The organism is Rhizobium sp. SRDI969 (genome assembly GCF_025152725.1).
Taxonomy (GTDB): Bacteria; Pseudomonadota; Alphaproteobacteria; order Rhizobiales; family Rhizobiaceae; genus Rhizobium; species Rhizobium leguminosarum_I.
Map to the genome: position 1 here is coordinate 1 of NZ_CP104039.1, position 56,555 is coordinate 56,555.

Annotated in this window: 56 protein-coding genes and 1 pseudogene (1 of these 57 running past the window's edge); 39 read left to right on the plus strand and 18 right to left on the minus strand. The window is 60.3% G+C overall.

Annotated elements, in window-relative coordinates:
- The 3 genes from repA to repC all read left to right on the plus strand — a co-directional run bounded on the left by repA (window position 1) and on the right by repC (window position 3,720).
- Window positions 1-1,218 carry a plasmid partitioning protein RepA gene (repA, locus tag N2A41_RS31680; protein ID WP_260112087.1) on the plus strand — a complete coding sequence of 406 codons (1,218 nt, stop codon included), beginning with the start codon at window positions 1-3 and terminating at the stop codon, window positions 1,216-1,218.
- Window positions 1,215-2,204 carry a plasmid partitioning protein RepB gene (gene repB / locus N2A41_RS31685; RefSeq protein ID WP_260112088.1) on the plus strand — a complete coding sequence of 330 codons (990 nt, stop codon included), beginning with the start codon at window positions 1,215-1,217 and terminating at the stop codon, window positions 2,202-2,204. Before repA ends, repB begins: the two co-directional genes overlap by 4 nt.
- Before the next feature lie 199 nt (window positions 2,205-2,403).
- Entirely contained in the window at window positions 2,404-3,720 is a 1,317-nt protein-coding gene (gene repC, locus N2A41_RS31690; RefSeq protein ID WP_260112089.1) for a plasmid replication protein RepC, read from the plus strand.
- A gap of 500 nt (window positions 3,721-4,220) precedes the next feature.
- On the opposite strand, the gene N2A41_RS31695 is transcribed toward repC, so the two are convergent.
- From N2A41_RS31695 to N2A41_RS31715, 5 genes are all read right to left on the minus strand, one after another.
- Window positions 4,221-4,559, minus strand: coding sequence for a DUF2147 domain-containing protein (locus N2A41_RS31695; protein ID WP_017968843.1), 339 nt, complete (start codon window positions 4,557-4,559; stop codon window positions 4,221-4,223).
- Window positions 4,560-4,889: 330 nt separating this feature from the next.
- The gene (locus N2A41_RS31700) at window positions 4,890-6,119 is read right to left on the minus strand and encodes an alpha/beta hydrolase (protein ID WP_170281418.1); all 1,230 of its coding nucleotides are present in this window, start codon (window positions 6,117-6,119) and stop codon (window positions 4,890-4,892) included.
- A gap of 130 nt (window positions 6,120-6,249) precedes the next feature.
- Window positions 6,250-6,462, minus strand: a complete 213-nt coding sequence (locus N2A41_RS31705) for a hypothetical protein (RefSeq protein ID WP_064245806.1) — start codon at window positions 6,460-6,462, stop codon at window positions 6,250-6,252.
- The gene (locus N2A41_RS31710) at window positions 6,459-7,262 is read right to left on the minus strand and encodes a DUF2092 domain-containing protein (protein WP_409995344.1); all 804 of its coding nucleotides are present in this window, start codon (window positions 7,260-7,262) and stop codon (window positions 6,459-6,461) included. Before N2A41_RS31710 ends, N2A41_RS31705 begins: the two co-directional genes overlap by 4 nt.
- A 125-nt stretch (window positions 7,263-7,387) precedes the next feature.
- Window positions 7,388-9,196 (minus strand): adenylate cyclase, encoded by a 1,809-nt coding sequence (locus N2A41_RS31715; protein WP_222384947.1) that lies wholly within the window; start codon window positions 9,194-9,196, stop codon window positions 7,388-7,390.
- A 342-nt stretch (window positions 9,197-9,538) separates the two neighbouring features.
- Here N2A41_RS31715 and N2A41_RS31720 point away from each other — a divergent pair, with 342 nt between their 5' ends.
- The 8 genes and pseudogenes from N2A41_RS31720 to N2A41_RS31755 all read left to right on the plus strand — a co-directional run bounded on the left by N2A41_RS31720 (window position 9,539) and on the right by N2A41_RS31755 (window position 15,774).
- On the plus strand, window positions 9,539-10,969 hold the full coding sequence (locus N2A41_RS31720) for a DUF1254 domain-containing protein (RefSeq protein WP_222385026.1): 1,431 nt from the start codon (window positions 9,539-9,541) through the stop codon (window positions 10,967-10,969).
- Window positions 10,970-11,031: 62 nt separating this feature from the next.
- On the plus strand, window positions 11,032-12,549 hold the full coding sequence (locus N2A41_RS31725; protein ID WP_260112090.1) for a DUF1254 domain-containing protein: 1,518 nt from the start codon (window positions 11,032-11,034) through the stop codon (window positions 12,547-12,549).
- A 67-nt stretch (window positions 12,550-12,616) separates the two neighbouring features.
- Window positions 12,617-12,948: pseudogene (locus N2A41_RS31730) on the plus strand (HupE/UreJ family protein); the annotation flags it as partial.
- A 120-nt stretch (window positions 12,949-13,068) separates the two neighbouring features.
- Window positions 13,069-13,338, plus strand: coding sequence for a hypothetical protein (locus N2A41_RS31735; protein WP_064245797.1), 270 nt, complete (start codon window positions 13,069-13,071; stop codon window positions 13,336-13,338).
- 50 nt (window positions 13,339-13,388) lie between these two features.
- Window positions 13,389-13,817, plus strand: coding sequence for a cysteine rich repeat-containing protein (locus N2A41_RS31740; RefSeq protein ID WP_260112091.1), 429 nt, complete (start codon window positions 13,389-13,391; stop codon window positions 13,815-13,817).
- 27 nt (window positions 13,818-13,844) lie between these two features.
- A complete protein-coding gene (locus N2A41_RS31745; protein ID WP_260112092.1) occupies window positions 13,845-14,414 on the plus strand; it encodes an OmpA family protein in 570 nt (189 codons plus the stop codon).
- Window positions 14,415-14,445: 31 nt separating this feature from the next.
- Window positions 14,446-15,138 carry a hypothetical protein gene (locus tag N2A41_RS31750; protein ID WP_072637588.1) on the plus strand — a complete coding sequence of 231 codons (693 nt, stop codon included), beginning with the start codon at window positions 14,446-14,448 and terminating at the stop codon, window positions 15,136-15,138.
- Between the two features lie 93 nt (window positions 15,139-15,231).
- Window positions 15,232-15,774, plus strand: a complete 543-nt coding sequence (locus N2A41_RS31755; protein WP_222384950.1) for a two pore domain potassium channel family protein — start codon at window positions 15,232-15,234, stop codon at window positions 15,772-15,774.
- Window positions 15,775-15,880: 106 nt separating this feature from the next.
- On the opposite strand, the gene N2A41_RS31760 is transcribed toward N2A41_RS31755, so the two are convergent.
- Both N2A41_RS31760 and N2A41_RS31765 read right to left on the minus strand, forming a co-directional pair.
- Entirely contained in the window at window positions 15,881-16,204 is a 324-nt protein-coding gene (locus N2A41_RS31760) for a type II toxin-antitoxin system RelE/ParE family toxin (RefSeq protein WP_222384951.1), read from the minus strand.
- Entirely contained in the window at window positions 16,204-16,485 is a 282-nt protein-coding gene (locus tag N2A41_RS31765) for a type II toxin-antitoxin system Phd/YefM family antitoxin (protein ID WP_222384952.1), read from the minus strand. The genes N2A41_RS31760 and N2A41_RS31765 overlap by 1 nt, the downstream gene beginning before the upstream one ends.
- A 220-nt stretch (window positions 16,486-16,705) precedes the next feature.
- On the opposite strand from N2A41_RS31765, the gene N2A41_RS31770 reads away from it, so the two are divergent.
- The 15 genes from N2A41_RS31770 to N2A41_RS31845 all read left to right on the plus strand — a co-directional run bounded on the left by N2A41_RS31770 (window position 16,706) and on the right by N2A41_RS31845 (window position 29,500).
- Complete coding sequence (locus N2A41_RS31770; protein ID WP_260112093.1) at window positions 16,706-17,698, plus strand: LLM class flavin-dependent oxidoreductase; 993 nt, start codon at window positions 16,706-16,708, stop codon at window positions 17,696-17,698.
- A 24-nt stretch (window positions 17,699-17,722) separates the two neighbouring features.
- Entirely contained in the window at window positions 17,723-19,072 is a 1,350-nt protein-coding gene (locus tag N2A41_RS31775; RefSeq protein ID WP_260112094.1) for an LLM class flavin-dependent oxidoreductase, read from the plus strand.
- Between the two features lie 17 nt (window positions 19,073-19,089).
- Window positions 19,090-20,289 carry a M20 aminoacylase family protein gene (locus tag N2A41_RS31780; protein WP_260112095.1) on the plus strand — a complete coding sequence of 400 codons (1,200 nt, stop codon included), beginning with the start codon at window positions 19,090-19,092 and terminating at the stop codon, window positions 20,287-20,289.
- The gene (locus tag N2A41_RS31785; RefSeq protein ID WP_260112096.1) at window positions 20,286-20,843 is read left to right on the plus strand and encodes a GNAT family N-acetyltransferase; all 558 of its coding nucleotides are present in this window, start codon (window positions 20,286-20,288) and stop codon (window positions 20,841-20,843) included. The genes N2A41_RS31780 and N2A41_RS31785 overlap by 4 nt, the downstream gene beginning before the upstream one ends.
- Before the next feature lie 37 nt (window positions 20,844-20,880).
- Window positions 20,881-22,656 (plus strand): amino acid ABC transporter permease/ATP-binding protein, encoded by a 1,776-nt coding sequence (locus N2A41_RS33385; protein ID WP_311202899.1) that lies wholly within the window; start codon window positions 20,881-20,883, stop codon window positions 22,654-22,656.
- A gap of 92 nt (window positions 22,657-22,748) precedes the next feature.
- Complete coding sequence (locus N2A41_RS31800; protein WP_170255395.1) at window positions 22,749-23,693, plus strand: ABC transporter substrate-binding protein; 945 nt, start codon at window positions 22,749-22,751, stop codon at window positions 23,691-23,693.
- A gap of 68 nt (window positions 23,694-23,761) precedes the next feature.
- Window positions 23,762-24,697: an ABC transporter substrate-binding protein gene (locus N2A41_RS31805; RefSeq protein ID WP_170255396.1), complete on the plus strand. Its 936-nt coding sequence runs from the start codon at window positions 23,762-23,764 to the stop codon at window positions 24,695-24,697.
- Between the two features lie 30 nt (window positions 24,698-24,727).
- Window positions 24,728-25,762, plus strand: coding sequence for an LLM class flavin-dependent oxidoreductase (locus tag N2A41_RS31810; protein ID WP_260112097.1), 1,035 nt, complete (start codon window positions 24,728-24,730; stop codon window positions 25,760-25,762).
- Window positions 25,763-25,818: 56 nt separating this feature from the next.
- A complete protein-coding gene (locus tag N2A41_RS31815; protein WP_003555680.1) occupies window positions 25,819-26,415 on the plus strand; it encodes a 2-hydroxychromene-2-carboxylate isomerase in 597 nt (198 codons plus the stop codon).
- Between the two features lie 199 nt (window positions 26,416-26,614).
- Complete coding sequence (gene msuE, locus N2A41_RS31820) at window positions 26,615-27,175, plus strand: FMN reductase (RefSeq protein WP_260112098.1); 561 nt, start codon at window positions 26,615-26,617, stop codon at window positions 27,173-27,175.
- A 242-nt stretch (window positions 27,176-27,417) separates the two neighbouring features.
- Window positions 27,418-27,594, plus strand: coding sequence for a hypothetical protein (locus N2A41_RS31825; RefSeq protein WP_020047759.1), 177 nt, complete (start codon window positions 27,418-27,420; stop codon window positions 27,592-27,594).
- A gap of 13 nt (window positions 27,595-27,607) precedes the next feature.
- Window positions 27,608-27,757: a hypothetical protein gene (locus N2A41_RS31830; RefSeq protein ID WP_003555674.1), complete on the plus strand. Its 150-nt coding sequence runs from the start codon at window positions 27,608-27,610 to the stop codon at window positions 27,755-27,757.
- 70 nt (window positions 27,758-27,827) lie between these two features.
- On the plus strand, window positions 27,828-28,409 hold the full coding sequence (locus tag N2A41_RS31835; protein ID WP_128460114.1) for an RBBP9/YdeN family alpha/beta hydrolase: 582 nt from the start codon (window positions 27,828-27,830) through the stop codon (window positions 28,407-28,409).
- A gap of 11 nt (window positions 28,410-28,420) precedes the next feature.
- Window positions 28,421-28,729, plus strand: a complete 309-nt coding sequence (locus N2A41_RS31840; RefSeq protein ID WP_029873502.1) for a hypothetical protein — start codon at window positions 28,421-28,423, stop codon at window positions 28,727-28,729.
- Window positions 28,730-28,732: 3 nt separating this feature from the next.
- Entirely contained in the window at window positions 28,733-29,500 is a 768-nt protein-coding gene (locus N2A41_RS31845) for a gamma-glutamylcyclotransferase (protein ID WP_260112099.1), read from the plus strand.
- A gap of 24 nt (window positions 29,501-29,524) precedes the next feature.
- On the opposite strand, the gene N2A41_RS31850 is transcribed toward N2A41_RS31845, so the two are convergent.
- Genes N2A41_RS31850 through tauA form a run of 3 tightly spaced genes read right to left on the minus strand, consistent with a single transcriptional unit; the run spans window position 29,525 to window position 32,234 of the window.
- Window positions 29,525-30,379, minus strand: coding sequence for an ABC transporter permease subunit (locus tag N2A41_RS31850; protein WP_029873500.1), 855 nt, complete (start codon window positions 30,377-30,379; stop codon window positions 29,525-29,527).
- A complete protein-coding gene (locus N2A41_RS31855; RefSeq protein ID WP_029873499.1) occupies window positions 30,376-31,164 on the minus strand; it encodes a taurine ABC transporter ATP-binding protein in 789 nt (262 codons plus the stop codon). Before N2A41_RS31855 ends, N2A41_RS31850 begins: the two co-directional genes overlap by 4 nt.
- A 56-nt stretch (window positions 31,165-31,220) precedes the next feature.
- Window positions 31,221-32,234: a taurine ABC transporter substrate-binding protein gene (tauA, locus tag N2A41_RS31860; protein ID WP_260112100.1), complete on the minus strand. Its 1,014-nt coding sequence runs from the start codon at window positions 32,232-32,234 to the stop codon at window positions 31,221-31,223.
- A 217-nt stretch (window positions 32,235-32,451) separates the two neighbouring features.
- Between tauA and N2A41_RS31865 the strand changes: the two genes are divergently transcribed.
- From N2A41_RS31865 to N2A41_RS31925, 13 genes are all read left to right on the plus strand, one after another.
- Complete coding sequence (locus tag N2A41_RS31865; RefSeq protein WP_260112101.1) at window positions 32,452-33,813, plus strand: FAD/NAD(P)-binding protein; 1,362 nt, start codon at window positions 32,452-32,454, stop codon at window positions 33,811-33,813.
- 174 nt (window positions 33,814-33,987) lie between these two features.
- The gene (locus tag N2A41_RS31870; RefSeq protein ID WP_260112102.1) at window positions 33,988-34,680 is read left to right on the plus strand and encodes a GntR family transcriptional regulator; all 693 of its coding nucleotides are present in this window, start codon (window positions 33,988-33,990) and stop codon (window positions 34,678-34,680) included.
- 396 nt (window positions 34,681-35,076) lie between these two features.
- Window positions 35,077-35,679, plus strand: coding sequence for an amino acid synthesis family protein (locus N2A41_RS31875; RefSeq protein ID WP_260112103.1), 603 nt, complete (start codon window positions 35,077-35,079; stop codon window positions 35,677-35,679).
- Window positions 35,680-35,693: 14 nt separating this feature from the next.
- A complete protein-coding gene (locus tag N2A41_RS31880; protein WP_260112104.1) occupies window positions 35,694-36,539 on the plus strand; it encodes an alpha/beta fold hydrolase in 846 nt (281 codons plus the stop codon).
- On the plus strand, window positions 36,536-37,471 hold the full coding sequence (locus tag N2A41_RS31885; protein WP_170255408.1) for a flavin reductase family protein: 936 nt from the start codon (window positions 36,536-36,538) through the stop codon (window positions 37,469-37,471). Before N2A41_RS31880 ends, N2A41_RS31885 begins: the two co-directional genes overlap by 4 nt.
- Window positions 37,468-38,508, plus strand: a complete 1,041-nt coding sequence (locus N2A41_RS31890; RefSeq protein ID WP_162117473.1) for an LLM class flavin-dependent oxidoreductase — start codon at window positions 37,468-37,470, stop codon at window positions 38,506-38,508. The genes N2A41_RS31885 and N2A41_RS31890 overlap by 4 nt, the downstream gene beginning before the upstream one ends.
- A gap of 4 nt (window positions 38,509-38,512) precedes the next feature.
- Complete coding sequence (locus N2A41_RS31895) at window positions 38,513-39,976, plus strand: aldehyde dehydrogenase (protein WP_260112105.1); 1,464 nt, start codon at window positions 38,513-38,515, stop codon at window positions 39,974-39,976.
- A gap of 5 nt (window positions 39,977-39,981) precedes the next feature.
- Window positions 39,982-40,305 carry an NIPSNAP family protein gene (locus tag N2A41_RS31900; RefSeq protein ID WP_131715455.1) on the plus strand — a complete coding sequence of 108 codons (324 nt, stop codon included), beginning with the start codon at window positions 39,982-39,984 and terminating at the stop codon, window positions 40,303-40,305.
- A gap of 48 nt (window positions 40,306-40,353) precedes the next feature.
- A complete protein-coding gene (locus tag N2A41_RS31905; RefSeq protein ID WP_260112106.1) occupies window positions 40,354-41,364 on the plus strand; it encodes a polyamine ABC transporter substrate-binding protein in 1,011 nt (336 codons plus the stop codon).
- A 113-nt stretch (window positions 41,365-41,477) separates the two neighbouring features.
- Window positions 41,478-42,350 carry an ABC transporter permease gene (locus N2A41_RS31910; RefSeq protein WP_162117476.1) on the plus strand — a complete coding sequence of 291 codons (873 nt, stop codon included), beginning with the start codon at window positions 41,478-41,480 and terminating at the stop codon, window positions 42,348-42,350.
- Between the two features lies 1 nt (window position 42,351).
- Window positions 42,352-43,152 carry an ABC transporter permease gene (locus N2A41_RS31915; RefSeq protein WP_260112107.1) on the plus strand — a complete coding sequence of 267 codons (801 nt, stop codon included), beginning with the start codon at window positions 42,352-42,354 and terminating at the stop codon, window positions 43,150-43,152.
- Entirely contained in the window at window positions 43,149-44,228 is a 1,080-nt protein-coding gene (locus tag N2A41_RS31920) for an ABC transporter ATP-binding protein (protein ID WP_260112108.1), read from the plus strand. The genes N2A41_RS31915 and N2A41_RS31920 overlap by 4 nt, the downstream gene beginning before the upstream one ends.
- Window positions 44,229-44,238: 10 nt before the next feature.
- On the plus strand, window positions 44,239-45,693 hold the full coding sequence (locus N2A41_RS31925) for an NAD-dependent succinate-semialdehyde dehydrogenase (RefSeq protein WP_260112109.1): 1,455 nt from the start codon (window positions 44,239-44,241) through the stop codon (window positions 45,691-45,693).
- Between the two features lie 107 nt (window positions 45,694-45,800).
- On the opposite strand, the gene N2A41_RS31930 is transcribed toward N2A41_RS31925, so the two are convergent.
- The 8 genes in view from N2A41_RS31930 to N2A41_RS31965 are tightly spaced (at most 32 nt apart) and all read right to left on the minus strand, a layout consistent with a single transcriptional unit that may run on beyond the window.
- Window positions 45,801-47,330, minus strand: a complete 1,530-nt coding sequence (locus tag N2A41_RS31930; RefSeq protein WP_260112110.1) for an FAD-dependent oxidoreductase — start codon at window positions 47,328-47,330, stop codon at window positions 45,801-45,803.
- Complete coding sequence (locus tag N2A41_RS31935; protein ID WP_260112111.1) at window positions 47,327-48,544, minus strand: NAD-dependent epimerase/dehydratase family protein; 1,218 nt, start codon at window positions 48,542-48,544, stop codon at window positions 47,327-47,329. Before N2A41_RS31935 ends, N2A41_RS31930 begins: the two co-directional genes overlap by 4 nt.
- Window positions 48,545-48,553: 9 nt before the next feature.
- Window positions 48,554-49,534 carry a GHMP family kinase ATP-binding protein gene (locus tag N2A41_RS31940; RefSeq protein WP_260112112.1) on the minus strand — a complete coding sequence of 327 codons (981 nt, stop codon included), beginning with the start codon at window positions 49,532-49,534 and terminating at the stop codon, window positions 48,554-48,556.
- Window positions 49,531-51,480: an HAD-IIIA family hydrolase gene (locus tag N2A41_RS31945; protein WP_260112113.1), complete on the minus strand. Its 1,950-nt coding sequence runs from the start codon at window positions 51,478-51,480 to the stop codon at window positions 49,531-49,533. Before N2A41_RS31945 ends, N2A41_RS31940 begins: the two co-directional genes overlap by 4 nt.
- Window positions 51,470-52,411 carry an SDR family NAD(P)-dependent oxidoreductase gene (locus tag N2A41_RS31950; protein ID WP_260112114.1) on the minus strand — a complete coding sequence of 314 codons (942 nt, stop codon included), beginning with the start codon at window positions 52,409-52,411 and terminating at the stop codon, window positions 51,470-51,472. Before N2A41_RS31950 ends, N2A41_RS31945 begins: the two co-directional genes overlap by 11 nt.
- Window positions 52,412-52,443: 32 nt before the next feature.
- Window positions 52,444-53,403, minus strand: coding sequence for a lysylphosphatidylglycerol synthase transmembrane domain-containing protein (locus tag N2A41_RS31955; RefSeq protein WP_260112115.1), 960 nt, complete (start codon window positions 53,401-53,403; stop codon window positions 52,444-52,446).
- Window positions 53,400-55,370 (minus strand): ArnT family glycosyltransferase, encoded by a 1,971-nt coding sequence (locus N2A41_RS31960; protein ID WP_260112116.1) that lies wholly within the window; start codon window positions 55,368-55,370, stop codon window positions 53,400-53,402. The genes N2A41_RS31955 and N2A41_RS31960 overlap by 4 nt, the downstream gene beginning before the upstream one ends.
- Window positions 55,371-55,387: 17 nt before the next feature.
- Window positions 55,388-56,555 carry the 3' portion of a glycosyltransferase family 2 protein gene (locus N2A41_RS31965; RefSeq protein WP_170260000.1) on the minus strand. It continues 71 nt past the right edge of the window, so only the last 1,168 of its 1,239 coding nucleotides appear in the window; the start codon falls outside the window, past its right edge; it ends in the stop codon at window positions 55,388-55,390.

Sequence of the window (56,555 nt, forward strand, 5' to 3'; positions counted from 1 at the left end):
ATGCCGACCAAGGCCGCGATTGTTGAGAAAGCCAAGAGAGCGAGTCGAGTTTCGATCGACGAGACGATCGCGCAGGACTCGACGATGCTCAGCAGTCAATTGCAGGTGTTGTTCGAGCGGTTGTTTTCGCCCGATGCCCGCAAATCGCTGCGGCGGTTCAGCAGCACAGAGACTGCCAAGCTGCTCGGCGTTACCGACAGCTATGTTCGCCACCTCGCCGCCCAAGTGGAAAACATCAATCCGGAAAAGACGGCGGCCGGTCGACGGGTGTTCTCGCTTGAGGAAATCCATGCAATGCGCCACCATCTCGGGCGCACCAAACCTTCCTATCTGCCCATGCGCAGGCCGGGGGACCATCTCCAGGTGATCGCCGTCACCAATTTCAAGGGCGGTTCCGGCAAGACGACGACATCAATTCACCTCGCGCAGTTCCTGGCTCTTCGCGGCTACCGCGTGCTCGCCGTCGACCTCGATCCGCAGGCGTCGATGTCGGCGATGCTCGGGTACCAGCCCGAATTCGATGTCGGCGAAAACGAGACGCTTTACGGTGCCATCAAATATGACGAAACGCGCCGCGACGTAGCCGACATCGTCCGCCAGACCTATTTTCCGGGGCTCGATCTCATCCCCGGCAATCTCGAACTGCACGAGTTCGAGCACGATACTCCAAAGGCGCTCGCCGACACCAATCGCGACGACAAGGACATGTTCTTCATGCGGGTCGGCAATGCGCTGCATTCGCTGGAGCAGAGCTATGACGTCGTCATCATCGATTGCCCGCCGACCCTCGGCTTCCTGACGCTGTCTGCTCTCTGCGCTGCCACCTCCGTCCTCATCACCGTCCATCCGCAGATGCTCGACGTCGCGTCGATGAACCAGTTCCTGACGATGACTTCCGACCTTCTGGCCGTGGTGAAGCAGGCAGGCGGCAATCTCGATTATGATTGGATGCGCTATCTGATCACCCGCTATGAGTCCAATGATGGACCGCAGGCGCAGATCGTCGCCTTCCTGCGCAGTCTGTTCGGCGAGCGCGTGCTGACCTCGATGATGGTCAAGTCCACAGCGGTCTCGGACGCGGGCCTGTCCAAGCAGACAATCTACGAGGCGGGACGCGAGACGATGCATCGCCAAACCTATGACCGCGGGGTGGAATCCGTCGACAGCGTCAATGCCGAGGTCGAGCAACTCATTCGCAGCGCATGGAGCAGGACATGAGCCCAAAAGGACGCGACATCCTGAAGAGCATGGTCGGTGCGGTCGAGCCGACACGGCCGGAGGTGCCGAGCGTTCAACAGCCGCATCGGCCATCGGGAGCAGTCAAGGCGATGAACCTGTCGCTCGGACGGCTGGGAGAGGAAGCAGCGGCCGCCAAGGCGCTGCGCGAATCGCTGGCCTCCGGCGACAAGGTGCTGGAGATCGATCCGGCTGCCGTCGAAATGTCCTTCATCCGCGACCGTATCCCGGTCGACAAGGATGCCGAGTTCGAGCGATTGAAGCAGTCCATCCAGGAAAGCGGACAGCAGGTTCCGATCCTGGTGCGGCCGGACCCGGGAAGGGCCGGGCGCTACCAGGCCGCCTATGGCCACAGGCGCCTGCGGGCCGCCGCAGAGATCGGGCTTCCTGTTAAGGCCGTCGTGCGAAAGCTCACAGATGAAGAGCTGATCCTTGCACAGGGTCAGGAAAATGGCCCCCGTGTCGACTTAAGTTTTATCGAACGGGCATTGTTTGCTCGTCGCATGGATGAACATGGCTTCAGCCGCGACATGATTGCCAAGGCGCTGGCGACGGACAAGCCGGAAACGTCAAGGCTCCTGCAGGTGGCACAGACGATCGACCCCGAGATCATTCTCGCCATCGGCCCGACCCCCAAGGTCGGTCGTCCACGCTGGTTGGCGTTTGCCGAGAAATTCAGAGAGACGGGCGGACAGAAGAAGGCGCGGGCTGCAATCAGTGCCGCCGGTTTTGACGCGTTGGAGACCAACAGCCGCTTCGATGTCATCTGGAAGGCACTGGAGGAGAAGAGCGCACCGCAGCGGGCCGAGCAGACGCTCCGGACCCAAGGCGGCGCGCCGCTTGCTTTGGTAGCCCGTTCCGGCAAAACCTTTCGCATCACCGCCAGATCGGCGGCGTTTTCGGAATTCCTGGCTCAGCGGTTGGTAGGCCTCGCCGCCGAGTTCGAAGAGGAAAATGAGGGAAAATGAGGCAGTTAGACCGGTTGTCAGCTGACAATCCGAATAGGAGATAACGCGCAAAAGAAAAAAGCCCCCGAACGTCACCGTCACGGAAGCTTTCCTCGTAGTCTTGAACACCTCCGAGAATCGCACTTCCGAGAATCGCTGTCAAGAGTATTTGGCGCCGTTTTGGTGAGTGGATTTCTTTTGCCTCGTTGAGGTGGAAGATATGGAAACCGGGAATGTGACGACGCCTTTCGGGCGGCGGTCGATGACGCTTGGCATGCTTGCAAATCAAGTCATGGCCGGGGAGATCAAGCCGGATCAGTCGGTCGATAAGTGGAAATTGTTTCGCGCGCTATGCGAAGCAAAGCCGCTGCTCGGCATCGGCGATCGAGCGCTTGCCGTGCTCAACGCTCTTTTGAGCTTTTATCCGAAGAATGAGCTGGCCCAGGGAAACGGTTTGATCGTCTTCCCGTCGAATATCCAGCTTTCGCTCAGAACGCATGGCATGGCCGAACAGACTGTGCGGCGTCATCTCGCCGCGCTCGTCGAGGCAGGTCTTCTGCTGCGCAAGGATAGTCCCAATGGCAAGCGTTATGTCCGCAGAGACAGGACAGGGGAGGTCAACGAGGCTTTCGGTTTCTCGCTTGCGCCGCTGCTTGCCCGTGCCGAGGAGATCGAACGGCTTGCGGCCGAGGTGATGGCTGAGCGGCTGCATGTCCAGCGTCTGCGTGAACGCATCACTCTTTGCCGCCGTGACATTGCAAAACTGATCGAAGCGGCAGTTGAAGAAGACATCCCTGGGGATTGGCAAAGCCTATACCGCGAATTCCGGGACCTGATCGAAGGCCTGCCGCGATCGCCGACAACAGCGCAGCTTGAACTGATGCTGGGTGAATTGACGGGCCTGCGCACAGACGTTCTTAACCAGCTGGAAATTCGAGTTAAATCAACAAAACAACGCGGCAATGCCGATTATATCGAGCGTCACATACAGAATTCAAATCCCGACTCCATCTCTGAACTTGAACCACGCTTCGAAACGAAGCAGGGCGCGACAGCTGAGCAAGACAACGACCGAGGGGCCGTGACGCCAAAGAAGGGTGGGGGTGGGGGTAAGACTGCCCATCCGCACGGTCAGAAGAAGGAGGAAGAGCAAAGTCGACGGGCGGGCGTCCGCAATGATGGTGGCGGACTGAAATCCTTCCCACTCGGCCTGGTTCTGCAGGCCTGCCCGGAAATCCTTACCTATGGGCCGGCTGGCGTAATCCGCAACTGGCGTGATCTGATGGCCGCGGCCGTCATCGTTCGATCGATGCTGGGCGTCAGTCCGTCGGCCTACGAAGAGGCGGCCAATGTGATGGGTCCGGAAAACGCCGCGACCGTGATGGCATGCATCCTGGAGCGCGGCGGCCACATCAATTCGGCCGGTGGCTATCTTCGTGGCCTGACGCGGCGAACCGAAAAGGGCGAATTCGCGATCGGGCCGATGCTGATGGCGCTTCTGCGGGCAAATGTGCCGGCCGGGCGGAAAGTTGGATAGGTCTTCGGCTCCGTGCGGCGGGCGCCCGTAGCTCGCGGCTTTGAGCGGCCGGGTAGCGATGTCGATCTTAATCTTAAAACGCCATCGGAATGGCAGGCGCTCGCAGGCGACCGGATGATCGGAGCGATCATGAAAGAGGAGAGGAGGGGCCTTGATCCTAAAACGCTACTCGTCTGACGTTTGAAGATACGGAATCCGCACCCCGCATCGATCGCCTACCGTACCATTCATGCGTTCGCACCCCATCGCTAAATGACGACTCGATCTTGCGAAGCTCGCTCCCGCTCATGGTAGCCGTCCAAGGGGCGGGCGTCTTCGTAGTGATCGGGTTAGGAGGCCTCCTGGAAATGTTGGCGGAACCGGGCCGACGTTGAGGTAAGTTGTGACGAGACGACGGAGAATCTCGCTCTACCGCGCCCGGCGAGAAACACGTGCCAAGCCGCGTCTTTGGCAACCTGACGTTGTGAAGGCGTGATCGATGCCATCCTTTTGTGCAGTCGTCAAAGACGGGGCCAGGTCTGCGACTCACAGACGACCTTAAGGACGCAGCCCTTCATCTTCAGCGCGTCGCCGGAGACCGTCAGGGAGCCGTCGTAAGTCTTTTTCGCATCTGGATCGGTGATCTTGCCCTCGTAGCTTCCGTCCTTGCCATTGAAGTTCCCGATCTGCTCGCCGGCATGCTTGCCGGATTTCAACGTGATGCAGTAGCCACTGCCACAGGGAGCGATCGCGGCGGTATCGCCAAGTTCGGTCTTCCAGTTCCCGACGATCGGGTCTTGTGCATAGGCGATGGCTGCGGAGGCTGCGAGTGCGGCGGCAGCGAAAATTATGCGGTTCATGATGTGCTCCTCGGTTGAATTGGCCCGGAGTCTACGGCTTTGCGCCATGCGAGGCTCGTAGCTTCTGGTATGCTCTGTCCGATTGGGACCTGCACTTTTGCGGAACTACTGATCGTAAGAAAAGAACGCCCAAAGCCAATCCGGAGAGGCATTGCCGGTTCGTCTCGAATACCACGACGTTCCTTTACGATGAGGGACGTTCACTTCGGGGAAGAGGAACGTCAGCGCCACGCGGCAGCCGAGCCCTTGAGGTCCGTCCGTTCACGGGGGCATCCGCCCGATACCGGATCCCGGCCACGCGGCTGATTGGCTGCTGCAGATTGAAAGTCATTATTGCCGTCCGCAGTTCGGCGTCGGTCGTCCTTCCTCGCAGTGTTTGACTGCTGGCTGCGCCCCATTCGTGCCCGCCAGGTTGTTGACGTGGCTCGCATAGTTGTCTCGCGTATCCTGATCGAGCGCGGCAACGGGCGCGGCTAGAACCAGACCAGCGACGTTGCCCGCGGCGGTCGCCGCTCCGGTGGTCGCAACCAAGATCTGATCGCCAAGTCCGACGTGACTGTCGGTCAGCGTCTGCCCCTCCGAAATGCGCTGGCCAATGAGCTGCACGATTTGTGGCGATTCCGCGAACTTGCCGTGGTTCATGCTGTCGCCCGATTTGATCTTGGTAAGGTCGATCACCATGATCTTATTGTCCTCGAGCTCCTTCTTATACGGGGCCTGCTCCGGGTCGATGGCGCCGAGCCGGGAGACGTCGCCCCAGACCCGGCGCGAAAACGCCAGCGCCTTGTCGTCACGGGAGACAAACAGCGTGAACTGTGGGTGCTGCTTTCCCATATCGGCAATCTGCTGCCGGAACACGTCCACGTCGACGTCGGGAGCCGCCAGCATGACGTTCTTGAATTTCTCCGGCAGCCGGCCGTTGCGGATAGCCATCTGGCGCAAGGATTCCAGAGCCAGCCAATTGCCCATCGAATGCGCGAGGATCGAGACTTCCTTCACCTCGGGATCCTTTGCCAGATACTGGAAAAGCGTCTCGAGGGCGTTGCGGGTGTAGTTGGTGCTTTCGCGGTCATAGCCGTAGGCGAGCAGGCTGCCGCGCGACGGCCATGTCACCAGGACGGGCGCGCTATGGACGCCGGAGTCGTGAACGATCTGTGCGAAGCGGTAGACCGCATCCTCGAACCGGTTGTTGAAACCGTGAATGAACACGAGAACGCTGCCGTCAGGAGTTTTCCTGACGGTCGCGCTCAGCCACTTCTTGGCTTCGTCGACGTTAAGATCGTCGGCCTTCACGGTGGCGAAGTCCGTCGCCGGATTGGACGGCAATCTCTTCGGCCAGGCGACCTGTCCTTCCTTGCGAACCTTGCTGGGCGGAATCGAGATCGTCATGTCGGCGAAGGCCGGGGCCAGCGCACGTTCTCCGTTGAACATCTCGCCCGGAACGGTCGACCGGGTGCGGGTCGTCGCGATCAGCATGTCGACCTTCGGCGACTGCGGTGACGTGTCGGCCACGGGTGTCAGCACGTCCTTTGGATGGCCGCCGCATCCGGGTAGTGCCATGATCATTGAACATACAAGAAACCAACGAAGCCAGCTCGTTTGAGCCGATACCGGCGCTACGCCACTTTGACTGCTCACAGATCACCCTCATCAAAAAAATGTCTACAGACAGCCCCTCGATCGCCTCGTCCTAACAGTAGTAGACGCCGACCGCGCAGCGCCTGACGGTGCGCCGTGCCACTCCGGCGACGCTGACCGGCGTCAGCGGTCGGCCGATCCGGGCTTCGGCCGGGGTTACGATGCCGTCTGGCACGGGAATTGAAAATTTCTCAGCGACCTCAAGCCCGGAAATGCCAACGACCGCGGCAATGAGGAGCACTCTCACGCGTCTGAACAGGGTCATTGCTTCGCTCCTTTTGCGAGGTGATCGGGAAGTTCGTCAGTGTCCTTGAGCTTCGACAGATCGATCTTCTTGGCGTCCGTCGTATTTTTGAACGTGTAGTCCGCTGCCAGGACGTCGGCGCCCGTCTTCCAGTCGCTGATCTGGATGCTGTACTGCGGCCCCTGGTCGACCTGGTTCGCGGTGATCACGTAGCGGCAGGGATAGGGATGGTCGCCCTGAGCGATCCAGATCTGCCAGTCCACCTCCTTGGTGCGAAAGGCCAGATGATCGCATTCGACGCCGCCGATGACCCCACTGCCGAGATCCTTCACGTCGGTCACGCCGTCCATCAACGTGCCGTAGACGTCGGGCATTAGGAGGTCTGCACCGGGAACGGGGCGATGCAGTTTGTCCCGCATTTCGTCCACGAGGTGATCGATCGTGCCGGGCACCTCGGCTTGCGCATAGAGATTGGCGTCCTTGCCGAACATGGTCGCCGTCTTGCCATCGAATGTCATCTCGACATTGGCAAACCCGCCATGCCGGGTGACGCGGAGCTTGTCGGGTCGGCCCATCTCCATCTTGCCGGAGCTTGCAAGCAGGATCTTCTGATGGTCGGCGGTTACGACCTCGAGATTGGTGTCGTAGTCGAATGAGATCGTCTTCTGGGAGGCGAGATAGTCCGACATCGCCTTCACCAGCTTCTTGGCATCGGTTTCATCGGCACGGGTTGCCGACAAGGATCCGGACACAAACATGGCGAGCGCCCCCGCCGCGAGTACGGTCGCGAACTGCTGAGATCTTCCTGATGGTCTGGTCATCGATGCATGCCCTCCCGAGCGGATCGTTGCAATCCGGCGAACTCTACAGTCGGGCGACGGCAAACGCCCGTAACATCTGGTAGCATCTGTGCCGAAACGGCTCGGTGCGCTGCCCTCCCGCGGCGCTATCGTGGGACTAGCACAGCCGATCCTTGAGGCCGCCACAGCATCGACGCCTCCACCTCGTCGGACGCGGGAAGGCCAGCCTTTCTTATATCCGCGATCAGTCTTGCCCTGTCAGCGGGTCGGAAGTTTCTTGCCTTGAGTTCGGCCACCACGTTGGGAATGAAATCCGGCCGCATCGCCTCGAAACTGGAAGCCTCGCGGCGCGCGTCGTCCATCATCCCCGCATTCACGTAAATGACCGCGGCGACGGCATGGAAGAGCGGAAACTTCTGCAGATTCGCCTGCTTGATCTCGATGACCGCAGTCTCGTCGTCATGCAGCATATAGGCGGCGAGTGCGCGGGTGCCATGGTAATAGCCGCCGCCGCCTGGGTTGAGGGCAAGAGCGCGGTCGAGCAGTTCGGCACCCCGTTGCCATTCCCCACTCATCGCGACACGCGTACCAAACTCTCCAAGCAGTTCGGTATCGTTTGGATTGGTTGCCAATGCCTGTTCGCCGACGTGGAGGGCTTCGGAAACCTCCTGATGGAAGAACAACGCCGTCATCAGCGCCTGATGGGCGCGCGTGTTGTCCGGATCCAGTTGCACGGCGCGACGAGCCGCCTGCAGGCTGCGATCAATCGGAGCCGACCCGTTGGTGCTCGGATTGAACCGGAACCGGTCCTCGTCGAGATAGATGATGGAAAGCATCGCCCATGCGGTGGCAAAGGATGGATAGCGGGCGACGGCTCTTTCGAGGCACTGCCGCACGTCCAAGTGCCGTGTGGCACTCAATTCCGCACGGTATCCATAGAAGCTCAGCGTGCAGGCGTAGGCGCCAAGATCGTCAGGGGGCGGATTGGAGACGTCAGCCTGAGCCATGATGCCGTAGGGCTGGGCCACTGCGCTCGCCACCTTGTTTGCGACATCAGACTGAATGCCGAACAGATCGCCACTCTTGATGTCGTCGTCGTAGGTCTGCGACCACAGGATTTCGTCATTTTCGGTATCAAGCAGGCGCGCCGTCACGCGAATGCGGTCACCCGAAACACGAACGCCGCCCGCAAGGAGGAAGCGAGCGCCCAGCTCGCCACGCACCTGGGACGCCTCGACGCCGGATGGCAAGGACTTCGATGTCTCACGACCAAAAACCCTGATCTCCTTGAAGCGAGGAAGGGCGGTCAGAAGCTCCTCGGTCAGCCCCGCCGTATAAAGGGCAGCCTGCGGCCCGTCTCCGAGATTGGCGAACGGGGCGACGACGAGCGTCGGGCCTTCCTCGATGGATCCCTGCGATGTAGAGTCCAACCTTATGGGTAGCAAGTAGGCAGAAACGGCCAGCGCCACCATGACTACGCCGAGCATGATGCCAGCTCCAAGACCGAATGGCATCAATTTCTGAAATCGTTGACGCAGTGTCGCAAGCCGGTCGTCAGAAGACGCCGGGACCTCTTCATTCCAGACGAAAGATGGCGCGTAACCGCCTTTGGGGATGTCGATCCTGATCGGATCATTTTGTCCGGCGACCAAATAGTAGCGCTCCAGCGTGCGACGCAGCCGACCAGCCTCTATACGGACTACGGGATCGTCCTGCTTGAACCCTTCGCGCCGCTTGAATACTTCGATGGCAATCGAGTAGCCCTTGATGCGCTCGGCGCGGCCCGCAAGCGCCTCTTCCGTGACATAGGTGAGGAAGGCGGCGCTTCGGCCCACCTTCGGAAACTCATGACTGCAAAGGATACGTTCGAGTTGCGCGCGAATCTCGTCCTGGTTCGGTGGAGCACGAGACAAACACGGCGCTGCATCGCGCGCCGGTGGCGATTGATTCTGCATGGCCTTCTCCTCACCCGCTCTTGAGGCCGCGTATGCACGAAGTGGCTTTATTTTCCCAACGGACTGTAACCTACACTAGAAATTGAATGGCGTCCACAGAGGTAAGACCGTTGGGTTGTAGTCACTCCACGTCGGAACCGAACTATCCAGATTGTGTAGTACTGCCCCGATCACCGCACCATGTGTCCGCGCCGCCCGGCGCCGTACTGGTATGTTACAGTTACATACTTGCGCTTTTACAGTGCCCGGCGACGATCGCGGCCGCAGGCAACTCTGGTTGGATGGGGCGGAAGTGCTGCCGAAGGGGATTCGACAACTCATCGAACAATAGGAGTACGACAAATGTTGACGAAGCGAGATCTACTTCGCTCCGCCGCGGCGATCGCCGCCGGCGCCGCGATTGCAAGGCCAAGCCGGCTGATGGCGCAAAGCTATCCCGGCATCATCGAGGCCAAGAACATCGCTGAGGAAGGCTTCATCTACGGTCTGCCGCTGGTGATGAATTATGCAGTCATGAACGAGTTCGCCGTCGATCCGAAGTCCAGCCAGTTCAAGGCGCCGTTCAATAAGATCGACAACCTCAACCACGTGGCAACCTACGAAGATACGGCGGTCATCACGCCGAACAGCGACACGCCGTACTCCATTCTGTGGCTGGATCTGCGCGCCGAGCCGATGGTGATCTCCGTGTCGGCGGTGGAGAAGGAGCGTTATTATTCGGTGCAGTTGATTGACGGCAACACCTATAACTTTGGCTATATCGGCAGCCGCGCCACGGGCAACGTTCCGGGTTCCTATCTGGTTGTCGGACCCGACTGGAAAGGCGAGAAACCGGCCGGCATCAGCCAAGTCTTTTCCTCGACCACCCCATTCGTGTTCGCCAATTTTCGGACTCAGCTTATCAACGTCGAAGATATGCCGAACGTGGAAAAGGTGCAGGCTGGCTACAAGGCGCAGCCGCTTTCCGCTTTCCTGAAGCAACCCGCCCCGGCGACCGCGCCGAAGATCGATTTCCTGCCGGCCACCACTGCCGGAATCAAGGACAACTTCTTCCAATATCTCGACGCGGCACTGCAATACGTCCCCGAGACGCCAAGGGATAAGGAAATCCGCGCGAAACTGGCGAAGATTGGCATCGGTCCAAGCAAGACCTTCGAGTTGAAGGATCTATCGCTCGAACATAAGGCCGAAATGCTGATAGGCATGAAGCAAGGCGACGATAAAATCAACAAATGGCTCGCCAGCGGAAACAAACCCATCAACGGCTGGAACGTCAGCTCGCTTCTTGGCGACGAAGCCTTCTACAACGGCGATTGGTTGCTGCGAGCCGGAGCTGCAAAGGCAGGCCTCTATGGCAACGATGCAGCAGAGGCCATGTATCCTTTCACCAGAACGGATGCGACCGGGGAGCCGCTCGACGGCAGCAAGCACAACTACACTCTCACCTTTCCGGCCGGGCAGCTCCCGCCGGTGAACTCCTTCTGGTCGGTGACGATGTATGACGGCAAAAGCCAGCTCCTGATCAAGAACCCGATCAATCGCTACCTCATCAACTCTCCGATGTTGCCGGGCATGAAGAAGAACGAGGACGGCTCGCTCACCCTCTATATCCAGAAAGACAGCCCCGGAGCGGACAAGGAAGCCAACTGGCTTCCGGCCCCGGACGGCACGATCTATCTGGTGATGCGCCTGTACTGGCCGAAGACCGAAGCGCCTTCGATACTGCCGGCCGGCGAAGGGACGTGGCAGCCGCCCGGTATCAATGTGGCGTAATATTAGTACAGACCATGAATTATCTCGACCGGCCTGGTGTCGGATGTCGATAGGGAAAAACAATGATACGCATGACGCGACTGATTTGCGCCACCGCCGCGATGGTGTTGATGGGCCTGGGCACCGCTTCCGCCGATACGGCCGCACGGTCCTACAAGATGACGACGCCTATCGCACCGGGCGTCGCCGTGCCGGACAAGATCGAGTCGTCGATCGGGACGCTGAAGCTCCATTACGGCTACCCATCGGAAGATACGGTCGACAAAATCTACGACAACCTGGACCGTTCGCGTGCGTTGCAGGCTTATCTGCTGGCAATCCCGATCGTCAATCAGGCCGGCATGCGCGACTCGCTGCGCAAGTTCGGACCAGACAACCAGACCAACGTGATCTGGGAAAGTCTGATGGATTCGAAGACCGTCGCGCTGACTGGCAACGACAACACGATCTACAACTTCATGTGGGTCGACACGAGCAAGGGACCGGTGGTGGCCGAGATTCCGCCCAAGGTACTCGGGACGGTCGACGACTTCTGGTACAAGTGGGTGGGCGACATCGGCATCACCGGGGCCGACAAGGGCGAGGGCGGCAAGTACCTCCTGTTGCCGCCTGGATTCAAGGGCGACATACCAGCCGGGTACCACGTTTTGCGGCCGAGCACCTTTGGCAGCTACTTCGTCTTTCGCGCTTTCCTTGTAGACGGCTCCACCCAACCCGCGGTCGATTCGGTCAAGAAGAACCTGCGGATCTATCCCCTGGCCGATGCCGCCAACCCGCCGCCGATGAAATTCGTCAATGCCTCTGGAATTCCTTCGAACTTTGTCTCACCGGGTGACTACTCGTTCTGGACCCTGTTGAACCAGGTCATCCAGGAAGAGCCGGCGGGCGGTTCCGATCCCACCACCTTGGGCCTGTTCGCCTCGATCGGCATCGAAAAGGGCAAACCCTTCTCACCCGACGAGCGGATGAAGAAGATCCTCGCCGACGCCGCCAACATCGGGGCCGTGACGGCACGGACGATCGCCTTCAAGATTCGCCCGAAGGATGCGTATTTTTATCCGGATAGTGCGTGGCGCCTGCCGTTTTTGGGCGGCTACAAGTTCGAGACAGCGCCCGGTGTCAGCAACTTGGACGATGCCGTCTTCTTTTACTACTTTGCCATTGCGGTGACTCCGGCGATGGAGGAAAAAATGGTGGGCCAGGGCTCGCAGTATCCCTGGTCGGTGCAGGATGCGAGGGGCAATCCCTTCGATGGCGGCAAGAACTATAAGCTACGCCTGCCTCCCAACATCCCGGTCAAGGATTTCTGGTCGGTCATCGTCTACGACAACCAGACCCGCTCGATGGTCCAAACCGACCAGCAAGCCCCGAGCGTCAGCAGCCAGAGCAAAGGCGTCAATGTCAATGCGGATGGCTCGACGGATGTCTACTTCGGACCCAAAGCGCCGGCGGGGATGGAGAACAACTGGGTGGAGACGATTCCGGGCAAGGGCTGGTTCATGCTCCTTCGCCTCTACGGGCCGTTGGAGCCGTGGTTCAACAAGACCTGGAAGCCGGGCGAGATCGAACTGGTGCAATAGGGGAAACAGTCGAATCGAGCGGATGGTTCTCCATCCGCTCGATCTTCAGAAAATAGGCATAATCCAGATTCGGATCCATAACGGTCAGTCGAGCATCACGGCCGACCCGGCCTTGAATGGTCGCCCTGCGCGTTTGGACTGCTGCATGGACTGGGCTTCGCGGGTGCGCTTTCGGCGCTGGCACTTCCGGCTGGAGACATTCCACTCGCCCTGCTGTTCTTCAATGTCGGCGTCGAGGTCGGCCAGTTGATGTTCATTACCGTGGCAATCGGCCTGATCGCAGTTGTGAGGTTGGCGAGATATCCGGCTTGGCTTGGTCGTCATGCCTTCACGACGGCGACCTACGCGATCGGAGCGGTGGCGGCCTTCTGGTTCGTGGAGCGCGCAGCGGCGTTCTAGCAGGTGTGTCGGCCGCGGGGCCGTTGGTTACGGTAACATACGCTCCGATACGAGAGATTTGTATCATCATGTCCTGAGATCGCCTGCAGTCAGACGATCCACGTGAATGGATGAAACCGGATGGCAAACGGTGTTGGTTTCGTAAAGAGCTGCTTCAAGGACCGCGCTGATGCGATCGAGGAGTTCGCTTTGCGCAGCGAGGGGTTTCGCGACCTTTGCGACGACTTCGAGATCGCGAACAACGAGGAGGTGAGATGGCAACAGTCAACCGCTCCAGAGCGCGACGAGCGCCTCGCCGAATATAGGGAGCTAATCGACAGCATGCGGACCGAGATCGAGCAGTCCCTCGATAGAGCCGCAGTCGTCCCATTCAAACCGCGACGACGATAACCGCCACCAAGCATTCGATGTACTTCAGATCAATCGCTTCAGGAGGAACAATGATGATGAACAGACTTGGTATCTTCGCAGGCGCGGCGCTCGCCGGCTTCCTCGCGCTCACCGCGGGCGGGCGCGCCGACACTATGAGTTACGCCGATGCGGTCACGACTCTTGCCAAGGAGTGTGGGCCGGACATCAAGAAGCTCTGCAACGGCGAGAACCTCGGGAACGGCCGCATACAGGCCTGCCTCGAGAAGAATTCGTCGAAGGTCTCCCCGACCTGCACGGCGACCCTTGGCAGCGTTATGTCGTCGATCGCCCAGCGCCAGGAGGCGCAGGCGTCGGCGTTCAAGGTCTGCCAGCATGACATCTCCCAATACTGCAACAGCGTGAAGGGCGACGGGAACATCCTCTCCTGCCTGGTCGAGACGAAGCGCGTGGACAACAAGGCTTGCAACCAGGCAATCACCGACGCTGGATGGCGGTGAACCATGACCGGAAAAAGGGAGAACAAGATGATGGTTCACGGCCATCGCATTTCGCTGGCACTCGGCCTGTTAATGGCTCCGTGCATCGCCTCGGCCCAGCAGATCGACAACACGCAGATCATGACCACTCTCGGACAGGTCAAGGCGGCGGCTCCCGCCGTCGACGTCGCTCTGCTTGTGGAGGAAGCCAGTGCCAATGTCGGGAAGGGCGTCGCCACCCTGCCCAACTGGAACAAGTTGTCACAGCTATCGCAGTTGATCGTCGAGATCGACTTCGAAAACAACTCGACTGCCATCGAGCCAAAATCCTACCGCACTGTTGGGCTCATCGCCGACGCCCTGCACCATCCGGACCTGTTCCGGTACAAGTTCCTGATCGTCGGACACTCGAGCGCGACGGGGACCGCCAAGCACAATCTCGAACTCAGTCAGAAACGCGCCGACGCGATCAACGAAGCGCTGTCGACCACCTTTGCGGTTTCGCCAGATCGCCTTTTTTCAGTCGGAGCCGGCGAGGAATGGCCGATCGATCCGGGTCACCCGGAGTCGGCAGACAATCGACGGGTTCAACTAATCAATCTGGGACTGTTGAAATAACGCCACTCAGTGGAAAAAAGGGAGGAAGCAGATGCTTAGAATCTCCGACATGTGCCTAATCGCAATCGCAGCAGGTCTTCTATCGTCAACGCCGGTTCTCGCGCAGGACGCCATCTCGGCGCCCGCTCAGAAGACCATCGGCGCGCCTAAGTCAAAAATGGTGCCGTCGCTCGCCGTCCTCAACTCCGGGGGGGCGAGGCTCGAGAACGGCAAACTGACGATGAGCGGCATCTCGGCCGTGTCTATCGTGTTTGCCGACCGCCCGGTGCGCTCTGCCGGTCATGTGCTGACCTCCGAGTTCATCAAGCAGTGGGGCGAGGGGGCAGATAGCTTCGCCAAGGATCCTCCGAACGCGACGATATCGGTCCTGAGCGGCAAGGGCGACACAGTCGCTGATGCGGTCGTCGTCTTGAAGACACCGAAGCTCGAGGGAACAAATCTCACCTTCGAGGTGGCTGTGCTCGAAGGTGATCTCGCCGGAGCCGACGGCCCCGCATCGCTGTTCATCGACTGGTTTGCGGCACGTGGTCCTTACGGAGGGGTCGCCGTCGGAGGCGCTGGTTTTCGCGCCCCCGTCTGGCGTGGCGGATGGTATGCCCATCCGGGCGCCTATTACGGAGCGGGCGTCGTTGCGGGGGCCGCAATCGGTGCCGCAGTCGCAGAGGATCGTCGCTATTATCCGCCTCCGGCTTGCGGATATTACCCGTATCCACCCTGCTACTAGCACCAGGGTATCGCAACATGGCAGTGCTGGTTTCGGCGCGTTGGAAGGCTGACGGTCCTTCCAGCGGGCGTTGCAAGACCGAGGACGTCGCAGTTGGACCATCTATCGAATCCTGATCCAGTTCTGGAAATACTCGTCGGCACTGTGTTTCTCGTTGCGGTCATCTTCGTGCACGGCGCTGGTATCCGGAGCATCAGCCTTCAATTCAGCAAGTCATGGGCAGGCGTCACGAGGGCCACGCCGCACTGGCGTCTGAACTTGATGCTGGCCGCGACGATCGCCGCGCTGGCGATTCTGCATTTCGCAGAAACGCTGATCTGGGCGATGCCTCTCTATGTCAGGGCCATCATCCCCTCGATGCGTGACAGCTACTACTACGTGCTTGAGAGCTATACGACGCTGGGCGAGGGAACCGTCACCCTCCCGGATCGCTGGCGTCTGCTCGGCCCGATCATTGGCATGTCGGGCCTCTTCACCTTCGGTTGGACGGGTAGCGTCCTGGTCAGCATCATGACCGACTTCGGCAAGTTCGACCGCCTGCGGGCGAGGCAGGAGCGTGTGATAGAGGCAAAAGCGGAGTATCAGGATGCTCGCCCACTCGCTCACGACGTCGCGAGATTTCCAGAAGGCGGGTAAATCTGCCGGGCCGCGTCTTCCCAGACCTGTATACGGGCAAGATTATGGCAGCGCTTGACCGGCACAAGCCGTAGATCCGAAGCGCTCAACAACGACATGCCGGACATCAGCGGATAAGCCTTCGCTCCAGAAAACTCTGCATGTCGCGCCGTCCGTCTACCACGCAGTAGACGACGACATCCGTGCCCAGGATGCGATAGATCATGCGCCACGGCTTATGGTGCAGTTCCCGATATTCGGAAATTCCGATACCGGCCAACTCCTTCGGAATATTTCCGCGGGCGGGGAATTCTTCAAGCTCGGCGCAGGCACTCTCGATTTCCGTCAGGATGCGCTCTGCCGTCTCAGAGCCGTCGCGGCTAGCGATGAAGCGATAGAGATCCTCGATGTCGCGTTCCGCGTCCTCAGCGAAAAGAACACGATATGGCATCAGGATCGGCTGTCCGCCAGACGTTGGCGGATGCGGGCGAAGGATTCCGCAGCGGGGCGCAGTTTGCCCTCCTCGACCTTCCGGTTGGTGAGCGCCAGCACCTTCAGGAGCGCCAGCGTCTCCTGTGTTTCTTCGTATTGGCCGACATCCTGAAGGATGGCTTTCGCCTCGCCGTGAAGCGTAATGACGACCGGCTGCGGGTTATCCTTCAGTGTCCGGATGATCTCGGGCGCATGCGCCTTGAGATAGCTGATCGGCTTGACCTGTTCTGACAGCTTCATGCAGTTACTCCCTATCGACCAGAATATAGACCATCAAGTGGTCGATTGAAAGAAGCCTTTCAATGCCGGCGGCACACATTCCCGGCATCCGATTTTCCATCTTCGGTGCGGCCGCTTTTTTTACTCAACGCGTTCGAAAGAGAATGCCATTTCTTATAACGAAGTGTGTCTACTGATTTTATAGACTAAGCTTTGCAACCAGGGATCGGATCGTGGTGCCATGACCTACCTCCTCAGTCTTCTCGACAAAAGCCCGATCGAACAGGGTCTAACGGCCGCAGATGCGCTGCGGGCGACGGTAAAGATTGCCGCCCGGGCCGAGGAACTCGGTTATCACCGTTTCTGGGTCGCCGAGCATCATGCCATGTCCAATCTGGCGAGCTCGGCGCCGGAAGCGCTGATCGCCTATCTCCTTGCCAGGACATCGAGGATCCGCATCGGCTCCGGCGGTGTCATGCTGCAGCACTACAGCGCCTATAAGGTTGCCGAGACCTTTAATCTTCTGGCATCGCTTGCGCCCGGCCGCGTCGATCTCGGTGTCGGCAAGGCGCCGGGCGGCTTTCCGCTCTCGACGCGCGCCCTGCAGCTTGGCGTCGATCCGGCTAGGAAGCCCGATTTCGCAAGCCAACTTTCCGATCTCAACACATATCTCGCTGCCGACCCGAATTACGAGGGGGCGCAGGCAACGCCTTTCCCGCCGGCTGCTCCCGAACGTTTCCTCCTCGGCGCCAGCGTCGAAAGCGCCGAGCTCGCTGCCGAGAAGGGTTGGGAACTCGTTTTCGCCGGTCACCTGAACGGCGATCCTGACAATTTGCGCAGAGCCTTCGAGGCGTATGAGCGGGCATCCGGCGGCAAGCGCCCGATCCTGGCGCTCGCAGCCTTCGCCGCCGAAAGCGAGGACTATGCCCGCGAGCGCGTCGGCAAGCTGCGCATCGTCAAGGTGTTCCTGCCGAACGGCCAGACCGTTAATGTCGGCAGCGAGGAGCAGGCGGCCGAATTTGCCCGCCAGGCCGGCGTCACCGATTACCGCATCGAGGAAAAGGTGCCGAGCGTGCTGCATGGCACGGCGGAGCAGATCCGCAAGAAGCTGGACGAACTTCACCGCCGCTACGGGGTCAAGGAGTTCGTGCTCGACACGCCGGCGCTTTCGGCCGCCGAGCGCCTGGCCTCCATCGAGCTGCTCGCCAAAGAGCGGCTTTCCCTCGTCGCCTGACCGTTTCCAAAAAGGATTGATCCCATGGCTCAAAGACACGTCACGTTCGGCATCATGCTGCAGGGTCCCGGCGGTCACATGAATGCCTGGAAGCATCCAAGCGGACCGGCCGATGCCAGCGTCAATTTCGAGTTCTTCGTCAAGACGGCGCGCAAGGCGGAGGCGGCCGGCATCGCTTTCGCCTTCGTTGCCGACGGGCTCTACATCAACGAACAGTCCATTCCGCATTTCCTCAACCGCTTCGAGCCCATCGCCATTCTCTCGGCGCTCGCCGCCTCGACCTCGAAAATCGGTCTCGTCGGCACGGTTTCGACCTCCTACAGCGATCCCTTCACCATCGCCCGCCAGTTCGCCTCGATCGATCTCATCAGCGGCGGCAGGGCAGGGTGGAACGCGGTGACCTCGCCGCTCGAGGGCTCGGGGCGCAATTACAGCCGCGAACATCCCGAGCACGAACTGCGCTACGAGATCGCCGAGGATTATATCGATGCGATCAAGGGCCTGTGGGATTCCTGGGACGACGACGCCTTCGTCCGCAACCGCGAGACCGGCGTCTTTGTCGACAAGACGAAGATGCATCGCCTCAACCACAAGGGCCGCTTCTTCCGCGTCGAGGGGCCGCTCAATATCGGCCGTTCCAGTCAGGGCCAGCCGGTCGTGTTCCAGGCTGGCGCCTCGGATTCCGGCATCCGGCTCGCCGGCAAACATGCCGATGCCGTCTTCACCAATGGCGGGCCGTTCGAGGAGGCGCAGGCCTTCTACCGCCAGCTCAAGGACAGCGTAATTGCCCATGGCCGCAGTGCCGCGGAAGTCGGTATCTATCCCGGTATCGGACCGATCGTCGGTGCGACGCAGGAAGAGGCGGAAGCCAAGTATCAGGCGATCCGCAACCTCGTCACGACAGAGGAGGCACTGCTCTATCTCGGCCGCTTCTTCGATCATCATGATTTCAGAGTCTATCCGCTCGACGAGCCATTCCCGGAACTCGGCGATATCGGCAGGAACAATTTCCGCGCCACCACCGACCGCATCAAGAAGACGGCGCGGGAGAAAGGCCTGACGCTCCGCCAGGTCGCGCTCGATTCAGCAACGCCGCGCACGGCATTCATCGGCACGGCCGAGCATATCGCCGACGAGATCATCCGCTGGGTGGACCATGGCGCCGCCGACGGCTTCATCCTCGGTTTCCCTGTCATCGCCGAGGGCTTCGACGACTTCTCCAGATACGTTCTGCCGATCCTCACGGAACGCGGCTATTTCGATCCGGTCCTGAAGGGCGAGACGCTGCGCGACCATCTCGGCCTGCCCTTCCGCGAAAGCCGCTATGCGGCGGGCGCGGACCAGGTCGAGCGCGGAAAGGCTGTCGGCGCTTGAGGCGCTGACGAACCGCAATGAACATCATCGCTCAGAACTCGCACAGCAACGATCCGGTCGAGAAAGGTATCGCCGCCTATCTCGACGAGATCATCGCGCTTCGCCACGACCTGCACCAATATCCGGAGCTCGCGTTTCAGGAGCTCAGAACCAGCAAGCTTGTGGCATCCCACCTTTCCTCCTGGGGCTATGAGGTGGCGACGGGCATTGCCGGAACCGGCATCGTCGCCACCCTCAAGCGCGGCGATGGTAAAAAGCGGATCGGCATCCGCGCCGACATTGACGCGCTGCCAATCGAGGAGGCGACCGGTCTGGCTTATACCAGCAGCAATCCTGGTGTCATGCATGCCTGCGGCCATGACGGGCATACGTCGATCCTGCTCGCCGCCGCCCGTTATCTCGCCGAAAGTGGCAATTTCAGCGGCACGCTGCGGCTGATCTTCCAGCCCGCCGAGGAAATCGGCGCCGGCGCCCGAAAGATGATCTCGGAGGGCCTGTTCGAACGTTTTCCTGTCAATGCGGTCTTCGGGCTGCACAATTGGCCGGGTGTGCCGACGGGCCAATTCGGCTTCGTCGCCGGCCCGGCCATGGCTTCGGTCGACAAGGCGATCATCAAGATCATCGGCAAGGGCGGCCATGGCGCTGAACCGCACCGGACAGTCGATCCGGTGCTCGCTTCGGCCTCCTTCATCACCGCGCTGCAGAGCGTCGTTTCGCGCAATGTCGATCCGCAGGAGATGGCGGTCGTCACCGTCGGCTCGATCCATGCCGGCTCCGCCTCGAACGTCATCCCGGAAAGCGTCGAGATGCAGCTGACCATGCGGGCCTATAACGAGACGGTCCGCCAGCTGTTGCGAGAGCGCATTCCGGCACTGGCCCGCGCCCAGGCCGAAAGCTTCGGCGCTGAGGCGGATGTGAATTACCGCCTCGGCTTTCCGGCGCTGATCAACCATGCGGCGGAGACGGCCTTTGCCCGCGACGTCGCCGACGACGCACTCGGCCCCGCGGCGATCGAGAAGGATTTCCGGCCGAGGACAGCGAGCGAGGATTTTGCCTTCATGCTGCAGGCAAATCCCGGCAGCTATCTCTTCGTCGGGAATGGCGACAGCGCTCCTCTCCACAGCGCCCACTATAATTTCAACGACGCGATCATCGCGCCCGCCGCCCGTTACTGGGTGCGGCTCGCCGAAACCTTCCTCACTGATGACAACGGGTGATGAACGATATGAGCGATACGGTTCTCTATACCAGCCCTCTCGACCCACGCGCCAAACCGCTGATCGATGAATTGATCCACGAATATGACAGCCGCTACGGCAACTATTTCAATGCCGAAGGGGCTGCGGCCGAGCTGAACCGCTATCCTCCCGAAGCTTTTGCGCCGCCTGACGGCAATTTTCTCCTGTTGATCCGTGATGGCGAAACCATCGGCGGCGGCGCCTTCAAGAATTATGACGAACGCACGGCGGAGTTCAAACGCATCTGGACGCGCTCCGATCTGCGCCGTCAGGGCCTTGCCCGCAAGGTGCTGGTGGAACTGGAGGCCCAGGCCGCCCGCCAAGGCTATTCCAGCATCTACCTGACGACCGGCTTTCGCCAGCCCGAAGCCGTCGGCCTCTATCTGAACTACGGCTACACCGCTCTCTTCGACACCTCCGCCGATCCCGAGATCTACAAGAGCCTGCCCTTCGAGAAGGACATCAGCCATCTCGCTGACCCTGCGCACGAAGATGCCGAACCGCGCCTGCGCGTGGCCGGTGAAAATTTCTGAAAATGGCAAAGACCGACAATCATAAAAGGGAAGCACAATGGCACTGACAACGGATTTCGTGGGCATCGACCCCGGCAGCAGGACGGCAGGATCGAAGGATTATTCCCGTTATCACATCGTGCCGGCGCGTCATCCGGGCCGCCTGGCAGGCACGATCTTTGCTGCCGTCGTCATCATCGCCGTGCTCTATTCCATCTTCACCAATCCGCGCTGGGGTTGGGGCGTCTTTGCTGAATGGTTCTTTGCCGAACCAGTGCTCGTCGGTCTCGGCAGGACGCTGCTTTTGACCGTGCTTGCTGCCATATCCGGCTCCATCCTCGGAACGGCTCTGGCGCTTGCCCGCGTTTCCAAGTCGCCGCTGCTCTCCGGTCTCTCCTGGGGCTATATCTGGCTGCTGCGCTCGATCCCGGTCATCGTGCTGCTGCTGATCCTGAACAATCTCGGCTACCTCTATGAGACGATCAAGATCGGCATTCCCTTCACCGATACCGTCTTCCTCGACTATCCGACAGTGCAGCTGCTGACTCCCTTTGCCGCCGCCTTCCTTGGCCTGACGCTCAACCAGTCGGCCTTCTTCGCCGAGATCGTGCGCGGCGGTATTCTCTCGGTGGATCACGGACAGCTGGAGGCCGCCGCCGCACTCGGTCTGCCGCGCCGCCGCCAGGCCTTCCGCATCGTGTTGCCGCAGGCCATGCGCTCGATCCTGCCGACCGGCTTCAACGAACTCATCGGTCTGGCGAAGAGCACCTCCATGGTCTACGTGCTGGCGTTGCCGGAACTCTTCTATACGGTTCAGGTGATCTACCGCCGCAATCTCGAAGTCATTCCGCTGCTGATGGTCGCGACCGTCTGGTACCTGATCATCATGACGGTGCTGTCGATCGCTCAGCGCTATATCGAACGCTATTTTTCCAAAGGCGCCGTGCGCAATCCGACGCCATTGCCATTCCAGGTATTTTTCGAGCGTTTCCGCCGGCCGCTGCCTGTCCTCGAGACGGCGACCGACACGGTGCGCAAGATCGGTTTCCAGGATGCGGCGACGCTGCGGGCCGCAGGCGGCGCGGTGCGCATCCACGGCATTTCCAAAAGCTTCGGCTCGCTGAAAGTGCTCGATGATGTCGAGCTCAGCCTTCCCGCCGGCAGTGTGACCGCCATCCTCGGTCCGTCCGGCTCGGGCAAGTCGACGCTTCTGCGCGCCATCAACCATCTGGAGCGTGTCGATGAAGGCTTTATTTCGGTCGACGGCGATTTCGTCGGTTACAGCAGGAAGGGCGACACGCTCTACGAGCTCAAGGAGAAGGATATCCTCAAACGCCGCGCCGATATCGGCATGGTCTTCCAGAGCTTCAATCTCTTCCCGCATCTGACCGTGCTCGAAAACCTCATCGAGGCACCGATCCAGGTTCGCGGCGCCGGCCGCGAGGACGCCGTGCAGCTGGCGCAGGAGCTGCTGGCACGCATCGGCCTCAGCGACAAGATCAACGCCTATCCGCGCCAGCTTTCCGGCGGCCAGCAGCAGCGTGTGGCGATCGCCCGCGCACTGGCGCTCCGCCCGAAGGTGCTGCTCTTCGACGAGCCGACATCGGCACTCGATCCGGAGCTCGTCGGCGAAGTGCTCGACGTCATCAAGGAACTTGCCCGCACCGGCACGACGCTCGTCATCGTCACCCATGAGGTCGGTTTTGCCCGCGAAGTCGCCGACAGCGTCGTCTTCATGGAGAGCGGCCGCATTCTGGAGGCTGGCCCGCCGGCCCACATCTTCACACAAGCGGAACATCCCCGCACGCGGGAATTCCTCGCCAAGGTTCTCTAGCGCCTGATAGCGCTGGCGAAATGCCGGGCCGCGACGGGCTGCTCCGGCCGAATAACAATAACCACAACCTAAAGATGAAATGGAGAAGGGGCATGACATTTACAGATAGGGCAAGGCTTCTGATAGCGGGAGCCGTCACCATGGCCGCGATCGGTTTCGGTTCAGCGCAGGCGCAGCAGAAGTTCGATCTCAGCCCCGAGCAGCCGAACCGGCTGCGGGTGGAAAAGAACGAAAAGCGCATTGCCGAAGTCAAGGACTTCAAGTTCGTCGAAAACGGTGTCTTCACTGTCGGCATCAGCTCGAGCGGCAATCTGCCGCTGCATGATTATGCCTCCGATTCCAAGACGGTTATCGGTTACGACGTCGATCTGGCGCAGGCCATTGCCGACAGCCTGGGCCTGAAGCTCGAATTGGTTTCTGTTGCCTGGGCCGATTGGCCGCTGGGGCTGACCTCCGGAAAGTTCGACGCGGTGATCTCCAACGTGACGGTCACGGAAGAGCGCAAGGAGAAATTCGATTTCTCGACCTACCGCAAGGACGAACTTGGCTTCTACGTCAAGGCCGACAGCTCGATCACCTCGATCAAGCAGCCGAAGGATATTGCCGGCCTGAAGGTCATCACCGATGCCGGCACCAACCAGGAGAAGATCCTGCTGGAATGGGATCGCGAGAACGTCGCCGCCGGCCTGAAGCCAATCGAGGTGCAATATTATGACGACGACGCGGTCAAGGATCTCGCCGTTCAGTCCGGCAGAGCAGACACCGTCTTCAGCGTGAACGCGACGCAAGCCTATTCGGCGGGGATCAACGGCAAGACCAAGCTCGTCGGCACCGTCAGCGGTGGTTGGCCGATCACGGCGGAAATTGCCGTCACCACACGCAAGGGCAGCGGCCTGGCAGCGCCCTTGACCGATGTCGTCAACGATCTGATCGCCAGCGGCGCCTACCGGAAGATCCTCGATACGTGGAACCTCGGTCCCGAAGCGATCGACAAAGCCCAGATCAACCCGCCCGGCCTGCCGAAGAGCGGCTCCTGATCGATCCCTATTGGGCCGGCGGCAATGCTGCCGGCCATTCCTCCCTGACAATTTGGAGATTGAAGACGATGATTGCCTTTCCGGCATTCCGGACCCTGCTGATCGCCGCCATAGCGTCAGCCCTTTCCTACGGCGCAGCTCATGCAGCCGAGGATTTCGACCTCAGCCCAGAGCAGCCGGGTCGGCTTCACGCCGCCAAGAACGATGCGGCGATTGCCGCAATCCCCAAGGATTTCAAGTTCGTCACACCAGGCAAGTTCACCATCGCCGTCAGTCCCGGCGGCCCGCCGCTTGCCACCTATGCCACCGACGCCAAGACCGTGGTCGGGGCAGATCCCGACTATGCCTATGCCATCGCCGACAGCCTCGGCCTGACGCTGGAGATCGTGCCGGTCGCCTGGATCGACTGGCCGCTCGGCCTCGCCTCGGGCAAGTATGATGCCGTCATCTCCAATGTCGGTGTCACCGAGCAGCGCAAGGAAAAATTCGATTTTTCCACCTACCGCCAGGGCCTGCATGGTTTCTTCGTGAAATCCGACAGCCCTGTGACCTCGATCAAGGAGCCCAAGGATGCGGCGGGCCTCAGGATCATTGTCGGGGCCGGCACCAACCAGGAGCGCATCCTGGTGAAGTGGAGCGAGGAAGATGTTGCCGCGGGCCTGAAACCGATCGAGCTGCAATATTACGACGACGAGGCGGCAAGCCTTCTCGCGCTGCGTTCCGACCGGGCCGATGTCATCGTCCAACCGCATGCACAGCTCGTCTTCATCGCCGCGCGCGACAAGAACATCAAGCGCGTCGGCACGCTGAGCGCCGGCTGGCCGGATCGCTCGGACGTCGCGATCACCACCCGCAAGGGAAGCGGGCTGGCCGATGCGCTGACTGTCGCCACCAACGGGCTGATCAAGGACGGCACCTACGCAAGAATCCTCGACCACTGGCATCTTGCCGAGGAAGCCTTGCCGGCATCGGAGACCAACCCGCCCGGCCTGCCGAAATACTGATCATCGGATGGCACGAGTGGAAGGGACGACATGAGCGGCCGCAACATATCCATCAGCCATATCGGCTTCCTCACCCCCGGCAACTATCCCGACGACAATCCGTTGTCAGGATTGGAGCAAACGCTTGAGCAACTGCAATATGGCGAAGATCTGGGCTTCGCCAGCGCCTGGGTCCGCCAGCGGCACCTGGAGCCCGGAATCTCTTCCGCGAGCGCCTTCCTGGCGGCGGCGACGCAGCGAACCAGCCGGATCGAGCTTGGAACCGCGGTCATCCCGATCGGTTACGAGAGCCCTTACCGGCTAGCCGAAGATCTCGCCACCGTCGATGTTCTGTCGCGCGGACGGCTGAATATCGGCGTCAGCGCCGGCCGGCCGCTGCACGCCGAGCTGATTGCCCCGCTCGTCTTCGACGGCGACTGGACGGGGTACGATTTTTCGCATGATCGTGTGTTGCGCTTTGCCAGCAATCTGCGTGGCACTTATCTTGGCGACGAGCAGACCTTGATCAAAACGCCCTTCGGCCCGCAGCGGCCGCGGCTGCAACCTTATGCGAAGGGCCTGATCGACCGGATCTGGTATGGCGGCGGGTCGCAGCGCTCGGCCGAATGGGCCGGCCGCAATGGCTTCAACCTGTTGACCGGCAATGTGATAACGGGTGAGGGGACCGATGATTTCTTCACCGCGCAATCGCAGCTGATCGAAACCTATCGCGCGGCGGGCACGCAGCGCCGGGTCGCGCTGGGCCGCGTCATCGTGCCTTTCGATAGCGCCGATGCGGCAACGCGGCGCCGGTATCGAGACTATGCCGATGGCCGTGAGGAGCGGACGCTTTCGCCGCAGGGCGAGCGGTGCGCGCTGTTCGCCCGTGATGTCGTCGGCACATCGGACGAGATATTGACGCAGCTGTTTGCCGATCCGATCCTGCCCGAGGTCAGCGAGTTGAGGCTGGAGCTCCCCTACGAATTCGAGCACGAGGAGTATCGACAGATTCTCCACGACTTCGTGACGCTGATCGCACCGGAGCTCGGATGGAAAGCGCCATCCGACATTCGGGCCGCTTCCTGAAAAATGCCGTCGCCCATTCGACGCCAGAACAATCACCTCACAGGGAACATTCATCAGTGACCAAATCGGTAGAATATTTCTTTTCGATCGGCTCGCCCTGGTCGTATATCGGCTTCGATGCCTTCGCCGAACTTGCGGCGAAGAACGACGTCGTCATCACGCCCTACCTGACGACGGTGGTCGAGGAAAATGGTGGTATCTTTTCGCGCAACCGCCCGGAGATCCGGCGCGCCTACTGGACGCGAGACCTCAAGCGCTGGGCGCGCTTGCGCGGCAAGGAACTGCGGCTCGAACATCGCCCGGATCTGAGCGATCCGACGCCGGCGTCCCTCTTCGTGATTGCGGCTTACCTCGACGGACAGGATTGGATCGGCGTTGCCCGCGCCCTGCAGCACGCCTTCTGGAGCGAGGCGAAGGATATCGGCAAGCCCGATGTGCGCGAAGCAATCGTGACATCAGCAGGTTTCGATGGCGCAGCACTCCTCAGACGACAAGCCGATGACGATGTCCAGAACAAATGGTCGGCGGACCGCGTGCATGCGCGCGACAGCGGCGTCTTCGGCTTTCCCACATATGTCTTTGACGGCGAGATCTATTGGGGGCAGGACAATTTGCCCTTCCTCGAACGTCATCTTCACGGCGACAAGCCTTAGGCTTGGATCAAGCAATGTGACCGCAATGAATTGCAGCGTCCCGAGGTCTGAGATGTCGATGGCGGTCAGCTTGCAGCTTATGCGTGCCGAAGCGGCGGCGAACATTTTTTTCAACCAGGCGAACAAGGAGAGATGCACGTTCCTTTAATCTATCAATTTTGTAGACAATAGTTGGGGCAACGCAAAGAGAGGAAAAACCATGTCAGGTTTCAAACTCGTCGGCATCGCTGGCAGCTTCAACCGTCCATCGAAGACATTGGCACTTGTGCGGCACGTCGCCGAACGTGCGAGCATTCGCTACGGATTTACCAGCAAGAGCTATGATCTCAATGATGTCGGTCCGTCGCTGGGCAGCGCTTTGTGGCGAAAGGATCTCGACGCGCAGGCCAGGCATGTCATCGACGAGATCGTGCAGGCCGATGCCCTGATCATCGGCTCGCCGACCTACAAAGGCTCTTATCCCGGCCATTTCAAGCACCTCATCGACCTGATCGACCCCCACGAACTTCGGGGCAAGCCGATCATCATCACGGCGACCGGCGGCGGTGACCGGCATGCGTTGATGGTCGAGCATCAGCTTCGGCCGCTGTTCGGTTTTTTCATGGCCCATACCTTACCGACCGCCGTTTATGCGTCCGATCGCGATTTCACAGACTATGCGGTCTCATCCGATCCGCTTTTGGCCCGCATCACCGACGTGATCGGCGAATTGGCGGCTTTCTTTCCGGGCGCAAATCCGGCTCTGGCGGCAGCCGAGTAGGGATCGTCGCGATGGCTTGATCTCAGGAAGCGACGATCACCGATGCGGAAAGGCCGGGGCCAAGCGATCAATTGTGGAGCGTCTTCGAATTCGCCCGACGATATCGTCTCGCCAAACGCGAAGAGAACCGCCTGCTGATGCTCTACGGACCGACGGCATCGCTTCACGTTCTACTCGCCAGTGCACAACGTCATTCGCTGATTTCCTAACCGAAGAATACCGGTTCCCGACAGGAGGTTCGCATGAAGCTTGATTTCCACTTCTGGCCAAAACTCACGATTGGCCGGCTGCTAGAGCCGAAGACGCCGGCTGCGCGCGAGCCTCTAAACGGATTGTTCGCGCGGGATGAAGAGCGCGACCGGTCCGCCCGCGAATACGAACTCCACTATTGGGGCGCGATGCCCGGCCTTTGGTATTGAGGAGAATTGTGTGATGGCGATTGTCGTTGAGACCGACCTGCGTCGGCACGGTGCGAGAAGAGCGGAAGGCAGCGTCATGCCGCATTTCAGGCATGCGGCCGGAATCTGCACGATCGTCAGCTCCTTTACATTCCTGTTCGCCCTGGTGATCGGGTGGATCTGATGAGTGATGTCCGATGTTTGCCCCGATCGGGAAAAAGACCGACGCGCAGCTTCAGAGAGGATGCCGTCAGATGATCGATGTACTTATTCTTCCCGGGCTTTTCGGCTCGGGAGAAGGGCATTGGCAACAGCACTGGCTGCAGGATCAGCCTGGCAGTCGTTGCGTCGCTCAGGACGACTGGGATCATCCGAACCTTGACAACTGGCTGCTGCGATTGGAAGGCGCGCTTGAAGAGGCCGGCGAGGCCTATCTGGTTGCCCATAGTCTCGGATGCCTGCTTGCCGCCCGCTTGGCCGGGCGAAGTGCAGCGCGGCGCGTCAAGGGAGCATTGCTCGTTGCTCCATGCGATCTGCCGGCCACGGAAAACCTGCATCCCGGGCATATCTCGTTTGGCGCCATGCCGACGGCGCCTTTGCCTTTTCCGAGCATCGTCGTCGGCAGCATGAACGATGCCTACATGACGGTCGATCGGCTGACCCTGTTCGGCCGCTTGTGGAACGCCGAGACCAGGAATATCGGCCTTGCCGGGCACATCAATGTCGCCAGCGGCTTTGGCCGCTGGCGCAACGGCTACCGATTGTTGGAGGGCTTGAAGACGCAAACGCGCGGTCGAAGGCATGTCGTTTCCATGCCGCCGGCTTTTGCTATGTGAGTGGAATCGCAATGTCCGACATTGTCGCCGACCTGCTGCGCCTTAGCGAAGATCCGAATGCCGACCCGAGGACCAGGCGCCGCCAAACCATGGAGCGGCTGGTGCAGACGCTGCTCGCCATGGCAGCTACCGAAATGGGATCGGAAGATCCGCAGCATCGCCATTCCATCATTCATTTGACGACGATCATCCGCGAGATGACGGGAAGGATCGCCGAGGCAGATGATGCGACGTTTTCGGCAATCGTCAGGGAGGCCGCGATGCTGATACGCAGCCTGCAGCGGCGCCAGGCCGATGCGGCCAGATTTACGGTGCACTGACGCATGGCGGAGATTCGGGAGCACAATCAGTCGGCGGTCCACGGAAGCAAACTTTTGATGACCGGATCAACAATGGCTCTGACGGACGAACTCGTATCGCTGAGCCTTCGCCCCGCGATCGATGTCGGCCCCGAGCCACATCGAAAACCGCTGACCGAAGCCGAGGTGGAGATGCTCGCCAACCGGCTTCTCCATGAGTCTACCGGCGCGCCGCTTTGGATCTTCGCCTATGGATCATTGATATGGAAGCCGGACTTCGACGCCGTCGAATCGCAGCATGGCGCAACAAGAGGCTGGCATCGCTCCTTCTGCCTGCAGATGACCCGCTGGCGGGGAACCCAGGCCCAGCCGGGTCTGATGATGGCACTTGACCGCGGTGGACGTTGCAACGGCATCGTCTTCAGGCTTGCCGATGATGATCGCCTTGGTCAGATTCGGCGGTTGATCCGCCGTGAAGTCGGCACGATCGAAGACGCTGCGACGGTTCGTTGGATCCCTGTCGCGACCGCACACGGGCTCGTGCGCGCGCTGGTCTTTTGGGCTGGCCCGAAGGGCGAGCGCGTTTCCCGAAAATTGCCGCTGGAGACGGTGGCGCAGGTGCTTGCGAGAGCCTGCGGCCACATGGGTTCCTGCGCCGAATATCTGTATCTGACGGTGAAACATCTGGAAGAACGTGGCATCCGGGACCGCAATTTATGGCGGCTTCAGAAGCTGGTCGCAGCCGAGCTCGTCGCCATACACGGGCTGAACGCGGCGGCGGGAAACCATTGAATATCGCTCCCTGCCGCCCTCCGGTCAGAGCTTGCCCTTCCAGGGCACGAGGTACGCCTCCAGAAACCGGATGGCGGCCGAGAAGGTGAACGCGCAGATCGCGATGATGCCGATACCGACGAAGACGACGTCGGTCGCCAGGAACTGTGAAGCCGACATGATCATGAAACCAATCCCGCGCGTGGAGGCGATCAATTCAGCCGCAACCAGCGTACCCCAGCCGACACCGAGCGCAATTCGAATGCCGGTGAGAATCTCGGGCAGGGCCGACGGGAGGACGATGTCCAGGAAGAGCTGCAGCCGGCTCGCGCCCAGCGAACGCGCGGCATTGACGCGCTCGATCGGCAGCGCACGGACGCCGGCCTGGGCCGAGAGGCAGATCGGTGCGAACATCGCAAGCACCAGCAGCGTGATCTTCGACGTCTCGCCGATGCCGAGCCAGATGATCATCAGCGGCAGGTAGGAGAGCGGCGGAAGCGGCCAGTAAAACTCGATCGGCGCATCGAGCACCCCTTTTGCCCAGCGATTCAGGCCCATGAGCAATCCGAGAGGGATGCCGGCGGAGACGGCGATGAGGGCGGCGACCACGATGCGGAACAGGCTTGCAAAAACATGCTCGGACAGCGACGCTCCTGCGTAACCGTCGCGATAGATGGCGCCGATCTGTGTCAGCACCTCGTCAGGACGCGGCAGAAACAGGTGTGGAACGACACCGAGCGCGGAGACGACCCACCACAGCAGCAGTATGGCCAGCGCTGTCGCAATGCTGATGGCCACCGTCGATTTCTCGCCGGCTCCAAAGCCCGCCATTTTCACCAGCTTGACCTGATGGTCCTCTCTATCCGCCGCAATCGGCGGGGCCTGCACTATATCGCTCATGCGGCGCTCCTGAGGTCTTCGGTGCTGTGGAGAATGGCGCGGATCTCCTCGCGCAGCTCGGCAAATTGCGGTGACGCCTTGATCGATCGGGCGTCGCCGGTTTCTGCGAAGCGGCGAACGAAATCCAGATCGAAGCGTGCAACGACGCGCCCCGGTCGAGGTGACATGACCAGGACCTGCGTGCCCAGGAACAAGGCCTCTTCAATAGAGTGCGTGATGAAGAAGACCTTCTTTGCCGTCTTATCCCAGATGGAAACCAGCAGTTCCTGCATCTGCTCGCGCGTCAAGCTGTCGAGCGCGCCGAACGGCTCGTCCATCAGCAGGATGTCGGGATTTGTCGCCAGAGCGCGTGCGATGCCGACACGCTGGCGCATGCCGCCCGACAGCTCGTAGGGAAAAGCGCCGGCGAATTCGTCGAGACCGACAAGCCGGAGCAGCTCCAGGGCGCGTGCTTCGCGCTCCTTGCGCTTGACCCCGGCGAATTTCAAACCGAGGGCGACATTGTCGACCACCGATTTCCAGGGTAGCAGCGAGTCTTTCTGAAAAACGACGCCGCGGTCCGCGCCGGGTTGTTCGACCGCGCGGCCATCGAGCGTGATCCGGCCGTCCGAAAGCGGAAGGAAACCGGCAATCGCGTTGAGGAGGGTTGATTTGCCGCATCCCGACGCGCCGAGCGCGACGACGAAGCTCCGTTCGGGAATATCGAAGGAAACGCGATCGAGCGCGTGAACGGTCCGCCCGTCGCGGGCTGCGAAGTAAACGCTGGCGTGATCGACTTTAAGCATATTGCCGCTCGCACGTTAGACACCGGCGCGGCAAGCCGCGCCGGTGTCGGGGAGGATCAGTTGCTGACGCCGGTGAGGGCATCTGCGGTGACGAAGGCGCCGTAATTCGCCAGCACGTCGGAAACCTTGCCCTGCTCCTTCAGAAACGATGCCGTGTCCTTGAGGATCTTGCCGGCACCCGCCTTTTCGCCGCCGCCGAGCCATGCATCCGATGCCTGGACCTCAGGTGTCAGAAGCGTGAGGTTCTCCAGGGCCGAGGCCTGCTGATCGGCCGTTCCGCCGAGAAGCTTGGCAAGCGACTTGGCGTTGTCGCTGTCGGGACCCCAGGCGGATTTGTCCGATGCGAAGGATGCGTAGTATTTGTTGATGACCGAAGCGAAACCCTTCAGAAAGTCCGGGTTGTCGGCGGCAAACGTCGAGGTCGCGACCCAGGCGGAGAATGTTGGCGCACCCTTGTCTGCCACCTCCTTGGAGGTCACCAGAACCTTTCCGTTCTTCTTCAGTTCGGTCAGCGCCGGATCCCAGACGAAGCCGCCGTCGATGTCGCCGCGATTATAGCTGGCGACAATCTCAGGCTGAGGGATTGCGAAGACCTGAACGTCTTTTTCGGTCAGGCCCAGCGATTTGATCAGCGCCAGGAGTTGATAGTGGTCCGTGGATACTGGCGCGGCCGCGAGCTTCTTGCCCTTCAGATCATTCAGGCTTTCGATGCCGGAACCGTTGCGGACGACGAGGGCCTCGTCGATGCCCGAGATCGAGGCGAGGTAAAAGGCCTTGACCTCGAGCCCGCGTGACACAGCAGCCGCAAACGGGCTGGAGCCGACATAGCCGACCTGGACGTCGCCGGATGCAATGGCCGCAAAGATTTCGGCGCCCGAATTGAACCTGCGGAAGTCGATCTTGTATCCCGTCTCCTTGGCGAATTCGCCATTGGCGATCGCTACGGAAGACGGCAAGGCGTCGGTTTGATAGGCGACAACGACCTTCTTGTCCGCCGCTTCGGCGACAACAGCCGTTGCAAGAGTGCCGACGCCGACGGCGATTGCTGCAACCAAATTCCTGAAATTCATCTTGAGCCCCTTTGTTCAGGGCCGCATGGCCCTTGATCTCACCCTCAAAAGCCTAATGGTTGGGGAGGGGCTAGCGGGAGAAATAACAAACTATATTTATAGACTATAAGGATAATTGTTTTCGTGATTCTGCCGCTCGTGCGATCAGCAGGGACCGGTGAGCGACACGGGGCTTGAATGACGAAATGTCTCGATGACGTTCTGAGCTTCAGGGAGAATGCATTTGACATATGATGTTATCGTGGTCGGATCCGGTTTCTCAGCGATAGCGGTTACCTGCAATCTCATCGAGCAGCTTCCCGTTTCGGCGACGGTCGCCGTCGTCGGCGACGATCCCGGCTTCGGCCGCGGGACGGCGTACCGGACGGAGCTCTATCTCCATCGCCTCAATGTTCCCGCCGGCCGCATGAGCCTCTTGCCGCATCAACCCGATGACTTTGTCGACTGGCTGAAAGGTCATGGACGCCAGCTGCAGGCCGGCGATTTTGCCTCGCGCAGCGATTACGGTCTTTATGTCCGCGATACGCTTGCGCGGCTGCTTCGAGAACGGAACGGCCGTTGCCGGGTCGATTTCATCAAGGCCAAGGCGGCGGGATGCGTGGAACGGTACAGCAGTACGCTGACCTTCCATCTCGGCAACGGCGACGAGATTGCCGGCAAGAACGTGGTGCTCTGCCTCGGCGTCGGGAACGCGACCCTTCCGGTCGCTCCGGATGGCGTCCCGGCATCGCTGCGATCGCGGATCATCGAGAACCCGTGGCGGCTTTCCTGGCTGAGGCGCGTCGCACCATCCGATGCGGTGTGTATCCTCGGATCCGGTCTGACGATGATCGATCAGGTCCTCGCGCTTCGCGCCCATGGCCACAGCGGCAAGATCGATGTGCTTTCGCGGCGCGGGCTTGCACCGCTCGGACACGCGCGGAAGCCGCCGGCGCCTCTGCCGATCGACGTTCACATGCTTCCGGACACGATCAGCGGCATATTGAAGACCCTGCGGGCAAAGAGCAGGACGGTTGCCGACTGGCGAGCCGTGATGGACGGTCTGAGGCCTGCAACGCAGGCTCTCTGGCAACGGCTTTCGAGCAGGGAGCGGGCACGCTTCCTCAGGCATGCGCTTCCCTGGTGGAATATTCATCGTCACCGGGTCGCGCCGGACGTATACGACAGGTTTGAGAAACTGGTCTTGGACGGAACCGTTCGTTTCCACGCGGGCTTCCTGAAATCGCTCGGGGCCGAGGAGGGCCTGCTCGTTGCCAGCTACAGGGTCAGGGCGGCGCGCGAGATCGCCGAGATCAGGGCGGACTGGCTCGTCAATTGCACCGGAATGGAGCGGGCCGGGATCAGTCATTCACCGCTTTTGAAGGAAATGAGCCGCTTTGAGTTGATCGTCCCCGATCCTCTTGGCCTCGGGATCCAGGTGGATGCCGCTTCCGAGGTCATAGCCCCGTCCCGGATCTCGCCGGCCCGACTGTTTGCGGTCGGCGCCCTGACGGCGGGGCAATTCTGGGAGATCACCGCCGTTCCGGATATCCGGGTGCAGGCCAAGGCCGTGGTCGAGGAGATCGTTTCAAGAGGCTAGCTCCTGACGTGCATGCAGCAGAGCGTCCTTTGCGTGCCTGTACGGCAGGTGGCACGGCGCTTGTTGAATTGCCGGCCGCCGACAGCTACAGTATCTGGTACGCCATAATACGATTCTTGCATTCGGCCGCGGCGGCGGAAGTTGAGCGTGCAAAGTCCAACACTGAGGTAGACAATGAGCGGTGCTCTGAAGGACGCAATTCGAGTCGAGCGTCCTGCAAAGACCTTGCGGGAACTGGCACTCGACAAGGTCCGCGAAGCCATCGTCAACGGATATTTCCGTCCCGGAGATCGCCTTGTCGAGCGTGACCTCTGCGCCCAGCTCGGCGTCAGCCGAACGGTCGTGCGCGAGGTTCTGAGGCATCTGGAATCGGAAGGGCTTGTCGCCAATCTGCCGAACAAGGGGCCGATCGTCGCGCAGCTCGATATCGACGAAGCCAAACAGATCTATGAGATCCGTGGCGCGCTGGAAGGCATGGCGGCGCGGCTGTGCGCGGAGCGCCGCAGCCCGGAGATCGTCGCCGCGCTGGAGGAATCGCTGGCCGGGATCCGCAAGAGTTATCGCGACAACGACATGGCGGCTGTGCTGACGAACACCTCTTCCTTCTATCAGACGCTGTTCACCATGGTTGACAGGAACGTTGCCTGGGGTGTCGTCAATCTCCTCACCGTGCGCATAAACCACCTGCGCTCGATGACGATCAAGACGGAGAGACGTGGCATCGAAGGCCCGCTGCAGATGTCGAAGATCGTCGACGCCATCCGCCGCGGCGACGGCGAGGGCGCTTACCGGGCCGCGATGGATCACGTCGCCGCCGCAAGCGCGATCGCAGAAGCGGTGCTCTCCGCCAAGAAGCCTGCAGAATAAGCACGAGCGAGCCCTGCGGCTTCCCCGTAGGCCCCGGCAATGCACTCACCTCGGCTGTCGATATCACTCCATTCGCGATGATGTTCCGCGCTATTCAAATACTCCGCGCTTGACACCCCACTTTCTCCAATGTGATGGTATGCCATATTAAATAATATGTAAGGCGGTACCATGAACTGGGATGACCGTGACGTCTGGACTCAGCCTGCCTCCGCGGGGCGCCTCGTCGTTTGTCAGCTGACAACGCGTTGATAGGAAGAAAGCGTCGGCTGAGAGGCGAGAGCGCACATCCAAACCAAATCTCCGCCTTGGCCTGAGCTGAGTTCTCGCAGCAACCAGCTTGACACTCATATATTATGGTATACCATAATACGAAACTGAGAAATGAGGTGCTCGATGGCCATTCAAATTCGCAAGACGGGACTGCAGATCGAAACGACGCTGATCGAAGGCGGCAAGGCCGCGGCGGTGCCGCTGAAGCTGTTTACCGCCTTCGCGGTCGTGAAGAATCCCTGGGCCGGTCGCGGCTTCGTCGACGACCTCAAGCCCGAAATTCACGCAAGCGCTCCGGCCCTCGGCGAGTTGCTGACCAAGATGATCATCGATGCGGTTGGGTCCGGCGAGGCTGTCGAGGGATATGGAAAGTCCGCCGTCGTCGGCCTGGACGGCGAGATCGAACACGGGTCCGCGCTCATCCACACGCTACGTTTCGGCAATTTTTATCGCCAGGCCGTCGGCGCCAAGTCCTATCTCGCCTTCTGCAACACACGCGGTCCTGCCAATGCACCGATCATGATCCCGTTGATGGACAAGAACGATGAAGGCCGCCGTTCGCACTATCTGACCATCCAGACGTCGATCCCCGACGCGCCTGCTGCCGACGAGATCGTCGTGGCTCTCGGTGCTTCGATAGGCGGGCGCCCGCATCACCGCATCGGAGACCGCTACCAGGATCTGAAAGACCTGGGGCAGGATGTTGCCAATCCTGCGGGCGTTTAAGGGAGCTCTCTGAGATGCTGACAGCCGGATCGACCACACGCACCGCTGCAGCAACCAACGCCGCCGGTGCCTTGCCCCGAAAGACGACGGCAAGCGGAACTGCCTATCACGAGGTCGGCAGCGGTGAGCCGCTGGTTCTCATTCATGGCGTCGGCATGCGGCTCGAGGCCTGGGCTCCGCAGATCGCATTTCTGTCTGCAGGCCATCGCATTATCGCTGTCGACATGCCCGGACATGGCGAGAGCGCAAAGCTCCCAACGGGCAGTCGGCTCGAGGAGTTCGTCGACTGGTTCGCACGCTTTCTCGACGAGATGGCAATCGACAGGGCAAATGTTGCCGGGCACTCGATGGGCGCACTGGTTTCAGGAGGGGCAGCCGCAACATTTGGCGAGCGGATCAGCCGCGTCGCCTACCTCAACGGCGTCTACAGGCGTGACCCTGAAGCAAAGGCCGCCGTCCTTTCGCGCGCCGCGGCCATTCCGGTATCGGGCGTCGACAAGGAAGGTCCTCTGGCCCGCTGGTTCGGCGAAGATGCGGACAGCGTCACCGCGCGTGAATTGACGCGAAAATGGCTAAACCTCGTCGATCCCCAGGGATATGCCGTCGCTTACGCCGCCTTCGCGGGAGGAGACGCCACCTATGCTGACGGCTGGAAAGACGTGGCTGGCCCGGCCCTTTTTCTGACGGGATCCGATGATCCGAACTCGACGCCCTTGATGGCGACACAAATGGCCGAGCTTGCGCCGCGGGGCTACGCCCGCATCGTCGAAGGCCATCGTCATATGGTGAACCTGACCGCACCTGATATCGTCAATTCGCTGCTCGCTGAGTGGCTATCGTTCGGGGAGGATGAACGATGACAATCCAGACTGTCGACCCAAGAGCACTGCGAGATGCATTCGGGGCTTTTCCGACCGGGGTGACCGTCGTCACCGCCTGCGACGGGGAAGGACATCCGATCGGCTTCACAGCGAACTCCTTCACCTCGGTCTCGCTCAATCCACCGCTTCTCCTCGTCTGTCTCGCCAAGACGTCGCGCAATTTCGCCACCATGACCGGCGCACAGCATTTTGCGATCAACGTGCTTTCGGAAATGCAGAAAGACGTGTCGAACACCTTTGCACGCCCGGTCGAGGACAGGTTTGCGGCGGTCGAATGGGCGAAGGGATCGGCAGGCTGCCCGATATTCTCGAACGTTGCGGCTTGGTTTGAATGCGCCATGGAAGAGGTTATCGAGGCTGGCGACCACGTCATCTTGATGGGCCGCATCGAAGCTTTCGACAATAGCGGCCGCAACGGTCTCGGCTATGCGCGTGGCGGTTATTTCACGCCGACGCTCGCAAGCAAGGCGGTGTCGGCGGCAAGCGAAGGCAATATGGAACTTGCAGCCGTTGTCGAACGCCGCGGGGAAGTTCTGCTGCTCGGCGAGGATGTGCTCTCCCTGCCGAGCGTCGACGCCCATGACGGCAGCCCGACCGAGGCACTGCAAAAATACCTGGAAACGCTCACCGGCTTGAAAGTCAGCATCGGTTTTCTCTATTCGGTTTATGAGGGCAAGAGCGACGGCAAGCAGCACATCGTCTATCACGCCGTTGCCGGAGAGGGCGAGCCTGCCGGCGGCAGGTTCCTGAAGCCTGACGCATTGGTTGCGGCAAAGTTCAAGACCAGCTCGACTGCCGATATCGTCAACCGTTTTGCGATGGAAAGCTCGATCGGCAATTTCGGCGTCTATTTCGGCGACGAGACCGGCGGCACCGTTCACCCAATTCCAGCCAAGGACGCAAAAGCATGAAGTTCTCCCTCTTCGTCCATATGGAACGGCTCGACGCCAGCCAAAGCCATAAGAGCCTCTACGAGGAATTCGTCGCGCTCTGCGAGATCGCCGACAAGGGCGGCATGCACGCGATCTGGACGGGCGAGCACCATGGCATGGATTTCACCATTGCGCCCAATCCGTTCGTGACCATTGCTGATCTCGCGCGCCGCACATCGCGGGTGCGGCTCGGAACGGGGACGGTGATTGCCCCCTTCTGGCATCCGATCAAGCTTGCCGGCGAGGCGGCCATGGCCGACATCATCTGCGATGGAAGGCTCGATATCGGTATCGCGCGGGGGGCCTATTCCTTCGAATATGAGCGCCTGCTGCCCGGGCTCGATGCCTGGGGTGCCGGCCAGCGCATGCGCGAGCTCATCCCGGCCGTCAAGGGCGTATGGGCCGGCGACTACGCGCATGATGGGGAATTCTTCAAGTTTCCGTCGACCACCTCGGCGCCGAAGCCGCTGCAGCAGCCGAACCCGCCCATATGGGTGGCGGCGCGCGATCCGAACTCGCACGAATTTGCCGTCGCCAACGGCTGCAACGTTCAGGTCACGCCACTCTGGCAGGGCGACGACGAGGTTCGATCGTTGATGGAGCGCTTCAACGACGCCTGCGCGAAGAATTCCGAGATCGAGCGGCCCAAGATCATGTTGCTGCGCCATACCTATGTCGGCTCGTCAGAGGACGATGTCGCCCAGGCCGCCCATGAGCTCAGCGTCTACTACAATTACTTCTTCGCCTGGTTCAAGAATGAGAAGCCGATTGCCCAGGGTCTGATCGAGCGCATTCCGGACGAGCAGATCAGAGCAAACGCCATGCTGTCGGACCAGGTCATGCGCACCAACAATGTCGTTGGCGACGCTGAGACTGTCATCACCCGGCTCAAGGCGTATGAAGCACTCGGCTATGACGAATATTCCTTCTGGATCGACACCGGCATGAGCTTCGAGCGCAAGAAGGCGTCGCTCGAGCGCTTCATCACCGAGGTCATGCCAGCATTTCAGGAGTAAGACCATGCGGCGCTTCCAGCACTATATCGACGGCGAATTCTCAGATGGCGAGGCTAGCTATCCGAGCATCGATCCCGCCTCCGGCACGGCCTGGGCTGAGATGCCCGAAGCGCGCGAGGGGGATGTCGATCGGGCTGTCAACGCGGCCGACAAGGCACTTTACGACGGCGCCTGGCCGAAAATGACGGCCACCCAACGCGGCAAGCTGCTCTACAAGCTGGCCGATTTGGTTGCCGCCAACGCGCAGGTGCTGGCTGAACTGGAGACGCGCGACACCGGCAAGATCATCCGCGAGACATCTGCGCAGATCGCTTATGTCGCCGAATACTATCGCTACTATGCCGGCATCGCCGACAAGATCGAAGGCGCCTACCTGCCGATCGACAAGCCTGACATGGATGTCTGGCTTCGCCGTGAGCCGATCGGCGTCGTTGCGATGGTCGTGCCGTGGAACAGCCAGCTCTTCCTGTCCGCGGTGAAGATCGGCCCGGCGCTGGCGGCCGGTTGCACGATGGTGGTCAAGGCTTCGGAAGACGGGCCGGCGCCGCTTCTCGAATTTGCACGGCTCGTGCACGAGGCAGGCTTTCCTGCCGGCGTCGTCAACATCATCACCGGTTTCGGCGCCTCCTGCGGCGCCGCCCTCGGCCGGCACCCGAAGGTCGCGCATGTGGCCTTCACCGGCGGCCCTGAAACCGCCCGGCACGTCGTTCGCAACTCGGCCGAAAACCTCGCCTCCACCTCGCTTGAACTTGGCGGCAAGTCGCCATTCATCGTCTTTGCCGATGCAGACCTCGAGAGCGCGGCCAACGCCCAGGTCGCGGGCATCTTCGCCGCGACAGGGCAGAGCTGCGTTGCCGGGTCACGGCTGATCGTCGAACGCAGCATCAAGGACAAATTCGTCGCCCTGCTTCGGGATAAGGCGGAAGCGATCCGGATCGGTGCTCCGCTCGATATGGCGACCGAAGTCGGCCCGCTTGCCACCAAGCGCCAGCAGGACAGTATCGGTGCCCTCGTCGCCAAGTCGATTGAAAGCGGCGCCCGACTCGTCACGGGAGGACGCAAGATCGACGGCGAAGGCTATTATTTCCCGCCGACGATTCTCGACTGCGACGATGTCGCCTCGCCCTCGCTGATCGAGGAGTTCTTCGGGCCGGTCCTGTCCGTCGTGTCGTTCGAGACGGAGGCCGAGGCGCTGCGGCTTGCCAACGATACCCGTTATGGCCTGGCTTCCGGCGTTTTCACCCATAACCTGACCCGGGCGCACCGGCTGATGAAGGGGCTCCGTGCTGGGATCGTCTGGGTCAATACCTACCGCGTGGTCTCTCCGATTGCGCCATTCGGCGGTTTCGGCCTGTCGGGCCATGGTAGGGAAGGCGGTATGGCCGCGGCGCTCGATTATACCCGTACCAAGACGATCTGGCTCAGGACATCGGACGATCCGATCCCCGATCCCTTCGTGATGAGGTAGCGCCGATGTTTTACGAAATCCGCACCTATCGGCTGAAGAACGGCACCATCCCGCAATATCTCAAGGCCGTCGAGGAAGAGGGGATCGAGATCCAGAAGAGCCATCTCGGCACGCTCGTCGGTTACTTCTTTTCGGAGATCGGGACGATCAACGAGATCGTCCACATCTGGGCCTTTGCGAGCCTGGACGACCGGGAGGCGAGGCGCCAGAGGCTTCTTGCCGATCCCCGGTGGCAAGCCTTCCTGCCCAAGATCCGCGATCTGATTGAGGTGGCGGAAAACAAGATTATGAAGCCAGCTAACTTTTCTCCCAGGAGCGAGGCGCACTGACGGCATAAGGCATACCCGTAGGACAAACCAGAACAAGGATAAGGGAACATGAAAACAACATTTGCTTTCGCGGCAGTTGCCGCATTCGTGGCTGTGTCCGCACCGGCGCACGCCGACAACATGGTCTTTTCGAGCTGGGGAGGAACGACCCAGGACGCGCAGAAAGCCGCATGGGCCAGCTCGTTCACGGAGAAGACCGGTATCACCGTCGTACAGGACGGGCCGACGGATTACGGCAAGCTCAAGGCGATGGTCGAGGCTGGCCAGGTTACCTGGGACGTTGTCGACGTCGAAGGCGACTATGCCGCTCAGGCCGGCAAGAACGGCCAGCTGGAAAAACTCGATTTCTCCGTCATCGACAAATCCAAGCTCGATCCGCGCTTCGTGACCGACTATTCGGTCGGCAGCTTCTATTATTCCTTCGTGATCGGCTGCAATGCCGATGCCGTCAGCGCCTGCCCGAAGACCTGGGCGGATCTGTTCGACACGACGAAGTTTCCGGGAAAGCGCACATTCTACAAATGGTCGGCTCCCGGCGTGATCGAAGCGGCGCTGCTTGCCGACGGCGTGGCCGCCGACAAGCTCTACCCGCTTGATCTAGACCGCGCCTTCAAGAAGCTCGACACGATCAAATCGGATATCGTCTGGTGGTCGGGTGGCGCACAGTCGCAGCAGCTTCTGGCATCCGCCGAGGCTCCCTTCGGCAGTGTCTGGAATGGTCGCATGACCGCGCTTGCGGCGAGCGGTATCAAGACCGAGACCTCGTGGGAACAGAACATCACCGCTGCGGATTCGCTCGTCGTGCCGAAGGGTTCGCCGAACGCGGAAGCCGCGATGAAGTTCATTGCAATGGCGACCGCGGCCGAACCGCAGGCCGCCCTTGCAAAGGCCACCGGATATGCACCAATCAACGTTGACTCGGCCAAGCTGATGGATCCGGAGACGGCCAAGACCCTGCCGGATCGGCAGACGGCCAGCCAGGTGAATGCCGACATGAACTACTGGGCTGATAATCGCGATGCCATCGGCGAGAAGTGGTACGCCTGGCAGGCGAAATAGCCTGAAACTTAAGACGGATGGGCACGGCGAATGTTCGCCGTGCCTCCCGCAGCGTCGGTGCCCATTTGTTGGACCTCGGCGCCTGCGGAAATTGACGGGTGGGAAGGACTGTCATGGCGACATATAGCGATGCCTCCGGCGCAATTGCGCCCCTGCCAAAGGTGCGCAGGGCAACAGGTTTTGGCGGGGTCCTTCCGGCTCTCGCCTTCGTGACGATCTTTTTCATCGCGCCGGTGGCGGTGCTCTTGTTGCGAAGCGTTCTGGAACCCGTGCCGGGCTTTGGAAACTATGCGCAGCTGATCGGGTCCGCGACCTATCTCAAGATCTTCGCCAATACCTTCATCGTCTCGGGTCTCGTCACGGTGATTTCGCTGCTGATCGGATTTCCCGTTGCCTGGGCGCTGGCAATCATGCCCGGGCGCCTGACCTCGGTGATCTTTGCGATCCTGCTCCTGTCAATGTGGACCAACCTGCTTGCCCGCACCTATGCCTGGATGGTGCTTTTGCAGCGGACGGGGCTGATCAACAAGATGCTGATCGGAATGGGGCTGATCGACAAGCCCTTAGCACTCGTCAATAATCTGACCGGGGTCACGATCGGCATGACCTATATCATGCTACCCTTCATCATCCTGCCGCTCTACGGCGTGATCAGGAAGATCGACCCGTCGACCCTGCAGGCGGCAGCACTTTGCGGCGCCAATCGGTGGCAGTGCCTGACCCGTGTCCTGCTGCCTTTGGCCATGCCCGGCATGGCAGCCGGTGCCCTCATGGTTTTCGTCATGTCGCTTGGTTATTTCGTCACGCCATCGCTTCTCGGCGGCACTGCGAACATGATGCTCGCAGAGCTGATCGCGCAATTCGTGCAGTCGCTGGTCAACTGGGGAATGGGAGGTGCCGCGGCGCTGGTGCTCCTCGTGGTGACCCTGCTGCTTTATGCCGTGCAGCTGCGCTTCGTCGGCAACCAGAACCCGGGAGGGCGTTGACATGTTGCTCAATTTCGACCGGCTCGGCTGGTGGAAATATATCCTGCTGGCGATCACGCTTCTGACTGCGGCCTTTCTGCTGCTGCCGATCGTCTTTATCGCGGCGCTCTCCTTCGGCTCCTCGCAGTGGCTGATCTTTCCGCCGCCCGGCTGGACGTTTCAGTGGTACAGCCAGCTCTTTGCCGATCCGCGCTGGCTGGAATCGGCCTGGACGAGCTTCAAGATTGCGGTCATCGTGACGATCCTGTCGGTGCTCCTCGGGCTCGTGACTTCCTTCGGGCTGGTGCGCGGTTCGTTCCTGTTCCGCGATGCGCTGAAAGCGCTGTTTCTGACGCCGATGATCCTTCCCGTCGTGGTTCTTGCGGTCGCCCTTTATGCCTTCTTTCTGAGGATCGGCCTCGGCGGCACGTTGGCAGGCTTCGTCATTTCGCACCTCGTTCTCGCGCTGCCCTTCTCGATCCTCTCGATCTCAAGTGCGCTGGAGGGCTTCGACAAGTCGATCGAGGACGCGGCGGTTCTGTGCGGTGCCTCGCCTCTGGAAGCAAAGATCAGGGTCACCCTGCCGGCGATCAGCCATGGGCTGTTTTCGGCGGCAGTCTTTTCGTTCCTGACATCCTGGGATGAGGTGGTGGTGGCGATCTTCATGTCCAGCCCGACCCTGCAGACGCTGCCGGTAAAGGTATGGGCGACGCTGCGGCAGGACCTGACGCCGGTTGTCGCCGCGGCGTCGACCCTTCTCATCCTTTTGACGATCATCTTGATGGCGCTGGTTGCCGTCGTACGTAAGGTACTGAAACAATGAGAGAACCATTCCTTCAGATCTGCGGAATACGCAAGGAATACGGCCCGGTCGTCGCCGTCCACGACGTCAATCTCGACGTTCGGCGCGGCGAGTTTCTGACCTTTCTCGGACCGTCCGGATCCGGGAAAAGCACGACGCTTTATATCCTGGCTGGTTTTGAAACGCCGACGAAGGGCGACATCACGCTGGAGGGCAACACCCTGCTCGCGACGCCATCGCACAAGCGCAACATCGGCATGGTGTTCCAGCGCTACACCCTGTTTCCGCATCTCACGGTTGGTGAAAACATCGCATTCCCGCTGAAGGTCAGGCGCAAGTCCAAGGCCGAGGTCGACAGCAAGGTGAAGGAGATGCTGCGCCTCGTCCGGCTCGAAGGCTTCGAGGATCGCAAGCCTGCGCAAATGTCCGGCGGTCAGCAGCAGCGCGTCGCCCTTGCCAGAGCCCTTGCCTATGATCCACCGGTGCTTCTGATGGACGAGCCGCTGTCGGCGCTCGACAAGAAGTTGCGCGAGGAAATCCAGCATGAGATACGCCGGATCCATCAGCAGACCGAAGTGACGATCCTCTATGTCACGCACGACCAGGAGGAGGCGCTGCGGCTCTCCGACCGGATCGCCGTCTTTTCCAAGGGCGTCATCGACCAGATCGGCACGGGGCCGGAACTCTACGCCAATCCGCGGACCCGCTTCGTTGCCGAATTTATCGGTGACAGCGACTTCATTTCATGCGACCTGCTGTCATCCTCCGATGGGCAGGCCAGCATTTCGCTTGGCGGCGGGAGCGTCTTCAATCATATTCCGGTGCATGGAAAAGGAACCTCCGGGACGAGGGCAGCCCTGATGCTGAGGCCTGAGCGCATTCGATTGTCGCGCGCCCAGGCGGCGGGAGCGGGTCTTGCCGCAACGGTCAGCGACATTACCTTCCTCGGCAACAATATTCACGTCTCGACCGAGACGGCGACGGGTGAGGCGCTGGCGGTTCGCCTGCCGTTCGGTCATGAGGCTATCGCGGGGCTCAGCCGTGGCGATATAGTCCATCTGAATTTCGATCCCGGTGCCGCTCACGTATTCTGTTGAAAGTTGTCATATGAAGCTCGATGATCCCTCGCTGTTCCGCCAGGCATGCCCCATCGCCGATCGCTGGATCAAAGCGGAAGGCCGCAAGGCGGCGACGGTCCGCAATCCGGCCACCGGCGAGCCGCTGGGGGTGGTCCCTGACCTCGGTGCGGCGGAAACGGAGGACGCCATCCGCGCTGCCGTGATTGCCCAGAGGCTTTGGGCGAAGAAGACCGCCGGGGAGCGTGCCGCCGTTCTGAAGGCTTGGCACCGCCTGATGATCGAAAACCGCGACGACTTAGCGATGATCCTGACGTTGGAGCAGGGAAAGCCGCTGGCCGAGGCCAAGGGGGAGATCACCTATGGTGCGAGCTTCATCGAATGGTTCGCGGAAGAGGCGAGGCGCATCAACGGCGAGACCATCCCCGGGCATCAGGCCGACAAGCGGATCCTCGTCTTGCGCCAACCGGCAGGCGTGGTGGCGGCGATCACGCCCTGGAACTTTCCGAACGCGATGATCACCCGCAAGATCGGCCCTGCGCTGGCCGCCGGCTGTGCCGTCGTTCTCAAGCCGGCGCTGCAGACGCCATTCTCTGCCATCGCCATCGCCATTCTCGCAGAGCGCGCCGGCCTGCCGCCGGGGCTTCTCAACATCGTCACGGGCGACGCAGCGGCAATTGGCGGGGCGCTGACGGGAAGCCGTGACGTTCGGGTCCTGACATTCACCGGCTCTACCCGGACGGGCGAGCTGCTTTACCGGCAATGCGCGCCGACGATCAAAAAGCTCGGTCTTGAACTTGGCGGCAATGCACCCTTCATCGTGTTCGACGACGCCGATCTCGACGCTGCCGTCGAAGGCGCCATCATCGCCAAGTTCCGCAACAACGGCCAGACCTGCGTCTGCGCCAATCGGCTTTATGTCCAGGACGGCGTCTATGAGGCATTTGCCGCCAAGCTCGCCGCGGCGGTTTCGGCCTTGAAGGTCGGCAACGGTCTCGACCGCGACGTCGTGCTTGGCCCGCTGATCGACGACAATGCCGTCGCCAAGGTCGAAAGCCATATCCGCGATGCCGTTTCAAAGGGCGCCGGGATCGTCTTAGGCGGCAAGCGCCACGCGCTTGGCGGCCATTTCTTCGAGCCGACGATCCTGCGCGATGTCGCTGTCGGCATGCAGGTCGCCCGCGAGGAAACCTTCGGGCCGCTTGCACCGCTGTTTCGTTTCCGCGACGAAGAGGACGTCATCGAACAGGCAAACGACACCGAGTTCGGGCTTGCTTCGTATTTTTACGCTCGCGATCTGTCGCAGGTATTTCGCGTGGCCGAAGCGCTCGAATACGGGATGGTCGGCGTCAATACCGGTCTTGTCTCCACGGCCGAGGCTCCGTTCGGCGGCGTGAAAATGTCGGGTCTCGGCCGCGAAGGGTCGAGGCACGGATTGGATGAATACACCGAACTCAAATATGTATGCCTGGGCGGCATTGCCTGAACTGGTCGATGTTTGCAGTTTGCCGCAAAGAAAGACGAGAACGCATCGGCAAACGGTTTTCCGATGCGTTCCGTTAATCCTCAAAGCTCGGGGGTGAAATTTACACACTAAAGTGCGGAGTTCGCTTCCGTTTCGGCGAGGCGATGGGCGATGCGGTCGGCATTGGCCATGATCGTCATCGTGACGTATTTCGAAGACAGATCCGGAAGGATCGAACCGTCGACGATGTGGAGACCGGAATGGAGATTCAATTCGCCGTCTGAAGAGGTGCCGAACGGGCCGGACGCGCCCATAGGCAAGGTGCCGGCAAAATGGGCGTCGATGCCGGGCTCTGCCAGCGACGCGCCCGGAAGCTGAATGAGACCCAGCCGTTTCCATTCCCGGCGGAGCGTTTTTTTCAAGGCCTCGGCGCGGATGTCGAAACCTTCCGCGAAGCCGCCGCGGACGGTCAGACCCTTGCCTGCCGTTTCGTCCCGACGGATGTAGCTGAAGCTTTGATTGCCGGGATAATAGATCGTCGCGACGAGGAGACTGCTGCCGATAAGTTCGAACGCCGCGCGCCCGGCTTTTCGACCGAGCGGCATCCTGTTGATGAAGCTCTGCGCCGGCAGAGTACCAACTTCATAGATCGCTCCCGTCACGTAATCGGATGCGCCGTCGCCGTAGCGCAGAGATAATCCGAGCTGCGCAAGGCTGTGGGTCGCCGTCGGCGAACGCAACAGCCTTGCGGGAGAGAGCAGGGGAATGGCCAGCGTGGGACTGTTCAGAAGACGCAGTCCCTGCTCGTCAATCGGCAGGAGGTCCGACAGCAGGGCGGCCGTTCCAAGGACTCCTGCGGCCAGAATGATCCTCGGTGCGGAAAATGACGATCCGTCTGCCGTTCTGACCGTCCAGCCCGAGCTGCGTGTCAACGAGACGGCCCGCATGTTATCGAGCAAACGAAAATGTGGAGACTTTCGCAAAAGAAGCAGATCCTGCCTGCTGTTATAGATCGCGCCGGTCGGGCAGCCATAGAGACAGTCACCGCGCAGATCGCATGCTGCGCGCCCGGACCTCGCCTCCGAAAGTATGGCATTGACGGCGGGAAAAAGCCGGAACGATCCATCAGCCGGCTTTGCGGCCTGATGCCGATGGAGGACATGGGCCGCTGTCGCTCCAAGCGGCAGGACGGGCTCACTGTCAGCGTCTGTCGTAGAATCCGCATTCGTGCTGATGCCGATGCGCTTGGCGATATGCTCGTAGGATCTCTGCAAGGAGGCGATGTCTATCGGCCAAGCCGCGATGTCCTCGGCATCGAGATAGCTGATTTGCGCTCCCCAAATGTTGGAGAGACCGCCGCGGGCAAGGCTGCCGATTGGGATGAAACCGTTGCCGGTTATGCCGGATTGGTGTCGAAAAGGTTCGAGAATTCCTCGTGCAGCAGGGGTCTGCAATTTCGGCGAACTTCCGTCGTCCGTTCGCAGCGATTCCAGATTGCTTCCGAGGACGCGGACGCTGCGACTTTCCTCCTGCGATCCGGCATCATCCCCGCCATCCAGCATCAGAACGCGGCGTCCGGCCGCGATTAGGGGAAATGCCGCGGAGACGCCGGCAGGTCCACTGCCGATGATGATGAAGTCGGCGTCCAGCCCATTCATCGATATCTCCCCGCTAAAAGCGCGCGGAGCGGAAAGAGCAGGACATCTCTGGAAATCGCCAGCATCGCTCCAAAAAATCCGGCCTTTTTGCCCGGGGCCCTTTCCGGTTCGCTCGCAAGGTCGGCCAAATAAAGGGCCTGCGCGAGGCGATGCCGTGTTCGATTGGCCGGCGGTTCAAAGAGGGCCAGCAAACCAGGATGCCTGATCATTGCCGGGGAGAGGCCGAGCGGCGATAATCCCTCACGCCGCAGCCCTTCGCAGAGTCGCTGCAGCGGTATTTCGGTGGGCGCGATGTCTAGATATCGCAGCAGGGCCTCTGCCTCCCGTCGCGATTGCTCCTCGTGTGTCTGGCCGAATTCTCCGGCAAGCGTAATCGCCGGGTCGGACAGGTTCAACTTCAGGAGCCTGAGGCTCTCGCTGCTCTCCATCGGTGCGGCGCCTGCAAGCCCGAGGACGCGTTCCGGATCGACCGTGGGAATCAAGGGGAGAATCTTCGTCATGCGGCAGGCGAGGAGTGCGGCGGTCAGGGGAACCGGTATGAAATGGAGGTTGCCCTTACCCTGGGTACGGCGGAGAATTCTGAGCCAGGCGGCAAAGCTTATTGGGTTTTCTTGCGCAAGTACAAATGTCTGCAGCGGCAGGTTCTCTCCGATCGCCAGCGCCAAAAGGCCTGCGGCGACTTCGTCGAGATGAATGGGCTGAACTTTTCGGCTGAGCCCTATCATCGGCAGGATTGGACTGAGCGCCGCCAATTTCGCCATCAGGCCGTACATCGCTGTGCGCGGGCCGCCATAAACGAGCCCTATTCGCGCAATTCTGGCGATCGGCGCTGCCTTGCTGGCAGCCAAATGCTCTTCGATCCTGAACTTGGTCCGGCCGTAGACATTGAGCGCTTCTCTTCTGGACGAGGTGGACGAGGCAAAAACGAAGCGCGGCACTCCGGCTGCCTTTGCCGCTTCCGCCAGCTTCAAGGTGCCGGATATATTGACGTTTTCTTCTTCGGCCGCCTCCGGCGAAGTAGCCCAGGAATGCGCGAGATGGACGAGCCCAACCGCTTCCACCAGATCGGATGCGGCAGGTTCATCGCCAATGCGCCATTTCGCGCCAGGCCGACGGCCGAGTTCAACCACGTCGAAGCCGCGCTCACGCGCCATCGCGACAAGTCTTGCACCGATATAGCCGGTCGATCCGGTGATGATGAGACGTGGTGCCATTCACACTCTCTACTGTGCAAAAGCGATGCGCGCGCCGCTCCAGTCAAAACGAAACTCGATTTCCTTGAGCTGCGACAGCGCTTGCCGCACCTTTTCCTGACGATCTCTAGGGCAATAGAGAACGAGGAAGCCCCCTCCGCCTGCACCCGCAAGCTTGCCACCGATCGCGCCGGCAGCACGTGCTGCCTCGTAAAACTCGTCGATCGCGCTGTTGGTAATCTTCGATGTCAGCGATCTTTTCATCATCCATCCGCGATGCAGGGCTTCGCCGAACGCACCGAGATCTCCAGCCATCAGGATGTCACGCATTTCGTAACTCAACTGGACCATGCGCTCGACGGTCCGGAATTTTTCCTCGTCGGTCTCCATGGCTTGCACCTGCGTCGACAGCACCGAGCGCGTATCGCGCTGGCTTCCTGTGAAAAACAACAGGATGTTGCTCTCGAGTTCCGCCATCTTTTCGGAGCTGAGAACGACGGGCTGGACGTTCACGCTGCCGTTGGAATTGAATTCGATGAAGTTCAATCCGCCATGTGCGGCCGCATACTGGTCCTGTTTGCCTATCGGCTCCTTCAGGATGTCGATTTCGAGCTTGCAGGCTTCTTCCGCCAGCTGATCCTTGGAGGCAAAGCGTGACCTGTGGGCGTAGAGCGCATTGATCAGCGCCACGGAAAAGGAACTGGATGATCCCAACCCGGTTCCCGAAGGAATGTCGGCGACCGAAGCAACTTCGACGCCAGGCTCGAGCTGATGCATCCGCAGGGCCTCGCGCAGCAGCGGATGCGCGATCTCCTCAAGCGTGTCGACGAGCTCTGTGCGTGTGTATTTTAGATGATACTTCTTTTCGTTGAAATAGCTATGCACGATAACGAAGCTGTACTTGGCGATCGCGCAGGACAATACCGCGCCCGCCTGACGGCGGTAGTAGGAGGCTATATCAGAGCCGCCTCCGGCGAAGCTGACCCGAAAAGGTGCGGATGAAACGATCAAAGGATTGTCTCCTCAAGATTGATGACGATATCGGCCGATGCGCGCTGCAGATCGATCTTCGGCCACTCGTCTTGAATTCGCGATGCCCAGAGCCCGTCGGTCGCTGCTGCCGTGAGGCCTTTCCAGGCGTAAAAATTGTGAAAGCGGCTGAGCAGTGCCTGTTGTGACACCTCGACAAACACAGCCATATCGACATCTTCGCGGATCGACCTGTGTCCGGCAAAGATGCCGTCCAGCAGAATGACCTCGGCATCACGCGCATCATAGGTGGTCGTATCCTTGCGCTGACCACGGCTTGCCGCGTCATAGCCGGGCGCCTCGACCTGTCCGGATCGGCGCAGCATGCTGACGATCTCTGGATAGAGTTCGACCCTGTTGCGTTCTTCCGCAGTCATATCAGGACGGCGATATTCGAGCGGCAGTATCCAGCGATCGAGTTCCAGCCTCAGCACCCGGCGTCCTGATTCCGAGAGCATACGCTCGACCGCATGCGCAAACGTGCTTTTCCCGGAGCGGGAACGGCCGCAGATGCCGACGAGCAGCGGACCTGCTTTACTTGCAAGACGTTGATGAATGGCACCGGACAGCCCTTGCCCGATATCTTGATAGCCGCATTGAAAGCGAACGGCGTCATAGACCGTGTCGAAGACAAGATCGGCACGCGGAATATCTGCTTCCGCGGCAGGATAGCTCTTTTCGTCCCGCAGGCCATAACCCGTTCGGACCCCATAGGCCCAGATGCCTGCCTTGCGGGCCGCACCTATGTCGCGCAGGCTGTCTCCGATGACGACGGATTTCGATTTTTCGACCGGCAATTCCGCCATTGCCTGGCGGATCATCAGATCGCCCGGTTTGCGGCATGCACAATTGATCTTGAGTTCCGGGATCTCATTGGGAAATCCTTTGTCCGGATGGTGCGGACAAAAATAGATACGATCCAGGACGCCGCCATCTTCGGCAAGCTCGGCCTCCAGGCGACCAAGAACATGATCCAGGCCGGATTCATCGAGCAGGCCTTTGGCGACCTGCGGCCTGTTGGTTATGGCCACTGTGAGGAAGCCGGCCTCGCGGGCGCGCCGCACCGCTTGGCCGGCTCGGCCGATCAGCTTCACCTGGTCGGGATGTATAACGCCATGGCCGCCGACATCTTCGTTGAGCACGCCATCGCAATCGAAGAATACCGCGGGTCTTGTCACTGACAGATGGACCGCATGAACCCGGTCCTGCCGGAGGTCCTCCTCCGCGGCAGCATGGCGGTTCGGCGAGCCGGTATCCTTGATGTATTCCGGCGTGTCGTAAATCGCGATCGGAATGGAACGCTCGAGGAGATCGGGAATAACGTCGTGAATCATGTCGGCCGTATGGCCCGGCACCAGCGCCTCAAAAAATTGGTCTGAGGCTACGTACAAACCGGCCGGCACCAGATTGCGCCAATCCGCGTCCCGGGGCGTTTTGCGGGGCAACAGGCGCTGGAGATAACCGCTCTTCTGGACAACGAGATCGGATGTGCGGGGATGATCGTTGGGATGAGCGATGATGGTCAGAGCGGCTGGAAATTGATGACGATGACGCGCCAGTGCCGCCAGATCGATGTCAAAAAGCATGTCGCCGTAGACGATCAGTACGTCGTCGGCTGTCGAATCCAAAGTCGTCAAGCAGCCTGCCGTGCCGAGCGGAGACGTCTCGACCAAGACTTCGATCGTAATGCCGAGCCTTTCAGCTTCCGGACCAAGAGCAGGCTCCAGCTGGCTGCCAAGGTGACCACCAAGCACGCGCACATGTTGAACACCTTCGCGGGCCAGCACACGAATCTGCCTGAGAATGATCGGGACACCGCCGAGCGGCAAAAGGGCCTTCGGAATTACATCGCCTGTCAGGCTGCGCGCGCGTGTTCCAAGGCCTCCGGCAATAATGACGGCCTGGCGAATAGCGTCTTCAGAACCCATTCGCCAGGATCCGCTCGACGGCAAGTTCAACGGCCGCGGTTGATTTTCGGCGTGGGGACCAGCCCAGCGCGACGAGCCGGCTTATGTCGTAGCTGAAACGCGGCACATCGCCCAGCCAGCCGCGGTCCTCGCTGCCGTATTCGATGGCGGCTCCGGCCGCCACCTTCGAGACCACGATCTCGGCGATATCGCGGACGGACGTCTCGCCGATGCCGCTGGCATGAAATACTTCATAGGCGCCGGGTGCCCTGTCCCATGCGAGGAGAATCGCATCCACCAGGTCGCCGACATAGAGATAAGGCTTTTTCTGCATTCCGTTGCCGAGCACCTGGAGTCTCGTCGGATCAGCCTTCAACCTGTTGATGAAGTCGTAGATCGCTCCATGCGTCGAGCGCTCCCCGACGACATTCGGAAAACGCAGCACGAGTGTCTTGATGCCGAATGACAGCGCATAGACGGACAGATAGGCTTCGGCGGCAAGCTTGCTGGCGCCATAGAATGAAATCGGCCGCAAAGGGCCGTGATTTTCGCCGATGTTCCCTTCAGCTTCGCCGAACACGGCGGAAGTGCTGGCGAAGAAGAGCCTGTCGATCTTATGCTTGCGCATGACGGCAAGCAGCGTCGTCGTCGTCAGCTGATTGAGTTGCAAGTCCAGTTCCGCATTGGCATTGCCTGCGGCGATATCGGAATTGGCGGCAAGATGAAAAACAGCGTCGGGGCGGTCCGCCGCAATGAGCTGATCCATGCCTTCCCGATCGAGCATATCCAGCTCCTGAAAGCGAAAATCCGATCGATCCATCAGGTGATCTATGTTCCGCATACGGCCAAGATGAAGATTGTCGATCGCGGTGACCCGATAGCCCTTTTCCAAAAGGCGATCGCAGAGATGGCTGCCGATAAATCCGGCCCCTCCTGTTACCAAGGCATGCATGTCGGCGGCTCCATATGATCTGTTAAGGCTCATTAGAGCGCTTTGATCTTTCCCGAATGAGGACGCGAAAGGACGAATACACCACCGGCCAAGCCGACCACAAGCTGCAGCAGGCCGAAAATCACCGATAGCGTTGCCGCGTCCGTCGTGCCTATGCCGAACACGGCAAGTGAAATGATCATGCCGCCTTCCCGGAGGCCCCATCCTCCAACGGAAATGGGAACCATCGCGATCAAGAGCACCGGCGGGAAAGCGGCTGCGGCCTGACCCCAATCGAGCGGGAGACCAAGGCCGAGAACGAGGATCTCAAGCGAGACGACGCTCAACCCGTGAATGGCGAGGGTCAATAGAAAGACGCCGACCATTCTTTGGTGGGTGACCAAAACCCGCAACGCGTCGGTCAACGCGTGCAGCTTTGCCGGAAAGAAATGGACGAATAAGTGGCGGCGCCAGCTGAACACCAGGGCTGATGCGACAGTTCCCGCAACGCCAAGCGCGGTGAGCTCTGTCAGATAGGGGATGGGAAAGTCGTGCCCGTAAACAGTGCGCAGGATGATCAGTCCGATCAGCGCAACGACCGCCAGTCCGAAAAGAGTAAGGATGCGGTCCATCACGACGCCCAGCGTGGCGTCTCCGATCGTCAGGCCATATTTGACGGCGCCAAATATGCGAGCGGCATCGCCTGGAATGGGACTTGGAAGAGCTTGATTGTAAAACAGGCTTTGCATGAAGAGTTTCAAGGCGCCTGACATCTTCAGCCTTTGCCCTATCATGTCCGATAGAAGGCACCATCGCCACGCCGAAAGCAGGGCCTGCAAGAGCAGAAGAAAGATGCTGAGCGAAATGGTCGCCGCCGACAGGGTCCGGACCGCAGCCCACCCTTCCGAAAAATCTACCTTGCGCGCGATCCATATCACGAGGCCAAGCGCAACAGTCAGTTTCAGAACCGGTATGCCGATGCGAAGCAACGCTGGGGGGGACGCAGTGGTCACGGTGTCCGATCCGCCTCAAAACGGTAGAGCTTCCAGCCGAACCGATCTGTCAATATCAGCGAGGAATGGGGCATCATGTGCGCTACGACGCTGTTGGCCATCACCACTTTATCTTCTCCAAGGCGTTCGGCGAGGAACGCGCTACCAGCGTCAGGGGTGACGATGAAGTAGCCTATATGATTGTACTTTATGAAAGCGTCGATATCCGAACCCGGTGCAGGCAGCACGTGGCGCGGCAATTGCCAACCGCCATCGCGGCCATCGTTGTAAGCCGTGGACAATAATGTGTTGGAGTTATGGAAAGGTTGGAAAACGGTTCGCAGGTCGTGATCTGCGATATAGCGGTACATGAAATAAGCTTCGCGGTGGCTCTCCATATATTCGTCGACGCTTATCATTCCGAGCACTACGTCGAGTTCTTTCGCCTTGACGGGATCTATGTCGCCGCCGCCCACTCGATACCAGTGCGAAATCCAGAGGCCCCCGGCCAGCAAGCTGACGACAACCGGGCTGGCGACCATGCATGCTGGCGAAGAGACGATTTTCGCAAGTGGGGCTATCTGCGGCAGGACTCGCCGGTCGAGCCATTTATCCAGCCGTTCGCGAACCAGGGAGGCGCCGATAAACCCGGTCGAAAAGAAAAGCAGATAGGCTGGCGTCGCCCACCGTATGTGATTGAACATGACGGTGTACCAAATCACAAACATGGCAGCGACAATCGCGGCCAGAAATGCAATGCGCCGGAAAGCCACTGCCAGACCGGCGAGTATCAAGGCAAGAGCGACGAAAGTGTTCGGCTTGCGAGCGAGGAACCAGTCGTAAAAAACATAAAGGAAGTCGTGCCAACCCTGCAGAGTTGTGAGGTTCGTCACGAAATGTCGGTTGGCGGGATCGAAAGCCCGGCCCAATTCAAGCGTGTAATCCGCCATCCAAGCATCGGTGAGGCCCGGATGGCCGAACAGGAAGGGATAGATCGGATTGCCGAGAACGATCAGGTTTTTCGCATACCAGTAGCCCGCGACAGCGAGAAATGCGCAAAGGCATGACAGAAAGAGCCGCAGTGATACCCTTCCCTTGAGTAGCGTCGGCATCAATGCCAGCCCTATAAGGCCAACCATTTGCAGTTCCGTATATTTTCCTCCGACCGCTCCCCCCAAGACGAGCGCACAATGAAAAAGCTCCGCCGGCCGCCGAGTTTCGAAATAGCGCCACAGAAAAAGCACGGCTGCGACTGAGAAACATGACCGGGCCAGATCGGTCATCGGTTCGCCGACACTCCCCCTGAAGAAGGGGATGCTGAGGATCAGAGCTGCCACCAGGAAAAACCCGCATGCCCGCCAACGACTGGCGCAGCTTGAAAGCAGGAACAGAAATCCGAAGAAAATTGCGATATTGATGGTCGCCGCGCCGGTCCAGTGACCGCTGACCATCATGACGAGCGCAAACAGCAGATTGAAGAAGAGCGGAATATTGCCGTAGAAGGGATGGTCGATCTGCGGAGACACAAAGCCGGCGTGCTCGATGATGCTGTTTGCGAGCGGGATGTGAAAAACCCACACATCGTCGACGCCTGATGGAAATAGCGCTTGGACGCTCCACACATAGAAATAGGCAATGCATACGAGTGCAGCGAGGACCGGAAACGGATTGCCGATCCTGGTTTCGGCCGCGATTTTACGAAAAAACGAATGCAGGTCGTTAAGAACGGCGACAAGATCGCGCCGCCGCCAGATCATCGAGACAGCCACGATAGGAAGAACGATTTCCCATCGCAGCCCATGAAATGCGCCAAGGATGGTAGCCGCGCCGCCTGATATCGCCAAGGCCGGCAAAATGCCGCTGAGCAAAAAGTCGATGCCGTCTCGAAAGGGCCGATCGCAACCTCGATTGAGCCAAACGACGATCCCCCGATCGATCACCAGGCCCCATAAGATTATGAAAAAAACCGTGCACCAGCCTACGATCATCAGCGCTCCCGTGGCTCCTATTCCGCGAGAGGCGGCGCAGGCTTCTTGATTGGCAGCATGACCCCAAGCGCTCGGATCATGAGCCCTGAAATAAAGATCTGAAACGCTGTGGTGATAAGCCAGAGCCCGAAGACGGCCCAGTTCGTTTCGACGCCAATCTCAGGCAGCAAGTATCCATTCCCGACATAGGAATCGAAGAGCGGAAACGCCAACAAAACGCCTGCAAGGACGGCCACGACCGTTCCCCAAATCGTTGCGTTATAAGGCAGGAGCCGCTCGAAACGAGGCTGCACGCGTCCCGAATAATCGAAGATAACCCGTCCGATCGCGGCCGAAACCAGCATTGATTGACCGAGGACGGCCAGGGCCATGGCAAACAGCATGGCATTGGACGAGAACCGCACACCGGCAATGGACATAGGTCCAGCGAGCAGCGGCAGCATGATGATCAAGCCGAGGGCCAGAAGCAGGAAGCCCGGCCAGATGAGAAAGAAATCGAACCCGTAGACGAACATCGCCTGGAGATTACGCCAGCCTGCGCGCCACGGCTCCATCCAACCCCGCCGCTTCATGTGGCTGAGCCGCCCATCCGGATCTTTCAGGAAGTGGATCGGCACTTCGGTGGTCGGAAGCTCCATATGCACGGACTTCAGCACCATTTCCGACGCATATTCCCATCCTTGCGACCGAAGATCCATGCGCAGCAACGCATCGACACTGATGCCTCGCATGCCGCAATGGATGTCGGAAAAGCGGCTGGCGAACATCCGATTGAGAATCCACGTCGTCAGTGGCGTTCCGAAATAGCGATGCAGGGGCGGCATCGCATTGTCTTCGATCGAGCCCTTGAACCGCGAGCCCATCACGAAGTCGGAGCCCTTCCGGAAGGCCTCGATAAACGGCGCAATCTGGCGAAAATCATAGGTGCAGTCCGCATCGCCCATGATGATGAACTTGCCACGGACGAATGGAATGGCATCGATGTAAGCCCTGCCCAAACCGCGCTTCGGTGTCCGCAAAACGCGGGCGCCCCTGTCGCGCGCGATTTGGGGTGTGCGATCGGTCGAACTGTCGACGATGAGGATCTCCACCGCCGCACCGCTTGCCGCAATACCCTCGCGGCACCAGTCGACGAAGGTTCCGATCGTCAATTCCTCATTAAGAGACGGGACGAGGATGGTCACT

Excerpts from the sequence above, each read along its gene's own strand:
- msuE (WP_260112098.1), top strand. The coding sequence starts at position 26,615 with ATGTCAGGTTTCAAACTCGTCGGCATCGCTGGCAGCTTCAACCGTCCA.
- N2A41_RS31775 (WP_260112094.1), top strand. The coding sequence starts at position 17,723 with ATGGCTCAAAGACACGTCACGTTCGGCATCATGCTGCAGGGTCCCGGC.
- N2A41_RS31950 (WP_260112114.1), bottom strand. The coding sequence starts at position 52,411 with ATGCATGCCTTGGTAACAGGAGGGGCCGGATTTATCGGCAGCCATCTC.
- N2A41_RS31865 (WP_260112101.1), top strand. The coding sequence starts at position 32,452 with ATGCATTTGACATATGATGTTATCGTGGTCGGATCCGGTTTCTCAGCG.
- N2A41_RS31905 (WP_260112106.1), top strand. The coding sequence starts at position 40,354 with ATGAAAACAACATTTGCTTTCGCGGCAGTTGCCGCATTCGTGGCTGTG.
- N2A41_RS31770 (WP_260112093.1), top strand. The coding sequence starts at position 16,706 with ATGACCTACCTCCTCAGTCTTCTCGACAAAAGCCCGATCGAACAGGGT.
- N2A41_RS31920 (WP_260112108.1), top strand. The coding sequence starts at position 43,149 with ATGAGAGAACCATTCCTTCAGATCTGCGGAATACGCAAGGAATACGGC.
- repB (WP_260112088.1), top strand. The coding sequence starts at position 1,215 with ATGAGCCCAAAAGGACGCGACATCCTGAAGAGCATGGTCGGTGCGGTC.
- N2A41_RS31845 (WP_260112099.1), top strand. The coding sequence starts at position 28,733 with ATGGCGGAGATTCGGGAGCACAATCAGTCGGCGGTCCACGGAAGCAAA.
- N2A41_RS31945 (WP_260112113.1), bottom strand. The coding sequence starts at position 51,480 with ATGGGTTCTGAAGACGCTATTCGCCAGGCCGTCATTATTGCCGGAGGC.
- tauA (WP_260112100.1), bottom strand. The coding sequence starts at position 32,234 with ATGAATTTCAGGAATTTGGTTGCAGCAATCGCCGTCGGCGTCGGCACT.
- N2A41_RS31930 (WP_260112110.1), bottom strand. The coding sequence starts at position 47,330 with ATGAATGGGCTGGACGCCGACTTCATCATCATCGGCAGTGGACCTGCC.
- repC (WP_260112089.1), top strand. The coding sequence starts at position 2,404 with ATGGAAACCGGGAATGTGACGACGCCTTTCGGGCGGCGGTCGATGACG.
- N2A41_RS31735 (WP_064245797.1), top strand. The coding sequence starts at position 13,069 with ATGGCAAACGGTGTTGGTTTCGTAAAGAGCTGCTTCAAGGACCGCGCT.
- N2A41_RS31760 (WP_222384951.1), bottom strand. The coding sequence starts at position 16,204 with ATGCCATATCGTGTTCTTTTCGCTGAGGACGCGGAACGCGACATCGAG.
- N2A41_RS31880 (WP_260112104.1), top strand. The coding sequence starts at position 35,694 with ATGCTGACAGCCGGATCGACCACACGCACCGCTGCAGCAACCAACGCC.
- N2A41_RS31830 (WP_003555674.1), top strand. The coding sequence starts at position 27,608 with ATGGCGATTGTCGTTGAGACCGACCTGCGTCGGCACGGTGCGAGAAGA.
- N2A41_RS31745 (WP_260112092.1), top strand. The coding sequence starts at position 13,845 with ATGATGGTTCACGGCCATCGCATTTCGCTGGCACTCGGCCTGTTAATG.
- N2A41_RS31850 (WP_029873500.1), bottom strand. The coding sequence starts at position 30,379 with ATGAGCGATATAGTGCAGGCCCCGCCGATTGCGGCGGATAGAGAGGAC.
- N2A41_RS31900 (WP_131715455.1), top strand. The coding sequence starts at position 39,982 with ATGTTTTACGAAATCCGCACCTATCGGCTGAAGAACGGCACCATCCCG.
- N2A41_RS31890 (WP_162117473.1), top strand. The coding sequence starts at position 37,468 with ATGAAGTTCTCCCTCTTCGTCCATATGGAACGGCTCGACGCCAGCCAA.
- N2A41_RS31835 (WP_128460114.1), top strand. The coding sequence starts at position 27,828 with ATGATCGATGTACTTATTCTTCCCGGGCTTTTCGGCTCGGGAGAAGGG.
- N2A41_RS31895 (WP_260112105.1), top strand. The coding sequence starts at position 38,513 with ATGCGGCGCTTCCAGCACTATATCGACGGCGAATTCTCAGATGGCGAG.
- N2A41_RS31925 (WP_260112109.1), top strand. The coding sequence starts at position 44,239 with ATGAAGCTCGATGATCCCTCGCTGTTCCGCCAGGCATGCCCCATCGCC.
- N2A41_RS31915 (WP_260112107.1), top strand. The coding sequence starts at position 42,352 with ATGTTGCTCAATTTCGACCGGCTCGGCTGGTGGAAATATATCCTGCTG.
- N2A41_RS31715 (WP_222384947.1), bottom strand. The coding sequence starts at position 9,196 with ATGCAGAATCAATCGCCACCGGCGCGCGATGCAGCGCCGTGTTTGTCT.
- N2A41_RS31750 (WP_072637588.1), top strand. The coding sequence starts at position 14,446 with ATGCTTAGAATCTCCGACATGTGCCTAATCGCAATCGCAGCAGGTCTT.
- N2A41_RS31855 (WP_029873499.1), bottom strand. The coding sequence starts at position 31,164 with ATGCTTAAAGTCGATCACGCCAGCGTTTACTTCGCAGCCCGCGACGGG.
- N2A41_RS31875 (WP_260112103.1), top strand. The coding sequence starts at position 35,077 with ATGGCCATTCAAATTCGCAAGACGGGACTGCAGATCGAAACGACGCTG.
- N2A41_RS31705 (WP_064245806.1), bottom strand. The coding sequence starts at position 6,462 with ATGACCCTGTTCAGACGCGTGAGAGTGCTCCTCATTGCCGCGGTCGTT.
- N2A41_RS31840 (WP_029873502.1), top strand. The coding sequence starts at position 28,421 with ATGTCCGACATTGTCGCCGACCTGCTGCGCCTTAGCGAAGATCCGAAT.
- N2A41_RS31720 (WP_222385026.1), top strand. The coding sequence starts at position 9,539 with ATGTTGACGAAGCGAGATCTACTTCGCTCCGCCGCGGCGATCGCCGCC.
- N2A41_RS31885 (WP_170255408.1), top strand. The coding sequence starts at position 36,536 with ATGACAATCCAGACTGTCGACCCAAGAGCACTGCGAGATGCATTCGGG.
- repA (WP_260112087.1), top strand. The coding sequence starts at position 1 with ATGCCGACCAAGGCCGCGATTGTTGAGAAAGCCAAGAGAGCGAGTCGA.
- N2A41_RS33385 (WP_311202899.1), top strand. The coding sequence starts at position 20,881 with ATGGCACTGACAACGGATTTCGTGGGCATCGACCCCGGCAGCAGGACG.
- N2A41_RS31765 (WP_222384952.1), bottom strand. The coding sequence starts at position 16,485 with ATGAAGCTGTCAGAACAGGTCAAGCCGATCAGCTATCTCAAGGCGCAT.
- N2A41_RS31810 (WP_260112097.1), top strand. The coding sequence starts at position 24,728 with ATGAGCGGCCGCAACATATCCATCAGCCATATCGGCTTCCTCACCCCC.
- N2A41_RS31805 (WP_170255396.1), top strand. The coding sequence starts at position 23,762 with ATGATTGCCTTTCCGGCATTCCGGACCCTGCTGATCGCCGCCATAGCG.
- N2A41_RS31725 (WP_260112090.1), top strand. The coding sequence starts at position 11,032 with ATGATACGCATGACGCGACTGATTTGCGCCACCGCCGCGATGGTGTTG.
- N2A41_RS31700 (WP_170281418.1), bottom strand. The coding sequence starts at position 6,119 with ATGGCACTACCCGGATGCGGCGGCCATCCAAAGGACGTGCTGACACCC.
- N2A41_RS31935 (WP_260112111.1), bottom strand. The coding sequence starts at position 48,544 with ATGGCACCACGTCTCATCATCACCGGATCGACCGGCTATATCGGTGCA.
- N2A41_RS31910 (WP_162117476.1), top strand. The coding sequence starts at position 41,478 with ATGGCGACATATAGCGATGCCTCCGGCGCAATTGCGCCCCTGCCAAAG.
- N2A41_RS31780 (WP_260112095.1), top strand. The coding sequence starts at position 19,090 with ATGAACATCATCGCTCAGAACTCGCACAGCAACGATCCGGTCGAGAAA.
- N2A41_RS31870 (WP_260112102.1), top strand. The coding sequence starts at position 33,988 with ATGAGCGGTGCTCTGAAGGACGCAATTCGAGTCGAGCGTCCTGCAAAG.
- N2A41_RS31800 (WP_170255395.1), top strand. The coding sequence starts at position 22,749 with ATGACATTTACAGATAGGGCAAGGCTTCTGATAGCGGGAGCCGTCACC.
- N2A41_RS31695 (WP_017968843.1), bottom strand. The coding sequence starts at position 4,559 with ATGAACCGCATAATTTTCGCTGCCGCCGCACTCGCAGCCTCCGCAGCC.
- N2A41_RS31825 (WP_020047759.1), top strand. The coding sequence starts at position 27,418 with ATGAAGCTTGATTTCCACTTCTGGCCAAAACTCACGATTGGCCGGCTG.
- N2A41_RS31740 (WP_260112091.1), top strand. The coding sequence starts at position 13,389 with ATGATGATGAACAGACTTGGTATCTTCGCAGGCGCGGCGCTCGCCGGC.
- N2A41_RS31960 (WP_260112116.1), bottom strand. The coding sequence starts at position 55,370 with ATGATCGTAGGCTGGTGCACGGTTTTTTTCATAATCTTATGGGGCCTG.
- N2A41_RS31710 (WP_409995344.1), bottom strand. The coding sequence starts at position 7,262 with ATGACCAGACCATCAGGAAGATCTCAGCAGTTCGCGACCGTACTCGCG.